Raw genomic sequence first — 57,671 nt, 5'->3', positions numbered from 1 at the left:
CTACATGATAAGCATCTTCTTGGATTACAAGTCTTCCAGCGACTCTAAGTCTTACATCTTTAAAATCATCAAAGTTATTATTGATTGCGTTTGCAATTTGATCTTTATATAAGGAATTAATCCCAATATAATCTATTTTTAATTCTTGTAAGAACACTTCAGACTGTTCCAATCTTTTTTGAATAATTTCTCCAGCAAGTTTTGCTCTTTCATAGGCACCAGATCCACCATAGCTGATCTCCCCTTCTACATGGTATCCATCCTTGTACCCAACGCTTGTTTTAAAGTAATTATTCTTTTCTTTTCCAGTTGCCCCAGTAATTTTAACCTTATTAATCTCTAGTTCTTCTAAAGTAACTTGAGAAAAATCTGCGATGACATCTGGTGTATAATAATTTGCTGGATCATGAATTTCATATAAAATCTGTTCACTAACCGTAGCTTTGTTAACAATTCCACCAGATTCTTCAAGCTTGGTAATTACTATTTCACCATTTTCATAGATTTCTCCTATTGGAAAGCCTACCTTCCATAGATCCGGAACGTCCTTATAGCCTGGATCAGCAAAATAACCACCAGTTACTTGAGATCCACATTCCAGTAAGTGTCCAGCTAATGTCCCTTTACCAAGTAAATCATAATTATCTGTCTCCCACCCAAATTCATAAACTAGTGGACCGAGAACAAGTGATGGGTCTGATACACGGCCCGTAATGACGATATCAGCATTGTTATCTAAAGCTTGAACAATACCGCTAATTCCGATATATGCATTCGCTGAAACAATAGAGTTATGGAGCGAACTTAACATTTCACCGTTTTCAATCATTTTCAAATTTTCATAGTTAGAAATCTTATCAAAAATATCATCTCCAAGAACAGCTGCTATTTTTAAGTTTGTTATTCCAAGTTCTATTGCGATTTTTTTAACCACTTTTGCAGCTGCTAATGGATTTGCAGCCCCCATATTAGTTATTAATTTAATATCTCTTTTTTGACGTATTGGTAATATCTTTCTCATTCTATATTCAAGTAATTCATTGTAGCCTTTTTCCGGGTTCATTATTTTCTGTTCTTGAGCTAATGCAATTGTCCTCTCTGCAAGACATTCAAAGATGATATAGTCTACATTGCCTTTATCCATTATATCCAGGGCTGGTTCTATACGATCTCCACCATATCCTGCACCAGAACCTATTCGTACTTTTTTCACAATATGATCCTCCTCAAGGTTCAGGTATGTTATAAATTAACCATTACATTTCGATTTAGGCTTATTTCAATTTTCTTATTTGTTGTTAAACAGTTTAATACTTATACTTTTATGCAGGCTACTTCGTGATTGGTTTCAATACTTTTAAGTGCTGGTTCCACATCCAAACATTCAGCCGAAGCTAAAGGACACCGATTTGAAAATGGACAACCTTTTGGCCTGCTTAACAAACTTGGTACTTCTCCCTCGATAATAATTCTGTCACGCTCTTCTTCTACTAAAGGATCAGGGATTGGAACAGCATTTAATAAAGCTTTTGTATAGGGATGTTGTGGATTTTCATATAGTGTTCTCCAATCTCCTATCTCAACTATTTTCCCTAGATACATTACTGCAATTCGATCACTTATATGTCTAACTGCTGCCAAATCATGTGCAATAAATAGGAAAGTTAAACCTAGTTTGGCTTGTAACTCCTTCATTAAGTTTATAATTTGAGCCTGTATGGAAACATCCAAAGCGGAAATCGCTTCATCACAAACAATAATTGACGGATCGCTGGCAAGTGCACGTGCTATGCCTATTCTTTGCCTTTGACCGCCACTAAATTCGTGGGGGACTCTATCCTTTACTGTTGGATCTAACCCAACCAAACTTAATAGTTCACTGATTCGTTTTTGATATTCCTTCTGTGTTTTTACTAACTTGTGGTTTTTTAAAGGTTCTCCAACGATACTCTCCACGGTTTTACGCGGGTCTAAAGAACTATATGGATCTTGAAAAATCATGGACATATTTTTGCGCAAAAAGCGTAAATCCTTTTTGGACATGTTCGCAATATCCTGTCCTTTAAACGATATTTCTCCATCTATAGTTTCATATAGTCGTAATATGCTCCTTGCAACAGTAGTTTTCCCACACCCACTTTCTCCAACTAAACCTAATGTCTCTCCCTTTTTAATTTTAAAACTGACATCATCAACCGCTTTCACATCGCCGATTTTTCTTTTCATCAGCCCCTTTTTAACTGGAAAATAGATTTTTAAATTCTTAACCTCCAAAATGGTATCCTTTTCCTCGGTTAACTCAGTTTTATATAAAGATTCTTCCTCCTGCTCCTGAATACTGGATTTTTTCTTTAATTTTTCTTCAAACAAATTTTTATTTATATTCTCATAACATGCATATAAATGTTTTTGCCCTTCATCTACAGGTTTAAGTTGCGGGGAAGGACTACTTAAACAATGGTCTGTATAATGATTACATCTTGGCTGAAAAGCACATTGGTCTTGTTTATTACTAAGGTCCGGCATCATTCCATCGATTGGAACAAGCTTTGAGTCTTTTGAAGAATCCAGTCTGGGTACAGCTTTTAATAAGCCTAATGTATATGGGTGTTTGGGGTTATTAAATATTTCTTTAGTAGGACCAGATTCTACAATTTCACCAGCATACATGACATAAACTCTGTCTGCATAGCGTGCCACAATACCAAGATTATGAGTAACCATAACAAGTGAAGTATGGGTACGTTTTACCACGTCTTTCATCAACTCTAAAATTTGTGCTTGAGTTGTTACATCCAAAGCAGTAGTTGCTTCGTCTGCAATTAATAGTTTTGGATCACAAGACAATGTCATAGCTATCATGATTCTTTGTCGCATTCCCCCACTAAACTGATGAGGATAGTAGTCAACTCTATGCTCGGCATCTGGAATCCCTACTGTTTTCAAGAGTTCAATAGCTCTATTTTTGGCTTCTCTCTTTTTCAAATTCAAATGCTGCATAATCGCTTCACTAATTTGATTTCCAACAGTCATTACTGGATTTAGTGATGTCATGGGTTCCTGAAAAATAACACCAATTTTTCCACCACGAATTTCTCTCATTTTTTCACTTCGGGGTCCAAAATCTAGTAGATTCTCTCCTTCATATATTATTTCACCCCCTGCAATTTTACCTGGAGGAGATGGAATTAATTGTAGTCCTGAATATTGTGTAACTGACTTACCACTACCACTTTCACCAACAAAGGCGACAACTTCTCCTTCATCAACGTAATAGGAAACCCCATCTACAGCTTTGACGGTAGTCCCATCTATTCCAAACTGTGTTTTTAAATTTTTTACTTCTAATAAATGCTCCAAGTTTGGATAGCCTCCTTTAACCATGAAAATAATAAACTTATTATTCTATTTAGATTCTCCCTCTTAACCGAGGATCTAGTGCATCTCTTAACGCATCACCGACTATATTAAATGACAAAACAACAATAATGATTGCTATACCCGGAGCAATTGAGAGTACAGGTTGTGACATTAAATATTTGTAACCTTCATTTACCATAGCTCCCCAAGCTGCTCCAGGGGGGTTGATTCCCATCCCCAAGAAACTGAGTGCAGCCTCTGCAAGAATTGCAATCCCTAAATTCATCGTGACCAGAACAATTATTGGTGACAAACTATTAGGTAGTACATGTACAAACATATTTTTAAAATTGCTAGTACCGCTTATCGTTCCAGCTAAAACATAATCACTTTCTTTTACTGACAAAACTTGACCTCTAGTTAGCCTGGCATAAGAAGGTACAAGTGCAATCCCCAGAGAAATCATCACACTGTCTAGTCCCCCACCTAAAGCTGAACCAATAAATAAAGCGAGTATAATCATTGGTATAGCCATCATTGCATCCATAAACCGCATAATTATTGAATCTATAAATCCACCAAAATAACCAGCTATCAATCCTAAAATCATACCTATTCCACCTGCTATAATAACTGAGACAATTCCAACTGCTATGGACACTCTTGATCCATATATTATTCTGCTCAACACATCACGTCCAAGCATATCTGTCCCTAAAAGATGTTCCATTGATGGCTTTTGAAGAGATTTGGTCAAATCTTGATAGTAAGGATCATACGGTGCAACTAAGGGAGCGAATATCGCAACAAAAACTAAACTCAATAAAACAAACAAACTAAAAACTACTACTTTTCTTGCCAAAAATACTTTCAAAAAACGCTTTACACTACTTCTTTTTGGTGGAACCGCTGCTGCAGGTGAAGTATATACTTTTTTATCAATTACCTTAGCAGTACCTGTCTCCATGCTAATCACTCCTCAAATCATTTGTACCGAATTCTAGGATCGATGAAACCGTAAGCAATATCAACCGCTAAGTTACAAAGTGCTACAACAGTAGCAATAATAAGGACACAACTTTGAACAATTAGAAAATCCTTTTGAAGCATAGACTGAACAAGCAATGTTCCCATTCCAGGTATATTAAATACTTGTTCAACCAATACTGAGCCTCCGACAAGGTTCCCTAGTTGTATCCCGAGTAAAGTTATAACAGGAATTAAAGCATTCCTTAAAGCATGTTTTATAATTATTACCTTCTCTTTTAATCCTTTTGACCTACCTGTTCTAATATAATCTTGCTGAATTACCTCAAGCATTGCAGATCTTGTTTGTCTTGTAATCATCGCTAAGGGAACGGTTGAAAGTAATAAAACTGGCATTATAAGTTGTTTAATACCCTTTGATAAATCTACTGTTAACCAAGTAAATCCTTGAACGGGTAACCACCCCAATTGAAGACTAAATAAATATATACCAAGAATACCAAGCCAGAATATAGGAGTTGCCATACCAAGATTTGCAGTAATTGTAATTAAGGAGTCAATAAACCCACCCCGTTTAACAGCAGCAATTACACCTGCCGTCATTCCTGTCACAACGGAAATGATATATGCCAATCCTCCTACAAAAACCGTAATGGGTAGTCGTGTAGCTATTAACTCACCAATATCTTGGCGAAAGATAATAGATTCTCCAAAGTCACCTTGGAGAACATTACTTACCCAACTAAAATACTGAACTAGTACAGGCTTATCTAGACCAAATTGCGCTGTATAAAGTGCAATTTGCTCTTTTGTTGCACTTGGTCCCAGTAATACTAGAATAGGATTTCCAGGAACCATATGCATTACCGTAAATACCATTATGGTTACAAGAAATAAAACAACTATGGTTTGTAAAAGCCTTTGAATAATAAATGAAGTCATTTGCACAATCTCCTTTTTAGAACCTTTTATAACTATAAAGGGGGAAACCCCCTTTATAGTTATTGCCTATTCTTCTATCCAAGCATTCTCTGGTGTCCAACTACTTAAGTTTGTCTTATGGAAACCATCGTCATGAACATTAGGATTCTTAGCAAAGACTGCTGATGGGATAAACATTGGAAGTCCAATTGCATACTCATCAAAGACTGATTTTTGAATTTCATATGATATTCTTTGTTTTTCATCTCGATCTTTTGCTAATTTAGCTTCATTTAATAGGTTTAATACTTTTTCAGGATGAATCATTCCTCCTGCATAGAACACTGCATCTCTATTTAAATGCCTACCCATGTATAATGGTAAATCCCCCTGTGCTGTATGCCACCAGTAAATTAATCCATCCCAAGTAGATCCATAGAATTCTTGAATTTTAGCTGAATCTGTTGTAACAACTTCTACATCAATTCCTACCTGTGCCAAATAATTTTGAATTGCTGCAGAAGTATTTGCGTGTTTAGGTTCACTGTAAAATTTAGTAGAAAATCCATTGGGATATCCTGCCTCTTTTAACAGTTCCTTTGCCTTTTCCGGGTTGTATGGATATCCCTTTACATCAGGATTATACGCAAATGATCCAGGTACCCCCCACTGATTTGTGGCTACCGCGTAACCTTGGTTAATCGTTTTGTTTAATGCTTCAACATCTATAGCATACCCTAGTGCCTTTCTTACTTTTACATTAGAGAATGGAGAGTCCGGATCTGAACTATTACCAATTAGCCCTTGGCCTACTGATCCAATACCGTTATCATGTAAAACTAAATTAAAGTTTCCTGAAGCATCCAATTCTTTTATTAAGTTTGAATCATCAATATCCATTCCATCGATTTCTCCTGCCCTAAGCGATGAAACCGCTGTCATTTCATCCATCATTTGACTCATAACAATTTTATCAAGATATGGTTTTCCTTCTTCCCAATAATCCTCATTTCTTACATATGATATAGACACGCTTCGCTCCCAATTATCAAAAACAAATGGCCCTGTTCCAACTGGATTACCGATTGCCCACTCTTTCCCATTTTCTTCATAAGCTGTAGGTGAAATCATTTGAACAAAAAATGATATTGAGTCCAAGGCGCTACTATTCCATTCCTTTAGATTTAATTTCAGTGTATGATCATCTAATACTTCCATGGAATCAATACTTGCTGTTTCAGGACGTTGTACCTCTATATATTTTTCAATATTCCATTTTGCAGTTTCTGCATTGAAGTCGGTACCGTCGTGAAACTGTACTCCTTCTCTTAATTCATATGTTATTGTCATTGCTTCTGCATCTGTTTCCCAACTAGTAGCGAGTAAAGGACTTAACTTACCTTCTTTATCATATCTGGCTAAAGATTGTAAAACTGGATCAACAAAAAGTCTTGGAACAGACGATGTTTGTTCTGCTGGAAAACCTAAATTAGTCATTCCAGAGGCAATATTGATGTTTAATGTACCACCATATTTATCGGATGAGGTGCTTTCTGATGAATTTGATGAATTGGATGAATTATTAGACGAATCATCTGAAATATTTTCTGTAGAGTTATCTGAATCTGTTGTATTTTCTGTGGAGGAATTAGAACTACAGCCTGCTAAGATAATAAAAAATCCTAAAAAACTTAAAAGAAAAGTTGAAAATAATACTTTTTTGTACTTAAACATTACTGCACTCCCTTTATTTATTAATAATTTCTAAATTCCACTGACCCTGTTTATTCTCTTATCTTAAAAGAATAGCAACCCAAAGATTTCATAAGGTGGACTTCTACCAAACATAATCAAGACAGGACATATTTTAATTAATGTATTAAAAATGTAGATTTGACTCCCCCCTCCCTATTAATAATTATCCGATAAGAAATCGGTTTCAAAAATACTTACAGGCTCAATTCATTCCGTATAATTGAATGACATTCCTATTAAAAAACAAAAATCATTCCACTATGATGAATACCATTCCATATTTGGAACAAAAAATATATGGTCGTAATGACCATTAGAAAATTGAAATTAACTATAGATTAATATAATCCCAAACTTATTTCAAGAGAAAACCAAAAATAATTAGAAAATTCTCTATATTTAATTAATTACATCACGATTACTATGATACAATGTTAGAAATATATATCTATGTTTAATGATATAATATGAGTTACGAGGATTTTTATTACACTTTATCAAGGACTGATTGTTGTATGAATGTTATTGAAAAAACACTGACCGTGTTGAAGGCGTTTACAGAAATTCAGCCCTTATGGGGCGTTAACGAATTATCAAGGAATTTAAATCTCCCTGCTAGTACATTACATCGTATATTAAAGATCTTAAGAGAAGATGGCATACTTGAAGTAACTGATACCGGAAAATATAAATTAGGTCCGGAGATGTTTCGTCTTTCATCGATTGTATATTCACAAATAGATATTAAAAACTTGGCAAAACCTCATTTGGAGCTGTTGTCCACAGATGTAGATGAATCAGTATATTTAGCTCAATATTTTCCACAACATAAAAGATTATCTTTTATTTACGGAAGTCAAAGTAAGCATGCACTTCAATACGTTCTAGAACTTGGAATATTGCAGCCAATTCATATTGCAGCAAGTGGGAAAGCAATTTTAGCTTTTTTAGATAACAGTGAGATTGAATCAGTTTTCGATCATGAAGGACTCACCGAAGATCAACGCATTGAAACGCTTAAAGAATTGACGGAGATAAAGGAGCAAGGTTATGCAATGACTAGAAGTGAACGATTAAAAAGTGCTCTTGGTTTTGGTGCACCTATTTTTGACGCCACTCAAAAAGTTGTGGGTAGTATTATTTGCGCCATCCCAATTCATCATTATGAAGAAAAAAACAAAGATTTAATCGTTGAAAAGATTATAGAGTCAGCAAAAAATATTTCCCATACTTTAGGTTATAACCCAGTAAAATAATGTTTTTTCGATTAATTATAGAGTTTATTTTTTAAAAAGGGGTCTGGCACTTCATTCGGTCAATTATCTATTTATGGTTCGAGTAGGAGGAAGCCTCTCTAACATATATAGGTTAGATTGTGCTTCACTCCCTTCTAAGAACCATGCGAGCGGTTTAATGATTCATGTCGTTAAATTCCCTTCGCCATGATGATTTCCTCCCTCTATTAATTTATCGAACTTACTAGAGATGAGGTGTGAGTTGTATCACCGTTTATGTCACAGTGACAGCCCGAAATTTGTTTTTTTACTAATTCGAATTTAAAGTGACAACTAATTTAGTATTAAAAACAAAGTTAATTTACATTCTTCTACTAGTTTGTAATCCTTAAGTTCATATGCGAATAGTAGATGAAAGATAGTAGTTTCAATCGCTTTAAACTGGGCTATCCTTTTTGTTTCTTGATGGACATTCCCGTATAGTTTAAAAAATGTAGTTCTGGCTTCTTTAGGAAGGAAGCTATAAACAACGGATAAATCTATAGCGGGATGACCAATATGACTGTCTCCCCAATCTATAACACTTGTGATTTTCCCAGATTTATTTACAAGTAAATTTCGGAAATGCAAATCGCCATGGACCAGTGTTTTAGGGATACTATCGGTTGGATTATCTATATTTAAAAAAATTTCTTCTAACTGACTTGCTATCTTCCCCTGTATGAAACCGAATTGCTTTGCTTTTTCAATTTGGGATTCAAGCATTTGCTTTCTTTTCTCAATATTCATTCGATCCATTTGATCATAAGGAACAAGCTTCTCTGCGTCTTGAATAGGAAAACAATGTAGTGTTCTTAAAAATTGAGCCAACACTTCAACTGATAGGAAACGTTGGTTTGGTGTAAGGCTAGTAGGATTATTACCTTTTAAGATTTTATATCCACCAAATGACCATGGATAATCTCCATTTGTCTTACCAAAATAACGTGGTAATGGGATAGTTACTGGCACCAATTCGGAAACAATAGGAAGTAGCCTATTCTCTATTTCAATTAACTTAGATGCTTTTTTTCTTACAGGAAATCGAAAGACATATTGATTATTTACTAGAAAAGTAGCATTATCAAATCCCTTACCCATTACATTGATGTTAATAGGTTTAAGCTCTGGGAACTGTTTTTCAATGATCTGAGCCGCACTTTCTTCGGTAATTACGATCTCAGGAGACCATGGATGCTGCATCATTTCTCACCTCTTCTTAAGCACGGGAGGGAATAAAAGCTATTACTCTCTGGGCTAGTTTGATGTAAGGTTTAGTTTAACCCGCAATCCTAAATCGTAGCAAATGATTGATACAGAAGGTGGAGCAAGGCTCTTACGTTACAGATACGACCCGAAATTTGTCGATGAGGGGTTGGATAAAGCAGCAAAATTAATTTGCAGTGTCTGAAGAATTCTTATTTCGCATAATGTTCACCGACGACGTGGTCACGTCTTCTTCTAACATTTCTTCATTATTTTTGCCACTTGCCTTATTTCATGTTTAAAGCTACTTGCACGAATAAATTTCATTAAAAATTATAAAAACAAACATCGTCATTAATTAAATGGAGTAGTCAACCGACTAAAAATTAAAAGCCCAAATCACATGATCTAGGCTTTTATAATTATTCTACTGAGTCGCTATGGGAAGGCTACATTATTAAGTTTTACTTGAAATATCAATCCATACTGCGAATATGAGGATGAGGCCTTTAACAATAAACTGCCAGAATGTTTGAATGTTCATCATACTCATACCATTATCGATACTTGCCATAATCAATGCACCAATAATGGCACCTACAATGCTTCCTTTTCCACCCATTAAGCTAGTCCCGCCAATTACACAAGCCGCAATTGCATCTAATTCATACATTTCACCAGCACTTACGGTTGCGGCATTTAATCTGCTTGTTAGAAGAACACCGGCACCGCCTGCTAATGCACCCATTAATACAAAGACAGACAACGTATTTTTCTTAATATTGATACCAGATAACGCAGCTGCTTCTTGATTTCCACCAATAGCATATACATATCGACCAAATGATGTTTTCATGGAAATAAAGATAAATAATCCACCAAGAACCAATACAATAACCATTGGTAATGGGAAGCCGTAATAAAGGTTTAACATAAAGGAAACTACAAAAATAGCAACAGAATAAGCTGTGACTTTACCATAATCAATAAATGCGGATGCGGTCTGTAAACCAATTTGATTTCTTTTGCTGCGTTTTTTCCAGGTCGAGAAAAACAATAGAAAAATCCCTATAATTGCGATAATATAACCTACGCTGTACGGTAAGAAACTGTTGGCAATAATCTTAAAGCTGTCTTGTAAAGGTGCGACTGTTTTCCCCTGACTTACACCAATTAAGATGCCTCGGAAAATAAGCATTCCACCTAAAGTAACAATGAATGCAGGAACTGCCCGATAGGCCACCCACCAACCTTGCCAAAATCCTAACAAAGCACCGACTAAAATGGCAGCTAATACAACCCAGAAAGTATCCCATCCAAACCACACTTGTAAGATAGCTGCGATTCCGCCAGTTAAACCAGCTAATGACCCGACAGAAAGATCAATATGACCAGCAACAATTACTAATGTCATACCAATAGCCAAAACAGAAATTACGGACATTTGCGTAAATAGATTGGATAGGTTACGTGGAGATAAAAATTCTCCTTTTGTAAGAATACCAAATATAAGGGCTATTAAGACTAATGCAATAATCAATGTATAGGATTGAACATTAAAGTTAAAATTTAACTTCGGTCTATTTGAATTTTGTGTTTGAGTTTCAAATGATGTTTGACTCATTTTTATCCCTCCCTGCGGTTGCATACTTCATAATTTTTTCTTGTGTTGCCTCTTCTCTCGTTAGTTCACCCGTTATAGTCCCCTCTGACATAACAATCACTCGATCGGACACTCCTAGTACCTCAGGTAACTCAGAAGAAATCATCACAATCCCGACTCCTTGCTGAGACAATTCATTGATTATTTTATAAATCTCGTATTTGGCACCGACGTCAATTCCTCTTGTCGGCTCATCCAAGATTAATACTTTCGGATTGGTGAACAACCATTTGCTTAACACAACTTTTTGTTGGTTGCCGCCACTTAATTGGCTGACTTTTGCCTCTAAGCTGTGAGCTTTTAAATTCATCCTACTTGTCAATTCTCCCGCATTTTTCATTTCTATTTCCGTATCGATCAAGCCTTTGGGCATTACTTTTTGTAGTGCAGCGAGTGTGGAGTTTTTTGTAATTTCCATTCCCAACACTAGTCCATAACGCTTACGATCTTCAGAAACATAAGCCAATCCTGCCTGAATTGCTTCAGAGGGCTTTTTAATATCAACCGTTTTCCCATCGATAATGACTTCCCCAGATTTCTTGCCAGGATATCCCCCAAACAGACTAATAAATAATTCCGTTCTTCCTGCCCCCATCAATCCGGAGACACCTAGTATTTCCCCTTTACTCAGGGAGAAAGAGACCTCCTTCGCAACTGTTTCATTTATTCCGCCATGATGAAACGAATAATTCTTAACCTCTAAAATCGGGTCACCAATATCATGCTTCTCGTACGGGAACAACTCCGTTAACGTTCTTCCTACCATTTTCGTCACAATTTTATCCTCTGTTAATTCTTCAATTGAATCTGTGCTGACGGTTTGCCCATCTCTTAGAATCGTAACTGAATCTGCTAATGTTATAACCTCACCGAGTTTATGCGAAATATAAATACAGGTTACCCCTTTTGCACGTAAGTCTTTAAGCAATGAAATGAGAATTTCCACATCGCTTTCTGTTAAGGCGGCAGTAGGCTCATCTAGTATTAATATTTCTGCTTTTTTCGTTAATGCTTTTATAATCTCAATTAACTGTTGTTTCCCTACGGTTAATTCTCCTAGCTTCGTTTGTGGATCAATAGACAAGCCGATTTGATCCAGCCAGTACTGAGCTTGGGCGTATAATTCATTCCAATCAATGATTTTTTTACGCATTAAGTCACTACTTAAAAAAATATTTTCGGCAACTGTCATTTCCGGAACTAATGCTAATTCCTGATAAATGATTGCTACACCAGCATCTTGAGACTCTTTAATATCTTTAAAATGAACCTCTTTTCCATTTATCACAATTCGTCCACTATAGGTTCCAGAAGGATATACCCCGCTTAACACTTTCATAAGGGTAGATTTACCCGCGCCATTTTCTCCGCATAAAGCATGGATTTCTCCTTTACGGACTGAAAATGTCACGTCATCTAATGCCTTTACACCTGGGAACTCTTTCGTTATACCTTCCATTTGAAGTGCATAGGTCTTCATGGTTTTTAATCCCCCTACAGTTGAAATTCAAAAATGGGGGGACAAGCCCCCCGTATTATTTATTTAACAAGTCATAGTTGATGCTATTATTCTGGTTTTTCAGGACGTTCATCTTCTGGAATATTTTTGTAAACATCTTCATAAGAATGGAATCCATCTGTAATGACAGTATCCACTAAGTTACTTTTATCAACTTTGATTGGATCAAGCTTGATGAATGGAACATCTTCCAACCCATTGTTAACGGTACTAGAAGCATCCACTTCTTCTCCGTTTGCTAACTGTACAGCTACTTCCGCATTCTTTCTAGCAATATCTTTAATAGGTTTATAGACTGTCATCGATTGGGTGCCTTCTGCAATTCGTTGAACAGCAGCTATGTCTGCATCTTGACCAGAAACTGCAACTTCACCAGCAAGATTTTGTGCAGCTAATGCTTGAATGGCGCCACCAGCAGTAGAATCATTGGATGCCACGATTGCATCAATGTTGTTATCGTTTGCTGTCAATGCGTTTTCAATAATACTCAAAGCGTTTTCTGCAGACCAACCATCAGCCCATTGGTCACCAACAACTTCAATATCACCACTGTCGATAAGTGGTTGTAACACATTCATTTGTCCATCCCTAAACATATGTGCATTGTTGTCGGTTGGAGCTCCACCTAAAAGGAAGTACTTACCTGCTGGCACTTTTTCTACTAAATATTCTGCTTGCATTTCACCAACGCGTTCATTATCAAAAGAAACGTATGCATCAATGTCTGCATTGTTGATTAAACGGTCATAAGCAACAACAGGAACATCTTCTCGATTTGCCTGTTCAACGACTGGAGTTAATGCGTCAGAGTTGTTTGCAATAATAACAAGCACATCAATACCTTGAGAAAGCATATTTTCAATTTGCGATAATTGCTTTTCATCTTCCCCATCTGCAGATTGAACTAACACCTCAGCACCTAATTCTTCCGCCTTATCTACAAAGAAGTCGCGGTCATGCTGCCAGCGCTCTAATGTTAAGTCTGATACAGACAGACCGATTTTAATTCCATCATCACTGTTATCGCTATCATTTGAGCCATTGTTTGCTGCCTGGCCACATGCAGCCATAAATATAAGTGATACAACAAATAAAATTGATAAAATTCCTTTTACACGATTCATTGATATAAATCTCCCTTCGTTTTTAATGTTAAAAAATAAATATAGCGCTTACACAGATTATGGTAAAACTTAATAAGCTAATAAGAAATGGAAAATATTTTATAATCCTTTAATATTTTTATAATTTTCAAAAAAACGTAAACGCAACCAAAGGAAGACAACTACTTTGTTTCCAATACTAGTTACTTGTAAAAAAATTAGGATGATCCTCGGTGAAGTGTTTTCAATAAATAGTTAGAAGTACTGAAGCAGAGACTTTAGCTGTACACATAGCACATTTTAGAATTTCTTTTCAAAAAAAATATTCCATCGAATCTACACGTTTGCTGTAGACGGTGGAATAGTTAGTCGTACAAAATGATTAATTTAAGTATTCACGGTATTGCGTCGGTTTCATACCAATAACCTTTTTAAATACAGAGCTGAAGTAATAAGCATCCCTATATCCAATCTTAGCTGCAATTTCATTAATTCGCAAGTCCGTATTTTTTAACAACTCTTTAGCTTTTTGAATGCGAATATTCGTTAAATAATCGCTAAAGTTTTGCGATACAAACTCACGGAATAATACACTTAAATAGCTAGGGCTGATATTTAATTTATGAGACAAGCTTGTTAGGGTAATATTATCACCATAGTTTTCATCCATATAAGTTTTTATTTCTGCAACCAGCTTTTCTGTACGATTGCTGCGTTTCGATGCAATAAATTCATGAACTTCTGTGTAAAAAGCGTATAATCGACCTTCTAAGTCTTTATAAGTTAGATTTGCATCTTTTTGCAAATACACCGAAAGACCATCTTCACCAAAAATATCTTTCACGTTGTATCCCAGCTCATTTACCGTCTTGCATGACATCAGAATGAAATTGTTGATAACAGTCGATACGGCATCAAAATCGATGCCTGAAGCCTTAAGCTCTGCCAAGAGATCTGCAATGTCTTGCTTTACCTCATCAAAGGCCCCTACTTTTATGTTATTATAAATCTTGTGATCGACAATTCTTTGTAATTGTTTGCTATATTGTGTTTGGTCAAAACTGATGTCACGAAAAGAATATAACACACACGGCCCGTGAATTCGACTTAGCGTAGCTGCCGAGCTCGCTTCTCTGTACGACACGCACAAATCAAACAGATGAGTATAGATGTTTCCAATACCAACCGTCAGCGAGTATCCCTTTTCCTTTAATGCTGTACCAATTATTTCCTCTAAAACAGGCGTAATTATCTTCGGATTTTCAAATGAAATCAACACAATCTGATCAATTTTATAATTAAGTATATATCCTTTTTCAATTCGATCGTTACTGTCGTCTTCTCCCCATTCGGATTGAATCATCTTACAAATCCATTCATAGATGGATAGATTATAAATATACTTTTCTTCTTCCTCCTTGCCCCTTATTACCTCCTGCATTTCATCGATGTTTATCACGGCAACGAAAAAGGAACGTCCCTTTAGATGATCCATTTCGACGTATTCTAGATCATTAGCTAGATTTCCCACAAACGAGTTGGTTAACAGGTTTTCTATTAGCCTCTCTCTTAAGGACTGTTTATTTTGTCTCAATTGCCTTCTCATTTTTTCAACATCTTCTTGCTCGCCTAGATCACGAATCAACTCTTCCTTTACTTCATTTACAAGCTTTAAAAGATTTTTAGACTGAAAAGGTTTTAAAATGTAGTGACTAACATTTAAGGTAATCGACTTCCGTGCATAGTCAAAATCTGCATGGCCCGAAATAATAATTACTTTTATATTAGGATAACATTCTTTGACATATTTTGTTAATTCTATACCATCCATGAAAGGCATTTTAATGTCTGTGATCAGAATATCGATTTTGTTCGATTCCATGATGTTTAATGCCTCTGAACCATTTTCCGCTTCAAACACTTGTTGAAATCCGTTGCTATACCAATCAATATTGTTTAATACTTTATGACGAATCATGTCCTCATCTTCAACAACAAGTATATTAAACATAAAATCCTCCCCTAATTTTCTATGATAGGCAAGGTTAGCGTTACACGCGTTCCTTTGTTAAGTTCGCTTGCAAACTTAACCCCATACTCGTCTCCGTACGTCAATTTAATCCGTTCGTTCACATTTCGGATACCAAAATAATCGTTCTCATCCTTTAGCTTTTCTTTTCCTGCCAGTACATCATTTATGTGTTTCACCTTCTCAGCTGTCATCCCTGCACCGTTATCAATGACCTCTAATATCATAAGTCCGTTTTGCTCATACCCCTTAACCGTTATGATCCCCTTGTGATCTATAAACCGAACCCCATGATAGATTGCATTTTCGACAATTGGCTGCAAAATTAATTTGACAGTCTCATAGTTTAGGATGTCATCATCTACTTCCATACTGGAATCAAATTTATTAAAAAAGCGAAATTTTTGAATTTCAAAGTAATTTTGAACATGTTCTAATTCAGTACGTAAGCGTATAACATCTTTTCCATGACTTAAAGACGTTCGAAAAAACATTCCTAGAGCTTCAATCAAATCTAACGCCTCTTCTGTTTTATTCTGTTCCAATAAGCCAATAATCGAATCTAATGTATTATAAATAAAATGAGGCTTGATTAACTCTTGTAGTGCCTTCTTTTCCATTTTGCGAATTTTCACCTGGTCATCCATTGTTTTCTGAACCAAGCTTTTTATTCTGTTCTGCATATAGTTAAAGTTCTCTGCCAGTTGTCCTATTTCATCTTTCGTTTTTACTTGTGCACGGATATTCAAATTATCATCGGCAAACTGTGTCATTACTTTACGCAAGTCTCGCAGTGGATTTGTTAATATATTTGTTAAATAGACACTGATGAGCACCACAACAAGTAAACACCCTGCACCTATTAACAATGTGAGCTTACTGATTTTACTAAAATCCGCTTTTATTTCGTTGGCATAGGTAACACCGACAATATTCCAACCTGTAACTTCCGATTGCTTAAAATTAACGAGATAGTTATCCCCATTAATCTCCTCTGCAATGGACCCCTTAGCTTTATTAAGAATTTTGTCATCCTTGATTAACACTTTCAGGGACTCAGGATTATTTGTATCAACTGGAAAATAATTAGTTTCTCCCGCTCCGTCTGTAAAATACACGTAACCTCTTTCTCCTAGTTTAATGTCATTACCAATGCGATTCAAAAAGCTAACATCAATATCTACACATATAATGGCTGGAGCGCTTAATCGTGAGGAAGTAATTTTTTTGCCAATCGTAAACACATTGCGGTTAAATTCATCTCGATAAGGAAATTTCACCACAAAATGCCTATCTTCTTTGGCTTCTAAGATGTTTGAATAAAAAGAATTATCGATATTGGTCCAGTAAATACCTTGAGAGCTAATGGTCTGACCAGTTTGTGAAATAATTCTAATATCGACTAAATCGGATTTCATTTTCTTGATAGACTGAATCGTTTCCCACAAACGAACCGTATATTTGCGAATGCCTTCAATATCTCCTGCTTCATCTAATCGTAAGTATTGAATGGTGTAATAATCATCAAAATTATTTAAGATATTATCTACATCCAAAATATATGTTTCTATATTTTTATCCACACGTTCTATCACTTCACTTGTATAAGAATTAACACTGCTTTGCAAATCATTGATATAATATTGATAGGAAAGGTAGCCTAGGATAAACAATGGAATGATACTTATCACTAAGAAGCAAACAATCATTTTTGTTCGTATGCTGTACCAGTCAATCCACTTAAACCTTTTTCTCATCTATTTTATCTCCCATGGATTTTTATTTTTTAACAACTCGTCAAAATTATCAGGGTTACCATATTCCATTTGAGTATAGAACTTCTGTTTGTCTAAATCTTCTCCGTTAATCAATTGATACATGTACTTCAAACTAAGACGACCCATTTCCTGAAAGTTTTGACCTACTAAGGCATCAACAAGACCTTCATTTGCTGCAGATACAATCGGATAAAATGTATCTACACTTACAGCAATACCGCCATTTGCCTTCCATTTCTTGTAGGCCAGCATTCCGTCCGGAGGTGCAAAAAACGGCCAGCCTCCCGTGCTAAAAAATAAATCAAAATCAGGATTCTCTTTCACATAGTTTTCCAACAATTCTGAAGCAATGTTAATGTCATCATAGGACTCTATGACATCAACAATATGTATATCTAAGGATGCTGTAGCATCTTTAAAGCCTTGGATTCTTTGTTCCAGATTTTCACTTTCTTTCGTTCCTGTCATAACCATTAATTCGAGGGGATGTTTGTCCATATTTTTCTCTTTCACTGTTTTTAGGAGGGCTTCTCCACTCGCTTGCCCTAATTTATAATTATCTGTACCGACGTAAAAAGCCCGATTGCTAGATGGTGCATCGGAATCAAAAGTTGCCACTTTAATACCTTTGCTCACAGCTTTGTTAATCAATGATGTCATTCTTTCTGTGTCTATTACGCTGATAATAATTCCATCCACATTTCTTTGAATTAAAGCTTCAAAAATCTGTTCCTGTCCTTTACTGTTTGCTACCATTGGTGCCACCCATTCTATCTTGACGTCTAAGTTTAAACTCTCTCTTTCCGCTTCTTCCTTTGTTTCAAGGAAAACCGGATTATCAAGTGATTTTGGGACATATGCAATAACCGTACCATCACTTTGTAACGACTGGTCGGCATCAATCATAGTTTCTGTCGCACTTTCCTTTGAAATCCTAATACTATTAGTACTTCTATTTTCACATGCAACTAGGATCAAAATTAAACACACGAACAGAAAACCTATTTTTCGGTTCATATTTATCCTCCTAAAAATAGTAAATTATACAGGAATGAAAACCTAGTAATCTATTTAATTAATAACGTACACACTTTATGTAAGCGGTAATATTATTAACAAATAAAATGGAGTATGGGGACATTTTTCCTTGCCCATTTAGATAATAGTTTTATACCAAAGCAAGAACTGCAGGTATCGTTCTATTTTTCGAATCCAGCATTGAACAAAACAGTAATTGAATTCTACTATTTACTCGAGCTTTTCTGCTAACTTTCGACTCTATTCTATTATACATGGCAACAAAAAAAGTTGTATAGTATAAGGAATGTGCGTAAATAATCGGAAACTGTCTGAAGGCTCCAGCCAACAGATTTTTTCTAAGCTTATGTTACAGGGAAGACCCGAAATTATTTGAGAAGCAAAAATATAGATTGACAAAAGGGCACGGTAGAATCAGATACTCCTCGTAGACAAATGTCCACACAGAATGCCTGCCCTCTTTTATACGTTTAGCTTCCAATAATGTGAGTGAAGAGGATATGATGAAAAGAGGAAATTTTAAGTGGCGGTATTAAATTCGTCATCTATCATTTTTAATGTTGGAAAAGGTAAAGGGGCAAGTATCACAAATGAACAATTCTTTTTGCAGTACCTGCCCTGTTAGTTTCCTATTGTTATTTAATTAGCCGGTTGGTCAGAGATGGAATCATACGGTTAAACGTTTATTTTCTGTAAACTATTTCGTTCGTAAATCCAACCACTTAATTTCTTCTTCTGTTAAAGTGATGTCAGCTGCCTCTCTACAAGATTTCATTTCGTTACTGTTTTGTGGACCGATGATTGCACCTGTTGGGAACGATTGATTCAATACATATGCAAGACTAATTTGAATCGTTTCCACGCCTTTTTCCTTAGCAAGCTGTTCTGCTCTATGATAGCGTTCCCAGTTTTCATCATTGTAAAATACTCGTACTAAATCTTCATTAGATCGATCTTCAGGAGTAAAACGCCCGGTAAAGAATCCACGAGCTTGGGATGACCACGAGAACAGGGGCATATTATTTCTCTCATGCCATGAAAGTATCGAATCATCTACGGAAACACAGCCAGGCCAATACGGCTCTTGCGCTTTTGCTAAGCTAAGGTTCGGACTGTTGAAGGAAAAACCTACTAAACCATTCTTTTCCGCATAATCATTGGCTTCTTGTAATCTTTCTATGGACCAATTTGAGCCTCCGAATGCACCAATACGCCCAGCTTCAACATGAGAATTTAGAATTTCTAGTATTTCACCTACTGGGACATTCGGATCATCTCTGTGAAGTGCATACAATTCTACGTAATCAGTACGAAGTCGATCAAGGCTAATGGAAAGCTCTCTATCAATTGCCTCCTTATTTATTTGAGGTCCCTCGTGGTTTGGATGACCACCTTTTGTTAAAATAATAACATCGTCACGACGCTTATTTTCTTCCATCCAAATTCCGATGGCTTCTTCACTTTTCCCCCCAGCATAAATATATGCAGTATCAATTGTATTTCCGCCAATTTCCATGTAGTTGTTTAATACCTCTGTTACTTTTTCCATAATATCGGGTTTGAAATAGTCAGAACCCATTACAAGACTTGAAATAGATTTTTCAATATTGTTGACCTTTATACTTTTCATGAAAATTCACTCCATTCCTTTAAAATTATTCTTTCCTGCTTTTCAGCAGCATCGAGTGCACCTTTTACTGCTCTCATATTATTGATAATGTCGTCATATGAAAACTTAGTTGGTTTTCCATCAAGTACACTTTCTGCAAAACTATCTGCTTGTAAAGCGTACGGATTAATATTTTCACCCTTAACAACTTCTGTTTGACCACCTTTCATAATTTCATAGGTTTCATCACCCAGAAAAGCGTTATGAAGTACAATTCTTCCATCGGAGCCTAGAATTTCGAGTTTATTTCGGAATTCCGCCCACATCGCGCAGTCAAAGGTTAATGCGACTCCATTTGAGAATTCCATTAAACCAGAAGCCATCATGTCGACATCGCCATGATCCGGAGAAAAAAATGCATGAGTTGTGACTGCTGTTGGTTCTTCACCCAAAATGAACCTGGCAGCACTAATCGGATAACAGCCTACATCATAGATCGATCCACCACCCCACTCCTTTGTATAGCGAATATTACTGTAATCTTTTGCATTATTGAAAGTGAAAACACCATGAAGCCCACGCACTTCACCAATATCACCATTTTTAATTCTTTCTTTAATATCCTCATACCTTTGTTGATGACGGTACATAAAAGCTTCCGCTAATACCACACCTGCTTTTTGACACGCTTCTACGATTTCTCTCGCTTCAGCTTCATCAAGTGCGATAGGCTTTTCACATAATACATGCTTTCCTGCCGCAGCGGCTTTGATTGCCCACACCTTATGTAAATGATTTGGGAGTGGAATGTAAACGCTATCAACTTCATTGTCATTTATTAAATCTTCATAGCTTCCATATGCCTTTGGAATACCTAACTCCTCTGCGAACTTTTGAGCGTTCTCTAATGATCGACTAGCAACGGCCACAACTTCATTTCGCTTAGATTCTTGAATTCCTGGGATAACAGAACGCTTTCCGATATTTGCAGTGCTCATAATCCCCCAGCGTACCTTCTTTTCAGTCATACATAATTCCTCCTTCAATTAAACATGTGACCTATAAAAAGATCAAAGACCAACTTTGTTAATTTATTTAAAAAAGTTGTATATTTATATTTTATCAAAATTTTCAGCTTATGTCACAATGACGGCCCGAAATTTATCGATGAAGAATTGGTTTATTGTATACCGGCATAATTTGCGTTCTTTCCACTATTAAGGTAACTGGGATTTATGGGGAGAACAGGTCCATTAGCTTTGCATAATGCAAAAAAGTGGGGGCGATCCCTTGCCCCACTTGTTATAGCGCTGAGGAAAAAGAGAATCACCCCCCATGTACCGCTACATTTTTCTCCCTAATCTTCTTACAAATTTGGTAAACCAGTAAGTAACATATACAAATACTACATCCATAAGGAACAGGTAAAATTGATTCATTCCTTTGTGAAACTCTAACATTCCTAATTGGGCTTCAATCGTTGCAAATCCAAACGCAAATACACCACTTAATAACAACGTATACAAATAGAAATTTTTATTCTTATTCGTACAATATTGGTACAAAAGCAAGAAACCTACAGGAAGTGCTGATGCAGTCATATTTAATGCATGCGGTAATATCGGGGTTAGAAAATATGTGTGAACGAAAAAACCATGTCTTGCGAGGACAATATCAGTGTATGTCCAAAGCACATGGACTGTATATCCAAAGAAAAAAAGCTCAAAAATTCGTCTTCGATCCACTACAAAGTAAAGCAAGATAAGAGGGATTAAAAATAAGGAGACAACGATCCAAAACTGCCATGTTCCGATATTTGAATACTCTTTCCAGTACGATGTTATTAACGAATTCAACTCTTCACTCTTTAAAAGTATGCTATTCCAATACTCTCTGTATTCCATGAAATGACCTCCTAGACGACTCTAAGGAATTTTTCACAAATATCATTCTAAAACTTGCACATTCAATAAGAACAAAATTCATTTTCAAAAGATACAATTATTACACATAATCGTAGCCCTCTACTCTTGCATTTATCACCTTTTTTATAAAATCATCACCTTTATTAATATCTAGAATGCTTTGACCAAATTTTAAAAACTTTTCCACTTCTTCCTCTGACAGATCACCAATATCAAAAGGAAATTGTTCCAAATCTCTGGCTGCATCCATTAAATTTTCCAGCATTTGTTTTCCTTTAGCTGTAAGGGAAACTCTCTTATATCTAGGCTTCTCTTTATTTGTTGTTACATTTATAAAGCCATTTGCTTTTAATGGTTTTAATAACCGCGTAACAGTAGAAATATGCCAACAACCTAATTCGCTTAATTGTGTCGGGGTAAGCTGATTTTTGTTTGTGGAAAGTAAAAATAAAATATGCTGTTGAGCAGGTGATATATCATAAAGCTTTTCTAATTCCGCCCACTTCCTTTCCATACAAAAATACAACGCCCTAATAATTACAACAGTTTTTTGCTTAAGTAATACATTCACGATTCATCATCCTTTACTTGTTATTACAATTGTAAATACAAGTAATATTATTTTATTAATATGAAAAAATATACAAAAAGTCAAAAGGTGAATCCCTTGTACTGCTAATGGTAAAAGTCAAATTTTGTACAGCATGTATTTGATTCTCTAGTTTCTATTTCTTTTTAATTAAGAAAATGCGTAAACCCTGTTTGGATTTACGCACTTTTTAGTTTGCTATTACTAAAATAATACCTAATTTTTATAATCGCTATCATAAACACTACAGGCACTAACGTAGAGATCATCAGGATTTATGACAAAAGTCCCTTCTGTTTATCTATAACCATCGTACTATACATGTTTAAAAGTCAGTTTAGTATAATTCAAAATTCAGACATTATATTGACAGCGCTTTCAAATTTGTATATTTTTTAATCACAACGTTGTTATTTTGAAGTACTTCCTCTTTTAACCACACAAATCAACTTCATGATTCACATTACAGAACAAACTTACCCAGAAAACTAGGCCTAGTAATCTTTGCATTCAGGAGGTGTTAGACAAGAGCTTACCTGCTTCAAAAATTTTAAATAAGGAGAGATTATTAAATGAAGCGACGATGGAGCAAAAACATAGCAATCTTTGCTATCTTTTTCATGTTTTTTTCGAACATGAACTTGATGGTGTTTGCAGAAACGTTTGAAGATCCACTTGGGGACGATTGGAGCTTTGAAGCGTTTGGCTCTAATACAAGTGACGGTAAAAACACCGCACCAACTGACAATGGTGATGGTTCTCTTACCATACTTGCTGAGGGTGGAAAAATCGCAAGCAGTGAAATCGGCGTATCGTTGCAATCCTTAACATTGAATGCGGATGATAACTTTGAAATACAAACAACCGCATCTGCTGATTCTTACAGTCCTGACAGCCAGCGCGCTTTTGGTATAATGCTGCTTGATGAAACCGGAGAAGACAGTGATGGCAAGAATCGTCACAATTACGTTGCAGTTGGTGCACTCGATGGAGACATGCGTGGATTTTATAGTAAAGACGGCTATGACGGCGGTGGCTTGTCTAAGTTAGATGTTTTCTCAGACAATGTCCCACCTGCAACTGGAGAGTCATACGATTTATCTATTAAAAAATCCGGGGATACATTTGTTGTAACTTCAAATGGGGAAAGCGAAACATTCAAATTAGAGGATGCTTTGTCAGGCAACATTCATGTCGGCTTGTTCGTTGCTCGAAATGGGGAAATAACTTTCTCTGACACGGAAGTGAATGTCTCCGATGTCGCAACCTCATCACTTGATGTTGATGCATCGGACATGAAAACAGAGTATCTTGTTGGTGAAGAGCTTGATTTAAGTGGATTAAAAGTTACAGCAGTAAATGAAGATAACACCGAAACTGTTGTCCCAGTTGAGGACTTGATTGTCACTGGATTTGACAGTAGTTCTTCTGGTACAAACACAATTACCATTCATTATAACGGTGCAGAAACTACGATTGATTTAGACATTATCGAACTAGCTTTAACAAGCATGGAAGTGAAATATTATCCGGCTAAAACAGATTATTATTTACAGGATAGCTTTGATCCACAAGGTCTTGTCGTAACAGGATCTTATAATGACGGTTATTATGTAGAAGATTTAACGAGTGACGATTATATTTTTGAAATTAATGGAGAAGAAATCGATTCTGACTACACTTTTGAGAGCTCCGGAGAAAAAACGGTAACTGTTACATCTTTAGAATCTTCCAGTGTTACCACATCATTTACTATTCATGTTAGTGATGCGGAATTAGATGCAGTTGAAGTTACTCAACTTCCTGAAAAAACACAATACTACCTTGGCGATGAATTAGAATTAAACGGAATTGTTGTTGTTGCAGAGTACAGTGATGGAAATTCTGTTCGATTAACACGAGATGAGTTCGACGTTTCCGAGTTAGATACATCAATAGAAGGAGACAAGGAAGTAACAGTGACGCACAAAGGCGTTAAGGCGACTTTCACTGTTAACGTAAAGGAAAAGGAACTGGATGAGATTCGTGTTACAGAATATCCGCAAACCACTTACACTGTTGGGGATGTGTTTCATTCTGACGGTCTAGAAGTATCCAAGGTGTATGACAATGGTGACCAAGAAATTTTAGATACATCAGATTATGATGTAGACACATCAGCATTTGATCATTCGACCGCAGGACAATACACAATCGTTATTAACCCAGCAGATGATTCCATTGAGCCAACTTCATTTGACGTAACCGTTCGTGAAGAAACAACCGTAGAATGGAATAAAATTCAGTTTGGTCAATCAACTGGGTCTGATACAAACTATATTCAAACGCTGGACAATGGCGGAATTCGAATCGTAGCAGAAGGTAATAGTTCCGGAAAAATAACCGGTGACCACGATGGTATCACCTTCTATTACACGGTAATTGATGCGGTAGAAGATAACTTCACTCTATCCGCCGACATCAAAGTAAATGAATATGCCAAAGACCCACACGATGGTCAAGAATCTTTTGGTATTATGGCTCGTGATGCGATTGGTGAAAACGACAATGATGGTGTTTTTGCTTCCAACATCGCTGCAGTAGGTGGATATAGTGGTGGTACACAAGCAGAAAACGGCACACAATTGTTTATCCGTACTGGAGTAGAATCTTCTGATGGTGCTGGTAGTCAAGGTGTCCAAAAGCAGATGTTATTAGCTGAAAAGCCTACAACAGACAATACTTATCCAGCCCAAGATTACCGATTAACGTTAGCAAAAACAAACAGCGGATTTACTGGCCAATTAAATGATGGAGAAGAAGCCATTTTCTTTGAGCCTGAAATTTTAAACGTTCAAGACGACAAAATTTACGTAGGATTCTACACTGCACGTTTAGCTGACATCGAAGTGTATAATATGGACTTCAATGTAACTGCAGCTGCGACTGATGCACCAAGAGTATTTCCACCGGCTGAACCAGTGGAACCTAAATTAGAAATCGTTTCCCGTGACAAAGCTTCCGAAGCAGACTATGACTTACTATTAAAGTCTAACGTTGACGGAACAGTAGCAGTAAAAGCTGGTCAAGAGGTTATTGAAAGTAACTTAGCAGTTACACAAGGGGAATTAGTCGAAGTACATGCTACACTTGAAGAAAATGCAGATACAAACTTCAGTGTAACGTTCTTACCAAGCGATACACAGTATTTAACTTCTTACGACAAGATCGTCAAGAACTTTACTGTATCAATGAAGACATTTAGAGATGGTGCAGATATCTATGTAACTCCAGATGGCACAAGTGCTGGTGACGGAACTAGCAACAATCCACTTGATTTAGACACTGCAGTGGAATATGTCCAACCAGATCAAAGAATTGTTCTTGCTGATGGTGACTATGTCAGAGATTCTAAGCTAGAAATCTCTAAATACAACGACGGTACTGCAGATGCAAGAAAATATATGGTTGCTGCCGATGGTGCTCGACCTGTGATTGACTTTGACAAGCGTTCTGAAGGTGTCGTATTAAGCGGTAACTACTGGCACGTCAAAGGCATAGACTTTGCTCGTTCTGCAGCCAATACAAAAGGATTTGTTGTTGGTGGTAACCATAACATTGTGGAAGACAGCAGATTCTATGAAAATGGTGACACTGGTTTACAAATCAGTCGCACCGACAATAGTCCTAATCTTGAGGACTGGCCATCACACAACCTCATTTTAAATAGTGAGTCGTTTGATAATGCCGATCCTTCTAACAATAACGCCGATGGATTTGCGGCCAAACTAACGTCAGGCGAAGGCAACATTTTCCGCGGTTGTATTGCTCACCACAACATTGACGATGGTTGGGATCTTTATACAAAGGTTGGTACCGGTGCCATTGGTGCTGTAGTGATTGAGGATAGTATTGCCTATGAAAATGGTACACTGACAGATGGTACAGTTGGAGACGGTGACAAGAACGGCTTCAAGCTTGGTGGTGAAGGTGTCCACGTCCCACACATCATTCGCGACAGTATTGCGTTTAATAATGGAGCGACTGGTTTCACTAGTAACAGTAACCCAGGGGTCATTGCAGAAAATATTATTTCCTTTAACAATGCTAGAAACTTAGACTTCTCTACCTATGATGGCATAGAAGAAGACTTTCAGTTAAGTGGTGTTGTATCTTACCAGAATGCCATAACGACAGCAGACACTTATCCGGATTATGCGGTGTCTGATGACAACTATTTCTTTAATGGAGAAGTATCCATTAATGCTTCTGGAGATATGTTAACTGATGAAAACTTTGTAAGTCTTGAGCCGGAACTACCGTATGACCGTCATGAAGATGTTGATGGTTTAAAGGCTAATATCATTTGGGGAGATTTCTTATCTTATATACCAACTGTGATGGCTGAAGTTGAATTCCGTCCAGTCGTATTAAATAAAAATGAAAAGAAAAGCGAGAAAGCAAAGGAAAATAGCAATGCGGTTTTAACTGCATATCTTGAGTTTGATGATGAAAGCCTGTTAGAAGATATTGACTTCGAAAGTCTTTTACTAAATGGAGAAATTACTCCATCTGATAAGAAAAAGCAAAAGAAAAGTCCAATTGTTGATTTTGACGATGATGGTGTGAATGAATACAAAGTTGTATTCCCACGTCAACAACTACTAAATATCCTTGAAGAAGGAGAACAAGCGTTAGTAGTTACTGGTAAATTAACAACTGGTCAAAAGTTTAAAGCTACTACTTCTATAACAGTAAAATAAGAAAAGAAGCTGTCCCATAAGGGTCTGACTCCCTCATTATACTACAACAATCGTGTTTATTATTAGATGTTGTAGTTGAGGGGTCTGACCCTGAACTTTATACCCCACAAAACTATAGCAGCAAAAGTTCCCAAATTTTGAGAATATAGCATCATTAAAAGTCTATCCTAAACGTATCACAAGTAAGAAGGGGAGCCGCATACGTTCCCTTCATTCATCATTCGTTGGGCAACCATGTCTTACCATCTTTGTTACGTTGGATAAGCTCCTGACTTGGTGTCAGTTGACTTTTTGCTTCGATAAGACTTTCATTTTGTCCTGGATATTGTTCAAACTCTGTACTAATCACATCATTTAAAACTGCCGGACTATCTGTTTCTGCCCCAACGTTTTCCATTTCGTATTCAAACCACGTTTTTTTCTTCATCGTTATCCCCCATTCATAAGCTCTTACAAAACTTATTTTTCCCACGTTCCCTTGGAATATGTGGGAAATGTTAAAACCATTTGGCTTAACGCTTAACTACGTTTGTGAGGGTCTTTTTTTTATGTTCATCAAATACTTTCGCTTGGAAATCTCTACAAAAATAACCAGCTATTTATCAATTTTTCCCCTTTACTAAGCTGATAAAATAAAAAGTGGAATACCTATTCGTCCCAAAATTCAATTATAGGACATGCCATTCTATTCATTTACTAAATCCAATATCTGTCTTTCACGAATAGATAGATTTTTTGACGAATAAAATAGCAATAAATTTCCATTTAATCGGAGGTGTACAATGGGATTTCGATTTCGTAAAAGTATAAAAGTTGCCCCCAGGGTTCGAATGAATGTCGGAACGAAAGGTATCAGTACCTCAATTGGTAGTAAAGGAGCTCGTGTGAATGTGAGCAAAAGAGGTTTATCAACTGGTTCCTCGATTCCTGGTACTGGGATTTCGTATAACCAACGGATTGGTTCAAGAAAAAAACGTGCCCAGCGTACGAGCAATGAACGGATAAAAGAGCAGCAACAATTCGAGGTTGAAAAAGAGAACCAATACACTAAAGCAGAAGCTGAAGTAGAAAGATTCGAATCCAGAATTGACATGTTAACGCGTGTACATGAGGAAGCAAGTGATGGAATCGATTGGAATGAAATCCTTTCTTCACCAAGACCATTTCCTGAAAATGAAGATGGTCCCCATGTTCAGAATATAAAAGCCACCATCCAAAACTACAAGCCTACGTGGAGAGACAAGTTATTCAACCGCGTTGAGGCTAGACTCAAAATATGGGAAGAAAGCTTGCCTGAAGAACAGGAAAAGGACTTGATGCTTGTAAAACAATGGGAGCAAGCTAAAGCGAATGCCACCTCTATTTTGAATAGAGATATATCTGCCTGGACAGCTATCTTGGAGGAAATAAATCCGTTTGAGGACATCATCGAACTTGGCAACGATATAACCTATGTGTTTGATCACGATGGCAAGCATGTAACCGTCCGTTTAGAAATTGAGAATAAACAGGTGATACCTGAAACAACGCTATCGCTTACAAAAACCGGAAAGCTTTCACAGCGGAAAATGGCTAAAGGAAAGTATTTTCAGTTATATCAGGACTACGTTTGCAGCTGTGTGCTCCGGGTTATTAGAGAATTATTTGCTATTTTTCCAATCGAAATGGTTCAAGTTAACGTTTACGATTATTCCACTGCAGATGAATCCGAGGACTATGGTTGCATCTTGTCAGTCATGACCAATCGATCACAAATTGAATCTACTACCTTCACCAATATCGACTGCTCCGATATAATCGAACAATTTAAACCGCACATGAAATTTTTAAAGACAAAAGGGTTTAAATTTGTAGAGGAGGTTCAGTGATGGCAGGATGTTTAACAATTGTAGCGATACCAATCATCATCGGATTAATCATTAATTTTCCTATAGCCACTCTTGGACTAGTTATTGGTATTGGGATTGCTTATTGGGGCATACATGAAGGCTCCATTAATAAGAAACTAGGTGCAAGGTCAAAGAAACCGATAATAATTTCATTGATTGGATTTATGATTGTAATCGGAGGATTTTCTGCTCAAGCGTCTGGCGGGGAAACCGCTAAAGATAGTGAGCCTCGTACAGACGAAGTAGACAATACGTCCACAGAAACTTCTGACGAGTCTAATGCAGCAAGTGAGCAAGAGTATGAAGACTCTCCTAAGGATGCTGCGAAAGAGACCGATACAGAGAGTGAACTTGAGGAAAAAGACTCTCCTAAGGACGACGATACAAAGGAGACCGATGCAGAGAGTAACGAAGACGAAAAAGATAACATAGAAACCAGTGATCAAGAAAAGAAACAGGAATCAAAAGAGCCTGCGAAAGAAAGCCCTGAGTCAACCGAACAACAAAAGGAAGAGGAATCAAGCGAAGCAAATCATTCCTCTTTACCTGTAGCTACGGTTACTAGAATTGTTGACGGGGACACGATAGAGGTGAACCTGAACGGAAAGGAAGAAGCCATCCGTTTACTATTAGTCGATACACCAGAAACGAAGCATCCAAGTTTACCAGTGCAAGAATTTGGACCTGAAGCAAGCCAGTTTGCGAAAGACAAGCTCTCTGGAAAACAGGTACAAATCGAATATGATGGTCCAAAACGTGATCATTATGATCGTTTACTTGCCTATCTATGGGTCGACGGAAAAATGTTTAATGAAATGTTATTAGAAGAAGGGCTTGCAAGGGTTGCTTATGTGTATGATCCACCTTACACCCACTTTGATGCATATATAAAAGCCCAAAATCGTGCAAAAAGTGCGAACAAAGGGATATGGAGCATTCCAGGATATGTAACAGAGGATGGATTTGCCAAAGAGGAAGCCACTTCTGATTCAGAGCCGGAAACTAGTACAGAGCAACCAAGCGGGTCTGAATTGAAATATGATCCGAACGGTCCTGATCGTAACTGTAGCGACTTTGATACACAACAGGAAGCTCAAGACTTTTATGAGGCTGCTGGTGGACCAGAGAGGGACCCACATGGATTAGACGGAAGTGATAATGACGGCTTGGTTTGTGAGAGTTTGTAAAAGTGTTATTTGGTCAGCCAGTTATTTTGGTTGACCATTTTTTCATTAAAACGCGCCTGGCACCACCCGTATTTTGTATTATTTTGTCGATTGTAATTTGGCTAAAGATTGGCAGATTTTTGTATTGTTAGGGAGAAATGGTTACAATAATAAGGATTAATAACATATTTTGATTGCTGAACAGCTTGGAGGATTTTTGAGATGAGTTTAGATAACAATGATATATTAATTCGCATCAGATACGCACTAGATATTAAAGACCATAAAATGGTTGAGATTTTTGAGCTTGGGGGCGTAGAAGTTACGGTAGATGACGTACAAAAATTGCTTACGAAAGCTAAAGATGAATACGACGAAGAAGATATAGACGATGATGGGCATATCAAATGCACGAACGCCATGTTGGAGTCTTTTTTAAATGGCTTGATCACCTTTAAAAGAGGGAAACAGGACCGCAAACCCGGACAACCTGATAATCCAGAAAGATTGATAAAAAATCAGTCGAATGTCAATAATGTGCTGCTTAAAAAATTGAAGATAGCATTAACCTTAACTAGTGAGGATATGATAGATATTTTAGCAAAAGCAGGGGTTCGCGTTTCAAAAGGAGAGATAAGTGCTTTATTAAGAAAAGAAGGGCATAAAAATTATAAGGAATGCGGCGATAAATTTGCTAGAAATTTTCTTAAAGGATTGGCTTTGAGCTATCGCTAGGGATGATTCCCCCAAGGTGGATGGGAATAATTAGCCCGGCATGATATGTGATTTATTGTTTTTGTTGTACCATCATGAAGATGAAAAAAGACACACTAAAAAATTTAAGTGTGTCTCCATTTATTTCACAATCTATTAACTTACAAAAATTTTTGTAATCGCCGTCATAAACAAACCACCCGAGGTTGCTCATTCGACAAAATATTACAAAAATCAGATGGTGCTAGGCACTAAAACTAAAACAGATCCATCCTCTCCCTCACTAACCAATCCTCTCTCAACATTTAACTCAATTGCTTCTTGTACAAACTCCTCTGCTTGACTACTTGTCCGGTTGTAGCCAAGGCGTTTTAATAGTTCGCGGATTAAATCAGCTTTAGGCAACCGTAAAGCAGTTTCCATCATTTCCATCACACCATTGGCATACTCTACTTTACTAATATCTTGTAATGCACGTCTTTCGGTACCATGTTTACGGAAGTCCTGATACGACTTGTACTGCTCCTCATTTTTCCATATGAAGACACCTTTCTCTTCCTTTGTTACATGGACTTTCACAGACGATAAGGCATCGTGAATAACTGCTTCAATCTTGGCACCGCTTCTAGTAAACCCCCATGCATTGATAATTGACTTGGTAAGCTGAGAAAAGCTAACTGGAGCCGCTTCATTTACGATTCTCTCGATTTGTGTCTGGATAATCGGTAACCCTTGATACGTGTAGAATAATTCGTTAGATACGTCTACTTCCACCAATTCCACAGGCTCGTAATAATGATGCATATCTTTTACTTCGTCGTCTGGAATGATTAAACTACTAATTTTTTGTTGAATAGAAACCTCTTGCTTTTCTTCTGCTGTTTGAACAAGATTAGCAGCCTTACTTGGCGCATCCCCATTCGCTTCTATTTTGTTCAACTGTTCTAGCAGATTATCCATCTGTTTCTCCTCATCATGCCACCATTCAATCGACCAAACTTTAATAATCTTCCAGCCTAAACGTCCTAGAATGAGATCAGTCAGTTTGTTACGGTCACGAGTTGTTTTACGACTTGCGTAATTCGGTCCGTCCAGCTGGATTGCTGCCATATATTGCCCATCGTGTTTCGGGTCCACTACCGCCAAATCAACTTTAAATTCACTCTTACCAACATTCGTTTCGATTTTATATCCATGATCTTCTAAAGCAGCTTTTATTTTAGATCCGATAATATTATGCTTCGATTGGCTGCTTCCCCTATTTTGAAGCAACACGGCTTCGTTCCCTCTCTTGGCAAACTCCATAAAGGATCGTAAGCTATGGACTCCTTCTGCTTTTGTTCGAGAGAGATTAATTTTATCCGGCTCCATCGACGCAAAAATAATCATTTCTTTTTTTGCTCGGGATACTGCTACATTCAGGCGGCGCCATCCACCATCACGGTTTAATGGGCCAAAATTCAATGTCATATGGCCGGTTTCATCGGGACCATAACCTACTGTAAACAGGATGACATCACGCTCATCACCTTGGACATTTTCTAAGTTTTTTACAAATACAGGCTCCTGTACCTCGTCAGTAAAATATTTTTCTAACGTTGGATCGTCCTTCAAGCGTTCATCAATCATATCCTCAATCAACGTTTGCTGAACCTGACTAAAGGTAACTACCCCGATACTTTCCTGCTGCCTCATTGGATCATTCAGTCTCGTAAAGATCTCTTCAACAACCGCTTCCGCCTCTATCTTGTTTTGCTTCGTTTTCCCGCGATCATAAATGCCTGCCACATTTTTGAAGGAAACACGAGATACGAGATCATCAATCGATGGGAAAGTGATTAATTTGTTTTCATAAAAATGATTGTTAGAAAACGAAATCAAACTTTCGTGTTCACTTCGGTAATGCCACCTCAGATGCTTCTGCGGCATCCGTATCGATAAGCAATCATCCAACACACTCTCTAAATCCTGAATATCGAAATCCTCTTCGGTTTGCTGTGCACTAAAGAAGCTTGTCGGCGGCAATTGCTTCGGATCCCCTACAACAATGACATTTTCCCCACGGGCCATTGCACCAATCGCTTCACTCGTAGGCAACTGAGATGCTTCATCAAAAATAACTAGGTCGAACTTTGGAAAGCTTGGATCTAAATATTGCGCAACCGACAATGGACTCATTAACATACACGGCTTCAATTTTGGTAACAGATTAGAAATCCGCTCAAAAAGCTGACGAATCGCAATGCCTCTTCCTTTACTCTTGATCGCTTTCATCAGGATACCTGGTTCAGAAGTTTGGATGACATTGTTCATTAAATCTGGTACACGTTCCATTAACTTCACGTAGACCTCTAATTTGGTTAACTCACTGATTTCATCATCCAAGTCACTGAATTTTTGTAATTTGTTTTCAAATTCGGCCTTCGTAAAATGAGCAAGCGAGCCGCTACTTGTAATCTCTTCATCGATTCGAATTCGGTAAAAACCATACAGATAAGTTGGTAGAAGTGACTCGTGATTCACATCCCCATCCAGATAAGAATGCGTGACATGTGTTAGACCAAAGTCCTCTGCTTCCTGTATCGTACGTGCCAAGTGACAGCTATCTTTCAATAGTGGTAACGCGTTGATCAGATGAGCAGCTTTTTCTTCGATAAATTGACTCCAATTTTTTTGATTAGGCTCGTGGAACTCAGACACGGTAAGTTCTGACTCAAGCGTTTTCCATTTCTTCATCATGTCATCATAAACATCAAGGTAAGCATCCATTTCCCCAATTATCTCAGGGTCCGACAACGCCTGCTTATTATCTTCTAATTTCTGCGCAAACTCAGCTAAGTACGCCGGAGAATCGTTAATCATTCTTACTTTAGTTCGGATATTATCTGCCCATTCTATCGCTTTCTCTATCTCCTCCCAGTTAGCTTTGGAATCCTCCCACAAATCTGGGAAGAACTGTTGCATCTGTTCACTATGCTCATCCAGCTTTTGCTGATTCTCTTGTACCCGTCGGATCGTCGTAAGGATTTTTTCCAAGTCTTTCGCATCTATTTTTTGCTTGGTTGTTACATACTTTTTCAGCTCTTTAGTCACTTTGCTTTTTCCAAGGACTTTCTTCAAAATCCAGCTATTCTCTGCAAGCCTTAATTCCTGTAACCAAGCCTCTGAATCTAGTTTCACAATCGATTGATCAAATCGTTTCATCAGCTCTTCCGTGTCTAAATCTCGTTCCTGACCACTATTAATGACTTCAGCTACTTTTTCTTTTACTTTATCAAAGGACTCTATACCAAGTAGGGTAAAATTAAGGCTAGGTAAAGCTTTCAAAGACGGAATCACTTCATCGATAAACTTGTACCATGGATGTTTTTTATCCTCATTCACTAACCCTACTTTTGCTAAAGGATCTTCCATTTCTCGTAGATTCGGCGCATTTTCCTCGATAGCCGTTAACTGCTCCTTGATGGTGTCGTATAACTTTAAGGAGTAGTCGGTTTGTTTGATGAACGCCCATGGATTATCCTGTACACGACCGCATTGTTCACCCACAATAGCAATATTCTCAATTAATTGCTTGGATTTCGTAAAGGCTGCTTCATCCATCTCGTTTACTTTATTTCTATTAAAATCAAATTCCTGCATTGGCTTGTCCAAACTGGAATAAGTTTCAATCATTTCAAAGATACTCTGTCCGATTGATGTAGGTTGATGAAGCTCAAGCACATATCGATTTAGTTCCTTCTTTAATTGTTTGAGCTCCTCTGCTTTAGCACTCCAATTGGTTCCCTTTGTTTTATACTGATGTTCAAACGAAGTCTCCAGCTGCGCCAGAATGTCTTTCTTCTGTCCTTTATTGGAATACATTTCAAGGCAGAAATTTCCTAATCCAATATCTTCAAGCCTTGATTGTACGACCCGTAACGCAGCCATTTTTTCCGCAACGAAAAGAACCGTTTTGCCCATTGCAAGTGCGTGTGAAATCATATTCGTAATCGTTTGTGATTTACCTGATCCAGGTGGTCCGTGAAGCACAAAACTATTCCCTTCCCCAGTTGCAAGTACCGCTTCCGTCTGGGTACTATCAGAGCTTAACGGCATATACACCGTTTTTTCTTCATCTTTTTCTGTCGTCAATGGAACAGTCATTGATTCATTTGCTTCATCAATGTAATTTCCATCGATTAAACTCTTAACCACTTTGTTCTTCTTTAATTCTTCTGTATGATGAACGAGATCGTTCCACATCACAAATTTGGAGAAAGAAAATACTCCAATACTCGCATGCTCTTGAACATCCCAGTTTTTCATGTGCATCACAAGCCTTCGCATTGTGGTTAGTACTTTCTTCACATCAACACCATGATCATCCTTTGGAATATCGTAGAGTCGAGAGGCATCAATCTCAAACTTCTGACTTAAATATTCAATCAGTGAAATATTGACTTGGATTTCCTCGTCACGTGCCTGAATATAATACCCTTTCTTCGCTGACACACGAATTAAATCCACAGGCATTAACAAAATCGGTGCAAACCGTTCGGTAGAGTATGATTTCGGATCATACCACTTTAAGAACCCGAGCGCGACAAATAAGGAATTTGCACCACTTTCCTCTAATGTATTTTTTGCTTTTCGATAAAGTTTCACAAGCTCCTTTTCTAGTTTTGCTTCGGATAGCGTAGAACGCAGCCTGTTATTTTTCATATCTTCTTGTAAAATTTGCGAATGCAGCAACGCTTGTTGGTCCTTAAAATCTCGTACTTGGTCTCGCAGCTCAGTTGGCAATGGCTTAATAAATACCTTTTTCCCCATCGCTAGAATATCCTCTGTCTTTGCTAGATCAGACGTTACAACAGGGATACCTTGTGTATGGAGTCGATAGTTGATTAAGTTGTTACGTAAACTCATATCGATTAATCTGTTTTGCCAATAGGTAACCTTATCAGCCTGCTTCTGAATCTCTGCCGATAATTCATTCGATTCCGGGATAACTTCCACTTTGTCGTAAGCAAACGTAGGATTGACATTGACAGGTTCTTCAGCATTGGATACCACTTCAACCTTATCCTTTGCTGCTTTTTTCAACGAAATCGGCCTGATCTGACCAATACGACTTCTTCGCACATCGATAAAAAAGTGAAAATTACCTGAACGATCTAAACTGTTTCCAGCCTGTTGAACCGCACTATTAAACGTCGAATCCTTTCTCGTTAAAAAGGTAGACTCTACGGCCATGATTTCATGAATGCCACTCGCCATATTTTTCGTTAAAATACTTTTATCATCTTGAAAACTCTCAGCGGAAGATTGTTCTTTCAGCCAGAATGCAGGGAAGGCATGCCCTTCGAGAAAGACAATCATTGGATAAATTCCAATCGCTTCGGCACATGCTGCATAAAGTAGGGTTAAATCTAGGCAAGTTGCTAGCTTATGCTCTTTGATCATGTCAGGAAAACGAATTTTTTGACCTTCCTGTTCAAAACTAGCAGGAGGATTGGCATAAATAATTTGGTGTGATTGTATAGCAGAATAAATCGCAGAAACTTGAGCAATAACACGGTTCGGATCACCACTTTGATACCCATCCAATGCATTATTCCCCGTATTTTTCTCCATAATCTCAGCCGCTTGCTTCACAATTTCTTGCACAAACGGTCTGTTAGGCGTAATGAAACTAGTAATAATCTCTGGTACAACGGACGCACCAGGCCATGAATCATATGACAAAACATCAATGGGCAGATGATTTTCATACATAATCCGTTGCTTTGAAGAGATTTTTAGATGAAGATGGCCAGCGATACTTTCATCAAGATTGCTTAGATAATCGGAAGATAATATGATGTTTGGCTTTAATTCTACTATTTCTCCTGCCCCTAGTTCTTCTAGATTTTCTGAATAGGGTTCTGAGAAGTTAGGATTTGAAGTGATATGTATGTTGACATTTTTTAAAGCCTCGGTTGATCTATTTTTAATAGAAAGGAACTTCATCACTGGTACGTGATTTTGTTGCAGCGCAAAGTTTACTTTTTTATCATACTCGTATTCACATCGAATCACTGACTCCATTCGGCTACCCCCTATCTTTCTTATATCCTATTATTCGCTATATTGCTTTCTATTATAACAACAGCAGGGTGATTTTGCTAAAATATGTCAACAAAGAGTGTTTCTAGGGACATAAGGACAGGTCCCACTGTCCCAGAAACAGAGCATAGCTAGCTAATTCTTCTAATTTCATAACGATCAAACCTATTAATCAATTTTTTTTGATTAATAGAGTTAAAAAAAATATCCTTTTCCGATTACGTAAGCTCGTGCTGGCATCCCAAATAAAAATAATAAAATAATAAGCATGGAAGCAGCGTTAGTCATAGAAGGTATAACAAGTGCAATGGATAGAATTAGTTCAATCCAACCTACAATCATGATAAGTATAGCAATGTTTTGATAGGCTGGGTGGACCTGGTGGTTTAAGTCTGAGCTTACTAAATTAATATGAGCAATAGCCATGACTAGAAGCGAAAATGATACACCAAATTTTGTTGCAATGACCCAGTTATCTAAGTAAGCCCATCCAAACAATCCAAGTAAACGAACGGTTACAGTTATGACAAAAAAACCGACAAGATAAAACATTCTACATTTCCCCTTTCATTTTTTGGAATTCGATAATCCTATACAATAATTTTTCAACAATAAATCAAATTAAATTGATTTATTAATCAAATTTTTTCGATTTATTTAATGATATAATAATCTAATTATGGAAAGCTGTCAATACATTAATCGAATTTTTTTGATTAATTCTAATGAATTGGTCTTTTTCACTATTAACCGTAGAAAGTGGCAGGCATTACAAATAACAAGTCTCTTATTGAAGACATCGTAAAATGGGTGGTGTAATTGACAGGTGACTATCACACCCGATTACAAAATGCTCGAATATCTAGCTTAGTGCTTACATGTGGCGTTACAATCGCAAACGACTTCCTCCGCTTAAAAATAGCTTTCCTATTTAACCAATTAAATTAATTAATAAGCTAGTTTACTACAATAGAACCACATAAATAGAGACAAGGTTCCCCTTGTCCCTATGTATCCCTTTTCTTTTATAGATGAAACCCCATTTATTCTAACTACTAACCACTAAAAATCTTGAATCTTTAATGAAAGTCTAATCCTATTATCCGTTGTAAATTCTCTATTTTTCTGCTCTTTTCCGTTAACTGATATTCCAAGCTCACTACTAACCCCATGAATAACAAAGACAGCGTTATCCCATTCCGGTTTATACTGGTCTTGTTGGATATTAGTCGTGATATCTAATCTATCATTTATCAAGTTCGCTTCCATGGTACACTTAAAATAAGAACCATCTTCATAAGCAAATGATTTTCCATCATCTTCGTAATAGTCAAAAGTAGCTGTTTGGTTCTCTGATGGATAAATATGAACAGTAAGCTCATTTTCTTTTGTTTCCGTTGAGCTTTTCACAGTACCTAGAGTAATGATTGATCCTTCTTTGATGAAGATCGGAAGCGTATTAAGGTCTGCTTCTACAAGATGATGTTTTCCACCTGCTAACTTTTCTTCAGTCCAATAATTTACCCAATTCCCTTCAGGTAAGTAAACGACACGGTGGTTCGTACTTGGAGTTAAGATTGGAGCAACAATGACATCCGAACCGATCATAAATTGATCAGACAAATTGAATGTATTCTTATCATTTGGATATTCAAGCACTAACGGACGCATTACCGGCACACCTGTAACACTTGCATCTTGGAACAACGTGTATAAATAAGGCAGCCATACATAACGCTCTTGAATGTATGTCTTAATAACTCCCTCATACTCTTCTCCAAAGGACCAAGGCTCTTGCCGAATAGACTCTAATACACTATGGTTTCTAAAGTAAGGAGTAAATGTACCGAATTGTGTCCATCTTGCAAGTAATTCACCATTGGAATCATGGGCAAATCCTCCAACATCCGGTCCACAGAACGGTACACCTGAAACACCTAAGTTCATACACATTGGTAGCGCCATTTGCAAGTGATCCCAGAAACTACGATTGTCCCCGGTCCAAACAGAAGCATAACGTTGGACACCAGCGTAACCAGCACGAGTCAATAAAAATGGTCGTTTACCGTTTAATTGGTGTTTCATCCCTTCATATGTTGCCTCTCCCATTAAGAAGCCGTATAAATTATGCAATTCACGGTGTGTTTTCGGATCGCCTTCATTATCATGCATTACTTTAACATCCATTGTTTTTGTTTCATTAAAAACAGCTGGCTCATTCATGTCATTCCAAATACCTTCGATTCCTAAATCTGTGTAGAACTTATGGTTTTTCCCCCACCATTGACGAACGTCACTATTTGTAAAGTCCGGAAACGCACTATTTCCTGGCCATACATCACCATAATAGATGTTTCCTTCCATGTATTTACAAAAGTGATCTCCCTTTATTCCTTCTTGATAGACAAAGTACTCAGGGTCTTCTTTTACACCTGGATCCACAATTGGAACAACATGGATGCCGACATCCTTTAAATCCTGCATTAATTTTTCTGGATTAGGAAAGCGTTCTTCATCAAATGTAAAAACTCGATAACCATCCATATAATGTATATCTAAATAAATGGCATCCAATGGAATCTCTTTTTCTTTAAAAGTTTTAACTAATTCCCTTACCTCTTGCTCTGTTTTGTAGCTATAACGGGATTGATGATAACCCAATGCCCATTTAGGAGGAAGTGGCATTTTCCCTGTAATATCTGTATATTGCTCTAGAACTGCTTTCGGCGTCGGGCCAGCAAAAACATAATAGTCCAATTGTCCAGCTTCAGCTGAAAAGGAATAAGACGTTGACGATGATTTCATATCGAATAAAGTTTTAGACGTATTATCCAGAAATATGCCATGAGCAATACCATTTCGAATGGTCATAAAATAAGGAATCGATTGATAAAGTGCATCAATTTCGGGGTTATGTGGAGCAAAGACGTCTGAATTCCACATCGTCATCTTTTCGCCACGCTTATCTAAGAAACTTGTTTTCTCACCAAATCCATAGTAGTGATCAGCTTGCTCCATTTTTTTATAGCAAATGACTTCTTTTTTCTCATTAAATCCCATACCATGCTCTGATTCTTCCACGATAACATTTCCATCCTGATCAAAGACCGAAATGCTTACAGGATCCCTTTTTATAACAAGTGAAATCTTTCTGCTCGAAACTAAGATTCCATCATTATTTTCAGTTATTGATACTTCAATGTTTTCTGGCTCCTTCACTACTGCAAAACTAGTTTTTTTCGAAGGTACCTTTTTAGGGTTCATCATAATACGTACAATGTCATCACGATAAAAAACAATCGAAACATATCCATTTTCACATTGTAACTCTAATTCATTTTTCTCTATTAATGTATACGAAACAAGTGAACCAATCCTTTTGTAATCGATATTCTCTCGTTCATTTTCATTCTCTGGTAAAATCGCAAAGCTAGTATCTTGCATAAATTGTCCCCTCCATGCAGAATATTTTGTCCAATCGGTCTATCTTTTTTCTATTAGAGGTTGTTCAAAAAGTCCGGTAAAATCACTTTGAAATTCTTTGTGATTTTTGTCCTCCTTTTTGAACTCGTACTATTAACCTTTTGTTGCCCCTGAAGTTAATCCGCTAATCAAGTACCGTTGTAACATTAAGAATACTAGTGCTATTGGAACCGCAATTAAAATAGAACCAGCAGCAAATCTCGTAAAGTTATTTGCAAACTGTGCATTCACAAAATTATAAAGCCCTAATGCTAACGTATAATTTTCAGGACTCCGCAATATAATTCTCGGTAAAATAAAATCCATAAATGGTGCCATAAAATTAAATAATGCCACAACAGCAAGTATTGGTTTTGCAAGTGGAAGCATAATCGTAAATAAAACCCTGAAATGTCCTGCGCCATCCATTCTTGCCGATTCATCTAACTCCCTTGGGATGGTATCAAAATAACCCTTAACGAGAAAGGCATTCATTGGAATAGATCCACCAACGTAAATCAATATCAAGCCAAGTAGTGAATCTAATAATCCTACAAGATTCAGTAAAATATAGATGGCAACCATCGCCATTAATACAGGAAACATTTGAAGCAATAAAAAGGCATAGATACCGTATTTTCTACCAAAAAAGCTATATCTTGAAAATGCATAAGCAACTAAAGATACAAATACAGTAGAGCCAAGAGATGTTGCAAAAGCAACAATTAACGTGTTTTTATACCAAATTAAATAATCACTTTCAGGGTCTGTAAACAACCAAACGTAATGTTTAAATGACCAATTTTCTGGAATCATACTTGCACCAAACAAACTTGAGCCTGGATTAAGCGATAATCCAAACGTCCAGAGAAGAGGATAAATAATAACTATAAACATAATTAGGATACTACCGTAAATTCCGGTTAATTCTAGAGCATTTCTTGTTTTCCTATTCATTACATTTTTCCCTCCTCTTTAAATGATGTCGTTTTTCTAAATTGTAAAAAGGCAAATATAGCTACAATCAGCCCTAATATAAGAGAAATGGCTGCTGCAATACTGAATTGACTTGATTCAAATGTTAAATCATACACCCATGAAATTAAGATGTCTGTTCCTCCAGCATTTTGCCCCTTAACTGCAGGACCACCCTGATTAAATAGGTAAATGATGTTAAAGTTATTAAAGTTACCCGCATACTGCATAATCAATAAAGGAGCAGTAGCAAACATTAAGTGTGGGAACGTTATAAATTTAAACATTTGAAATCGACTGGCCCCATCCATATCTGCTGCTTCATACCATTCCTTAGAAATACTCTGAAGAACACCAGTAAATAGGGCAAAAACAAACGGGAATCCTAGCCAAGTTTGTATTCCGATTAAAGCTACTCTTGTCCAAAAAGGATCACTTAACCAAGGGACACCTGAACCAAAGAGCGGAATTAAAATATCTCTATTAATCGCACCAAAATTATCATTGAATAAAGCTGTAAATATTAAAATGGTTACAAATCCAGGTACTGCCCAAGGTAATATTAAGACAGTTCTAATTAATTTTTTCATTTTCACTCTTGGATCATTGACGATGATTGCTAGATACATAGCAAGAGCGATTTGAAGAGTAGTTGCTACAAATGTCCATACTAATGTCCAAGAAAGAACAGAAAGGAAAGTATTTCTCCAAATTGGTATCGTTAATAAAGCTTTAAAATTATCAAATCCAACCCAATCTAGTAGATTCTTAGGTGGTGAATTCATTAATGTATAATTAGTAAACGCGAGAAATGCCATAAATAATAATGGAAAAATAACAACAAACACTAATAAAAATAATCCAGGACCTGTAAGGATATAAGGAAAAGCCGTATCCCAAGCATTTACAAATGATTCTTTTAGTGAAGTAATTTGCAAGCCTTCCTGTATTTTCTTTGCATCATTACGTGCGTCTATCATATTTGCCACATAAAACGTTAATGCAAAGGAAGTTAAAATAAGGGCAATAATCCCTTGGCTTAATAACACCCGAGAGTCATCAACTGTCGGAATTTCTCCTAGTGTGAAGAGCCCCCAATAACCGATATTTAAAATGTCATAAAAAACAATAAAAAAGGCTGCTGATAATAGCAGGAAAATAGAACCCTTAATATATCTGCGGTTATACAGTTGACCAAGCCCAGGCACAATGGATAGTATGGTGGCTAATTTAGTACTATGTGCACGAATCCCACTTGATTCCATTACGCACCGCTCCTTTTACTTATTCAGATTATCTTAGATGTTATCCTAATTTGATCAAGAAAGGATAACATCTAAGCATTTCATTTTACTTGTAGTTCATTTCAATATCTTGCTTAATTGCTTCCACTGCATCTTCTAAAGACTCCTCAACATCTTCCCCCTCGGTAATGAAAGTCAATGCATCGGCCATTGGGTCCCAAACTGCAGAAAGTGCAGGTACAGGTGGAAACGGCTGAGCTCTTTCTAATTGCGAACCGAAACCTGTTAACAATGGATCGTTTTGGAATTCATCACTACTTAAAATGGATGATTTTGCCGGCATTTCACCAGTCTTTTCAAAGTATTGTTGCAGGGAATCTTCATTAGTTAAATAGATAGCTAGTTCTGTAGCTTCTTCTGGATATTCAGTGTATGCAGACAGCATCCAACCTTTTGTCCCTAAGAAAGTGATAGGATATTCGCCATTTTCAAGTTGTGGCAAAGGAGCAGTACCCAATTTATCTCCTAAAGCTTCTTTAAATTCGTTAAGCGCCCAAGGTCCATTAATAACTGCACCTACTTTACCGTCATTAAATAATCCACCTACAATATCCATCGTAATTCCATTTGGTAAGTATCCTTTTTCAAACCAACTTTGAATCAATGTTGCACCTTTTTTTGCTTCTTCACTTGCTAATCCAACATCGTCTATATTAAACACACTGTTTTCTTCCGCAAAGATATCTGTTCCATAACCTGCCATAAATGGAAATGAGAAATAGAAATCTGTTGCAGGATATAGGAAGCCATATTCATCATTAGAAACGTCTGTTAGCTCTTCAGCAACAGCTTCTAAATCAGCAATTGTTTCAGGTGCCTCTGAAACAAGGTCTTTATTATAATAAAGTGCTAGTGTTTCTACTACAGCTGGCAAACCGTATACTTCTCCCTCATAACTTAAAGCCTCTACAGAACCTTCTGAATACGTATCAAGAATTTCCTGGTCAACTTCCATCGGTTGAACTAGTCCCTTCACTGATAAACTTCCAATCCCTGGTTGGAAAAATAAATCCGGACCATTTCCTGATGGACCATCAAGTGACATTGCTTCTTCTTGTTCATCCATAGCAAATGGAACTACCTCAACTTCAATTCCAGTCTCTTCTGTAAACCCTGTTACTATTTCTTCAATATCTCCCGATTGTTCATCAGGTGCCCAAATCATTAGCTCTTCTGGTTGATCAGTTTCATCTGTATTTGTGTTGCTCCCCTGTGCGGAATCCATATCTCTATCCGGTCCACAAGCAACTAAAAGCACAGTTAGTAATAACGAAAATAAAATCATTACATTTTTCTTCATCGTAATCTCTCTCCTTATGTTAGGTAGTTGTTATTTCATTCAATACAAAAATCCTTCCATGTACGTTCGTTCATCACCTCCTTCAAAAGGTTAAGCGGTTAACTAAATTCACAAAAAGAAAAGATTGTATTGGTGATTAAACGCTTACAACCTAAGCCACAAACTATTAATTTATTTATAGTGATAACAAACTTTCAAAAAATAAAAATCAAACCTATGACAACCTTTGTAGTTAACCGGTTAACTAAATACCCAAATCCATAGTACTATTTTAAATAATAGTACTAACAAAATGCAGTTTATAATTACAACGCTTTAGTTGATTGTCTGATGATAAGTTCAACCGGAAGTTCAACAGTTTGGTGCTCTACATCTTCAGATTCAATTGCATTAATAAGCAAATTAGCAGCATATTTTCCTTTTTCAAAGATATCTTGTCTTACTGTTGTTAAACTTGGTGTAGTATATTCACTAATACTTAAATCATCAAAGCCAACGATAGAATAATCATTAGGAACTTGAATGTGTTTCATTTGCAACGCTTTCATAATACCTATTGCCAAAACATCTGATACTGTTACAATTCCAGTCGGTTTTTGTTCACTTTTAAGAATTTCTTCTGCAACTTTTTTACCATGCTCAAATGTAATATCGTATGTTTGATAGGTTAATTTTTCATTGAATTTAATTCCTGTTTCTTGAAGCGCTCGCTTGTACCCTTGATAACGTTTTGCGTCAACCGGGCTTGATTTGAGATCAGTTGCAATGAATGCAATATCCTTGTGGCCCAACTCAATTAGATGGCTTGCTGCTAAATATCCACCTAACTCATCATTCACTTGAATATTACTAAATAAATTGGTGTACTTCTCGTACGTGTCAATTAGTACAATTGGGATATTTAGTGTTTTCATTTCATTGTATAACTTTTCTGGAAACAACCCTAAAAAAATCAATCCGTCTAAATTCCTTTTCTTAACCCATTGTCTACATTCCTCTGGGTTTCCAACACCTGTAATCATAGTATCGAATTTACGGTTTCGGGATACAAGTTCTACACCGCTTACAAATTCAGTATAATAAAAATTGTTTTTAAACACTGATGCAGGTGTATCTTCAATTAATGGTAACATGATGCCAATTAAATTAGATTTTCTTTTTGATAAACTAATCGCCGTAAAATCAGGATAATAATTTAACTGATCAACAGCTTCAAGTACCCTTTTTTTAGTTTCATTAGATACTTTTTTCACACCATTTAATACATATGAAACAGTTGCAGGGGATACTCCTGCGTACTTTGCTACTTCTTTTATAGTCGGTTTTTTATTCATATTCCCCTCCGGTTAACCGGTTAACTAAATTAAATAATATTATGTTTTTTTCTTATTGTCAATATATTTTATAAAACTATTTATTCAATAGGAAAGCGAAGACGCTGCCCCACTACAATCCCGAATTGGGTGGTTAATCGCAGCGGGACGAGGGACCTGTCCCTCTGTCCCAAAAAAAAGGAAAACGGGGGCATAAGTTGAATATAATAGAAGGACATAAAATTGTGAGTTAGGAAAGGGGTACACTTTGAGAAAAATTATTTTAACGACTGAGAGTGGAGCAGATTTACCAACAGATTTAGCGGAAAAGCATGATGTTCAAGTAGTCCCGATGCACATCGTCATGGATGGAAAAGATTATTTAGATGGGTCATTACCGGTAAAGGATTTATATGACTACTATGATCGTACAAAACAAATACCCTCTACAACAGCCACAAATATCCATGAATATCAACACTTTTTCAAGAAGATCAAAACAGATTTTCCTGATTGTACCATTGTTCATATCGGTTATACGTCAAAAGCTTCTTCGTCTTTTCAAAATGCAGTGAATGCAGCAGAAGACTTTGATGATGTTATGCTAATTGATGCTTTAAATGTAACAGGTGGATTAGCTGCTATTGTAATGTATGCCGTTACCTTATTAGAAAAGAAACCTACCATTGAACCTGCCCACTTAGTAGAAAAGATCAAATCCAAAGTTCCCAAATCAAGACTGGCTTTTGTTCCCGGTAAATTAGAATTCTTAAGAGCCGGTGGACGCGTAAGCAATGCGGCTTATCTAGGTGCGTCTTTGTTAAAAATAAAGCCACGCATTGATTTGATGGAAGGAAAGCTTGTTTCAACGAAAAAGTATCGTGGAAAAATGAGTTCCGTTACTGAAAAACTTATGCGTGATTATTTAGAGCAATATAACATTGATCGAGAAAAACTTTATTTGATATACTCGCTCGGACTTGATGAAAAGATCAAACATCGGATGGGTGAAATTGCAAAAGAAGCTGGTTTCAAACATGTAAGCTGGATACAAGCTGGGGCAGTGATTTCCACTCACGCAGGACCAGGCGGCTTCGGGATTGCTGGATTAGAAGTATAAGGAAACCAAAGGGAAGGTTCTAGTGGTTCCTATTTAGCTAATGTGATCCACTAGAACGGATTCTCTGGTGCTTACGTATTTTATTAACCTGCCTATTGATTTTAAGCGTTCTATAAAAAGAGCACTTCTCCTTCTTGAAGAAATGCCCCTGGTTTTATCACTGTAAGCAACAGAAAATGAAATCGTACTTTTAGCCTGTGCCAAAGTTAAGCACACATAAAAGCAAGAGGCACATGTTCACCCCTTGCTTCTTATCCTACACCTGATTTGAATATACTGTCCCTTTATATTGTATATCTACTTTATAAGATGTTTCCATCGTCGTTTTTTTTAGATATTCTTTCGCTTGTGTCAATGCATCAAGCATTCCATCGGTTTCAATTTTAATTTCTTTTGAACCTACAGGACATTTTAATAGGAAGATGTATTGTTTCATGATGTTTTTTCACCCTTTTTGCAATGAAATCGTTTGTACAATTATAATAACAATTACAGAAAGCGTTTTCAACACTTTCGACTGATTGTCACTAGATTGTAAAGATTTACATCATTTTTCTACTTCATCTTCTCATCTCGTATCAATTTATATAGTACATCTTGTGTTGAACATTAAATGGCGCACGATTTATGTGTTTTTCGGCACTTCATGAAAAGATGTTGCAAAGTTGAGAACAGCAGTTAAAATGATGGTTATGAATGCCAATACCATAAAATAAACAAATAGCATACCTGAAATAACTAAGAGCATTCCAAATAATACAAGTTGTAGGTACCCTAATAATATTTTTAAAAGTACAAAAGACTTGTCATGCCTTTCGTTACACGTCACCAAATTGGTAACCCCCATCCAAAGTAGAAATGCACAGGAAAGAAAATACATGAGGAAAGGTAACAACACATTTCGGTGAATACTCAAATGTCCACTACGATCAATCAAGGTATAACCTTCCATGATAAATGCTAGTAAAGACATATTTGCTATATCCCCAGCTAATTTTTTAGCAACAATAGCTAATGCTAAACTAACAATAATGGTCATTAGTTGTGTGGTGTTATCCTGAAAAATTTCTTTACCATATTTCACCAAAATCAACACCTCCTACTTCTACTCTATGAAGTCTAGTAGGAAAATAGGACAACTCTTTTAAAATTTATGTTGAATGATAGTTTCAGTTTTTTCTGAATCCCAACATTTCCCCAGTATCCTTTGTTAATCAAACAAAGGAGCGTCATCCCTTCCAGGACCAACGCTAGCCGTTAGTAAATTTGAATTTTTGTTATCCGCACAAAAACAGTCGCCAGCTACTCACAAACCGGTCTTACTTTGCACCTTCAAAAAAATGACTTATCGCTATCATAGCCTCTCTATCATCATCACCTTTGGTAATAATCGAAACTTCCAATCCTTTATCAAGGTAAAGAGAAAGCAATCCCAAAATACTTTTCACATCAATCTTATAATGTTTGAATTCTAGCGTGATATCACTTTCAAATTTACTTGCCAAATTCGTAAGCTCTACAATATCATGTGTATTCATAAATCGATTCACTTTAATTTCTTTAACGTACATATGATCATCTCCTTACCCTATATTTTATTGGTAAATATAGATGAACATTCCAAAATCTGATCATCGTAACAAGTACTCCAGATTAATCACTAATCCAATCACCACAACCATCGAATTCACACCACAAGTAACCAAAAAATGTATAAAGTAATAATAAAAAGACAACCTATCGTTAGTTATCAATTACCATTCAATTTCACTCAGCAGGCGCTAATACACAATAAAATTATCTTTAAAAAATCACCTAATTGGAGGAATACACTTTGGCTAAAAATCAAATTCGATTAGTAGATACTGACATTCACGAACGTGTGCAATACAAGGATATCCTCGAATACCTTGATGAGCCTTTTAAACATTATATTGAAAATTGTCATTGGATACAGGAAAAGCACATGCCTTATACCCAGCCGGCAGTAGCAGGTGTGGATCGAGCTGACGCTATCCTTCCTGATGGCCGTCCTGCGGGGTCTGACTTAGGATTTATGCAAGAACAACTACTTGACGAAATCGGTCATGAATACGGCATTTTAACGAGTGCATTAGATCCATCTCCTTCGTCCATGCATGGTTGGTATGAGATGGCGATTGCTTTAGCATCTGCCTATAATAATTGGCAAATTAAAGAATGGTTAGAAAAAGATGACCGTTTATATGGTTCTGTTCATATTGCTGCACAAGATCCGAAAGCGGCTGTGAAGGAAATTGAAAGAGTTGGGTCCCATCCAAAAATGGTACAGGTTTTACTGCCGATTGATGACATTATGTGGGGTGATCCGTTCTATCATCCGATATTTGAAGCAGCTGAAAAACATCATTTAATGATTGGGATGCACCATAATGAGCCGCCTATCTATTATGGCAAATGGCCAAGATATTTTATTGAGTGGCACACATTAATTCCTACTGCTCATATAAAGCAAATTACTAACATGGTTTTTAATGGTGTGTTTGATAAGTTCCCTAACCTCGGGCTAATGATGATTGAAGGTGGCTTTACTTGGGTGCCACATATCATGTGGAAAATGGATCAGCAATACCGAGACTTGCGCCATGAAGTACCTTGGTTAAAAAGGAAGCCAAGTGACATTTTTAAAAAACAAATACGAGTAACCACTCAACCAGCAGAGGAACTAACAAAACAAGAGTTTATGTCTCTTATTGAACAAATGGGGACCGATGAAATCCTTTGCTTCTCTACGGACTATCCACACTGGGACTACGATTCACCAACACGTGCATTACCGAATATGGATCCAGAACTCAAACAGAAAATTTTCGCCGACAACGCAAAAGCATTTTATCCAAAGCTACCGTAGGAGGGTTAAAGATGAAAGAACAAGTCGTATGTAAAACAACAGACATTGATCCTGGCGAAATGAAGGCGACAAATTTTGGAAAGCAAAATGTATTAGTTTGCCGAACACTGGATGGGGAGTTTTATGCCTTTTTAAACCAATGTACCCATCAGGGGGCTCCACTTGATAAAGGAATAATGTGTGGAGCAACGATTGATACAAGTAAACCAGGTGAATATCATTATCGCCGAAACGGGGAAATTATTCGTTGCCCATGGCATGGTAGAGAATTCGATATAAAAAATGAAGGTAGAATGTTAGCTAATCCTGAGAAAAAGCTGCCTAACTATAAAGTAAGGGTAGAAGACGAGGATGTCATTGTATACAAGTAATTAAACAAGAGGGTGAAAATAATGAATCAACATGACAACGTTGTTGACACGATCATTATCGGAGCCGGTCCTACTGGCCTATTTGCTGCCTTTTACGGAGGTATGCGTGAAATGTCTGTCAAAGTCATCGACAGCCTACCGCAAGTAGGTGGCCAATTAATGGCACTGTATCCGGAAAAATACATTTATGATGTAGCCGGTTTTCCAAAGGTATTAGCGAAAGATTTAGTCAATCAACTAGAAGAACAAGCGAATCAATTCGGTCCTGAAATATGCCTTGAGGAAAACGTTCAATCGGTTAAAAAATCAGATGAGCATCTATTTAAAGTAACGACAACAAAAGAAGTCCATTACGGAAAAACAGTGATTATTACGGGGGGAGCGGGAGCCTTTCAACCTCGCCGTTTAAAACATGCGGCAGCTAGCGAATACGAAGGAAATAACCTTCTCTATTCAATTACCGACCTTCAATCGTTTAAAGGAAAAAAAGTCTGCGTTGCAGGCGGAGGAGATTCTGCTGTCGATTGGGCATTAATGCTAGAAGAGATTGCGGATGAAGTTACCCTTGTCCATCGTCGTGATCAGTTTAGAGCACATGAACACAGTGTCAATCAATTGAAAGAATCCCGCGTTCAGATTAAAACACCGATGGTTATCGACGATTTAATTGGTCAAGACGGCTTTATTGAAAAGGTCGTGATTAAAGAAAACAAAGGCGATGCAACCGAAACCCTAGAAGTGGACGCTTTAATTGTCAACCATGGATTTCTTTCCGACCTTGGTGCAATTAGAGAGTGGGGATTAGAATTGGAGAAAAATTCAATTGTGGTAAACGAAAAAACGGAAACGAATATCTTAGGGATTTATGCTGCCGGTGATATAACGACACACGCTGGCAAAGTAAAGCTAATTGCATCCGGTTTTGGTGAAGCACCAACTGCGATTAGTCAGGCCAAGCATTACATTGATCCGAAAGCAAGGGTTCAGCCACCACATAGTACAAGAGTGCTAGGCGGCGCTTAAAATTGATTGCACAGATAAAGGCAATAATGAAGCAAGTGGAAACTATCTGAAAGTCGCAATTTTTTCTAACTTTTATTAAAAATAGCCCACTTCCTCATCATCCCTCATATCGAGAAGGAACTAACATATAAACGAACGTGAATGACAAAGAGATTATCCTAATATTGTAGCTGTAGCCCCGTCAGCCCTGGGTTCGATAGCTATTCAACCAGCTACCTACATTGGTTACAGTTATTAAAAGGAGGAAAGTACTGTATGAAACTAAAAAAAATGTTCATCGATGGCCAATGGCGTGAAGCCACTAATGGTCAGTCACGCACCATTATCAATCCAACCAATCAAGAGCCTATAGCAGAAGTTGCTGAAGGTGATGAATCAGATGCTAAAGCAGCCATTGCTGCAGCGAGAAAGGCATTTGATCAGGGGGATTGGGCAACAACACCCGCACCTGAACGAGCAGCAATCGTTCGTAAAATCGCTGAATTAATTGAAAGAGATAAAGAAGAATTAGCGAATCTCGAATCACTAGATACTGGTAAAACATTAGAAGAAAGTCGCTGGGATATGGATGGTATTGCTGAAGTTTTTCGTTATTATTCTGAAATTGCTGATAAAGATGGTGGAGAAATCATTGATTCTCCATTCCCAAATTCTATAAGTAAAGTGGTTCATGAGCCGGTTGGCGTATGTGGACAAATTACACCATGGAACTACCCATTACTACAGGCATCATGGAAACTAGCACCTGCCTTGGCCGCTGGAAACACGCTAATAATGAAACCGAGTGAGATTACACCACTGACAACCATTAAAACATTTGAATTAATGGAAAAAGCAGGGGTTCCTGCTGGTGTAGCTAATCTTGTGTTGGGACCAGGTCATACCATTGGTGCGGAACTTTCTAATAATACAGATGTTGATTTAATATCTTTTACTGGTGGAATTGAAACTGGAAAGAAAATTATGCAAGCAGCTAGTGTTAACGTTAAAAAAATTTCACTTGAGCTTGGCGGAAAAAATCCTAACGTTGTATTTGCAGATGCAGACTTTAATATCGCTATTGATCAAGCAATGAATGCCGTATTCTTCCATGCCGGACAAGTTTGTTCAGCTGGTACAAGACTTATTATAGAAGAAAGTATTCATGATCAGTTTATAGAAACGTTAATAGAACGTGTCAAAAAGATTAAAATCGGCAGTGGTTTCGATGAAGAAACCCAAATGGGCCCACTTATCTCTGCTGAGCATCGGGAAAAAGTAGAAAAATATGTAGAAACAGGGAAAAAAGAAGGCGCAACACTTGTAGTCGGCGGTAAGCGCCCAGAAGACCCGAAGCTACAAAATGGTTTTTTCTATTTACCTACTATTTTCACCAATTGCACAACCAATATGAGCATAGTTCAAGAGGAAGCATTCGGTCCAATCATTACCGTAGAGACGTTTAAAACAGAGGAAGAAGCGATCAAACTTGCAAATGATTCTATTTATGGACTAGCTGGTGGTGTTTGGACAAATGACACAGTAAAAGCAGAACGCTGTGCAGCAAAAATGCGCATGGGTACCGTTTGGATAAATGAGTTTAACCTTTACTTCCCTCACGCACCATGGGGCGGTTATAAACAATCCGGTATTGGACGTGAACTTGGAAAACCTGGATTAGAAGAGTACATTGAAACGAAGCACATTTACCACAACTTAAAACCGGAGCCGTTTGATTGGTTCTAATACTTGTTTCATAATAAGGGGTCAGGCACCGCAAATGGACAAATGTCTATTTATGGTACCTGACCCTTTTGTAAATAACTTCTCTTTAACTACGTAAGACTTTTTTCATACCAATGCTCAGGAATAATATTCTTCTCCAACTCTAGAAGTTCATCGATGATTTGGTCTGCATCAGCAATTGAGTTGACTAGAGGGTCTGTCAACATCGCCCTTCTAAGCTTCTTGCGGTCGCCTTCAACAACCGCTTCAGCCGTCAATTCATGCGTATCCAGTACGACTTCCTGCATACCGCGAATCCCGCGAGGCATCTCGCCAACAGGTAACGGCTTCACCCCATCCATCGTAACCTCACACAACAGTTCTAAGAAGGCATCGTCGTTCATATTTGTTACCGCACCTTGGTTGAAGGTGTTAATGTAGAACGGTTTGCGTAATCCCCCTACCATATTTTCAATAATATCTGTCGCATGGTCTGGACCGAATGATGTCATATACTCCTCGATCGGTGTTTCACCGCTTAAGAAACTGTCTATCTGCTGCCACATCTCCTCATGGCGTTTGTACCGGTCTTCCGTTTCCCAAATGGATAACGGCGGAATGTCATCTTCCAGTTTGCCGAGTCCTTGCCAATAAGGGACGTACTCCTTCGTATGGGCCGTACAGGTTGGAACATACCCAAAGATGTCATACAATTGATAGCTGATCGCATCATTGAAAAGTGCCTTGGCTCCTGTATCGCCGCCTACCGTTTCTGTCTCCGCTGAACGCCTAAGTGATTCAGCAATCTCAGGAAGGACATCCTTTCCTTCATACTCCGCTTTTAGCAGCCAAGTAAAATGGTTTACCCCGGCAATACGTAGATCGAATTTACGGTCCACCTCCTCTGTGTATTCGTTTTCATTTTCAATAATCCCTGCCCGTTTTGCATAAATAATTTTCTTATGGGGCATATGGTGCGAATCACACAGAGCAAAAGTCTTTAAATTCGGCGCATATCGCTTTAACGCCATTCCATTGACAGTGGACGGGTTAATATAATTAATCACCCATGCCTCTGGACAAATTTCCTCAATATCCCTTGCACATTCCATAATTGTAGGAAGCTCACGCATCGCCCGGAAAATTCCACCAGGACCGATTGTATCTCCTGAGCACATTCTTATTCCATACTTTTCGGAAATCTCGCAATCAATCCCTCTATACTTTACCGTATCATCGGCGAAGCTAAGTACGACAAAATCAGCATCCTCAAGTACTTCCTTTCGATCAACCGACCCCTCAATCTTTAAATCTACATTATTGGCTTCGACTACCATTCTGGCAAGCTTCACCAGCTTATTTAAACGCTCTTCGTTAGTATCTACCAAGGAAAGCGTACCTTTGTTTAAATACTCGGAATGAACCATCTGCCAAATACACTGTCGACCAAAGAACAAACTTCCGGCTCCTAACACAACTACTTTTGGTTGATAATTAGTTATAATAATCTCCTCCTACCCTTATTCTTATATCAATTATATGGTAAGACTCAGATATTAAAATGTAGGGAAGTTAGCTTTTCATGTCATTTAGTAAGATTTCTCCTTCTTTCAATATCCTTTTGTTACAATAGTAAATAGTTAATATGTCTAAAAGTACGGAGTTGGTTACCGTGGATAATTTGAATATTTTTAATGAGCTATCTGAGCTTGTCATGCTTCGAATAAATGCTTGCAGTGAAATTACTCATCCAAGTGATTGGGTAGAAAGCAAAAACCATAAGGATTATGACTTATGGTATGTTCAAGAAGGGCAAATAGAAATCCGTATTCACGAAAAAGTGCATCTCGCACAAGAAGGAGATTTAATTCTTTTCAGTCCAAAGGTGGCCTATACGGCAACAAGCCTAGGTGCTGGTTGTAGATTTATTTTTACACATTTTGATTTTGGACTTGGGGATCACCATGAAATTCTAGATAATTTTCAGCTTCCAGGAGTTATTACAGGCACGCTTGTCCAAGAGGAAATCCGCTTGTTCTTAAATACGTATGATCAATATAAACGTAACGCCCCGATGTCAGGCTTCCGATTGAAGGGTTGTCTTACAATTCTACTCGCCAAGATTATGGAACGTTATGGACTTGGGCAATATCAAGGGGATTTTTTACAGCATACTCCCAATCGCAAGAAAACGATGAATCTACAGACACTGCAGCCCGTCTTCGATTTTATCCAAAATAATCTGCATCAACCGCTCCGCGTTCGGGAACTTGCAACGACAGCAGGTATGTCGGAAAAATATTTCATTTTTTACTTTAAACAAGCCTTGGGCGTTACACCAGGTCGTTACATCTATCAGCTGAAAATGAATCGTGCCCGTGATTTGTTGCAGAGCAAAAGTTATTCCGTTCAACAAATCGCAGGGATGCTCGGATACCCTGATCCATACAGCTTCTCAAAAGCATTTAAGAAATATTACAAAGTACCACCATCACAGTTTATTTGGTAATTTCACCACTAAGGGGTCTCACTAAGGGGTCTGACCCCTCTTGTGGACATTTGTCCACTGTGGGAGGACAGGTGGGACGAGGAGCCTGTCCCTCTGTCCCATTACTGATTAATCTGATAACGGTATTCCATTAACTGTTTTAAGGCGGATATCTGTTTCAATATTTCCTCTCCAATATTGGTTTCCATCACCATTTTTCTTTCCAACTCTTCATCCACTACTCGTTTAATCGATAATACATCTGTACCATTCATAAGAACATCTTCTTTTGATGTAAATTTCTTATGGGCGACAAGCTGCATCCCGAAGGAGTTATATAAAAGCGTGTAACCTGCAATTCCAGTTGTAGATTGGTAAGCCTCTGAAAATCCACCATCAATCACCATCATCTTCCCATTTGCTTTGATAGGATTTTCTCCACTTTTTTCTTTAACAGGTGTGTGCCCATTAATAATATGCCCCTGATCAGGATCGAGATCGAATTCCTTTAACATTTCTCTACAAGCTTCCTCGTCCTCACGCAAATAGTAATAAGGGTTCTTCTCTTCTACATGCGCTTTCTTATCTTTAATAAAGTACCTTTCAAATGTCGTCATCTCTTTTTTACCGAAAAGCGAGGAGTTTTCGCCAGTCCACAAATACCAAACCATGTCAGTTGCAAGGTCATCGGTCTGTTCAGGATGTGCAAAGCTGTATCGTAAATAGTGCTCAAAAATATCGAGTAACTCTCTTCCAGCATAGATCTTATCTTTGATTACCATTTGCTTCATCGTTCCGTCTTCATTCAACGGAATGCATCCATGAATGAGTAAGTTCCCATTGTACTTTAAATAGAGACTGCCTTTCTTCATGAAAAAATTCATATGTCTTGCTAATTTTTCCGAATGTTGAAAAGCAAACAGCAGTTTATTCATGACTTGTTCTTCTTCCTCAAGCAGCTGGTCGGGCTGATCTGGGTTCACCGTAACAAAACAAGTATTTTCCAATGGGTACTCTTTTCCATAAAGCATAGCTATTTTTTGTTCATAATCGATGTTCTCAAGCACAAGCCTACGTGACATGTTGAACTCCGGTCGTCTATTAATAATTGGCATTTCTAGTTTGAATTGAATCATGGTAATCGCTTGATGAATTTTCGTTATTTGCAACTGTTCATTATCAAAAATATTTTTTCCGGACGCATTACTTTTTGGTCGAAAAGCCGGGTTATCTTCATAGTATTTTTCTGCCAGATTAAGAAGGGGTCTAAGATTGATGCCATAAACATCTTCAATGATGTCAAGGTTATCGTATCGAGCACAGATCCGAATAAGATTAGCCAGACAAACCTTTGACCCAGAATAGGCACCAATCCAGAGTACATCATGGTTCCCCCATTGAATATCAACGGAATGGTAATTGATCAGTGTATCCATGATCTTATCTGGCTCAGGACCACGATCATAGACATCCCCTACAACATGAAGATGATCGACAACTAGCCGCTGAATCGTATAGGCTAGGCCAGTAATAAGCTTTTCCACCTGCCCCAGTGAAATAATTCGCTGAACAATTTTGTCATAATACTTTTTCTTATTGGACAACTCATCCGTTTTATACAACAGCTCTTCAATAACATAAACAAACTGACTTGGCAAAGCTTTCCGCACTTTTGTTCGGGTGTACTTTGATGAGGCAAAAAGAACTAATTTTACCATTCGTTCAATCGTTTCTGTGTACCATTTATTTAGCGATTGATCATTGTCCATTTCGTTTTTCATAAGCTTCAATTTCTCTTCTGGATAATAGACGAGTGTAGCAAATTCATTTATTTCTTTATCAGACAGTTCTTCTTTAAACAGAGCTTTAATTTTGGCCTTCACATTTCCCGATCCATTTCTTAACACATGTTGGAATGCATGATATTCTCCATGGAGATCGCTGACAAAATGCTCTGTGCCTTTTGGTAAATTTAAAATAGCCTCAAGATTAATAATTTCGGTAACAACTTTACTCTCACTATCATATATTTCTGCAAGTAGATCTAAGTAGTTCGTATCCATTTCTCGAATCCCCCATAATTCATTTTATTCTGCAAATTTGAAAAATAAAGCGTTTTATTTAAACATGCAATAATCTTCTATAGATGACCAATTTTTCGAACTTTCAATCAGTATAACATAGGATGATGTACAATGTTTTCTATACTCAATGAAGCAAAAAAACGCTCCCTACCGTAGTAGAGAACGTTACTGGGACACGGGGACAGGTCGAGACTACTGAAAAACGTTTCCTAAAATATGTAAAATGATAAAAATACAAAAAGAAAAAGAAAATCCCCCAACATTTGGTATAATAGAGTTGACA

General features: G+C 37.3%; 40 protein-coding genes (1 of these 40 running past the window's edge). 11 read left to right on the top strand and 29 right to left on the bottom strand.

From position 1 onward, the window contains the following. The 5 genes from JOC48_RS17500 to JOC48_RS17480 form a co-directional block, all read right to left on the bottom strand. Positions 1-1,213, bottom strand: partial view of an acyclic terpene utilization AtuA family protein gene (locus JOC48_RS17500; protein ID WP_204501711.1) — the 5' portion only. 143 nt of this gene lie to the left of the window's left edge; 1,213 of the gene's 1,356 nt are visible here — the first part of the coding sequence; its start codon is at positions 1,211-1,213; its stop codon lies off the left edge, out of view. A gap of 101 nt (positions 1,214-1,314) precedes the next feature. After that, positions 1,315-3,360, bottom strand: coding sequence for an ABC transporter ATP-binding protein (locus JOC48_RS21600; protein WP_275580772.1), 2,046 nt, complete (start codon positions 3,358-3,360; stop codon positions 1,315-1,317). 49 nt (positions 3,361-3,409) lie between these two features. Further along, positions 3,410-4,327: an ABC transporter permease gene (locus JOC48_RS17490; RefSeq protein WP_204501709.1), complete on the bottom strand. Its 918-nt coding sequence runs from the start codon at positions 4,325-4,327 to the stop codon at positions 3,410-3,412. A gap of 17 nt (positions 4,328-4,344) precedes the next feature. Beyond that, a complete protein-coding gene (locus JOC48_RS17485; RefSeq protein WP_204501708.1) occupies positions 4,345-5,289 on the bottom strand; it encodes an ABC transporter permease in 945 nt (314 codons plus the stop codon). A gap of 66 nt (positions 5,290-5,355) precedes the next feature. Beyond that, the gene (locus tag JOC48_RS17480; protein WP_204501707.1) at positions 5,356-7,002 is read right to left on the bottom strand and encodes an ABC transporter substrate-binding protein; all 1,647 of its coding nucleotides are present in this window, start codon (positions 7,000-7,002) and stop codon (positions 5,356-5,358) included. A gap of 536 nt (positions 7,003-7,538) precedes the next feature. Between JOC48_RS17480 and JOC48_RS17475 the strand changes: the two genes are divergently transcribed. Beyond that, positions 7,539-8,279, top strand: coding sequence for an IclR family transcriptional regulator (locus JOC48_RS17475; protein ID WP_204501706.1), 741 nt, complete (start codon positions 7,539-7,541; stop codon positions 8,277-8,279). A gap of 312 nt (positions 8,280-8,591) precedes the next feature. Here the strand turns inward: JOC48_RS17475 and JOC48_RS17470 are convergent, their stop codons facing one another. From JOC48_RS17470 to JOC48_RS17420, 11 genes are all read right to left on the bottom strand, one after another. After that, positions 8,592-9,503 carry a phosphotransferase gene (locus JOC48_RS17470; protein WP_204501705.1) on the bottom strand — a complete coding sequence of 304 codons (912 nt, stop codon included), beginning with the start codon at positions 9,501-9,503 and terminating at the stop codon, positions 8,592-8,594. A gap of 457 nt (positions 9,504-9,960) precedes the next feature. Next, entirely contained in the window at positions 9,961-11,127 is a 1,167-nt protein-coding gene (locus JOC48_RS17465) for a sugar ABC transporter permease (protein ID WP_204501704.1), read from the bottom strand. Next, positions 11,108-12,646, bottom strand: coding sequence for a xylose ABC transporter ATP-binding protein (locus JOC48_RS17460; protein WP_204501703.1), 1,539 nt, complete (start codon positions 12,644-12,646; stop codon positions 11,108-11,110). Before JOC48_RS17460 ends, JOC48_RS17465 begins: the two co-directional genes overlap by 20 nt. Before the next feature lie 86 nt (positions 12,647-12,732). After that, complete coding sequence (gene xylF / locus JOC48_RS17455; RefSeq protein ID WP_204501702.1) at positions 12,733-13,809, bottom strand: D-xylose ABC transporter substrate-binding protein; 1,077 nt, start codon at positions 13,807-13,809, stop codon at positions 12,733-12,735. Positions 13,810-14,170: 361 nt separating this feature from the next. After that, positions 14,171-15,799, bottom strand: a complete 1,629-nt coding sequence (locus tag JOC48_RS17450; RefSeq protein WP_204501701.1) for a response regulator — start codon at positions 15,797-15,799, stop codon at positions 14,171-14,173. An 11-nt stretch (positions 15,800-15,810) separates the two neighbouring features. Beyond that, positions 15,811-17,574: a sensor histidine kinase gene (locus tag JOC48_RS17445; RefSeq protein WP_204501700.1), complete on the bottom strand. Its 1,764-nt coding sequence runs from the start codon at positions 17,572-17,574 to the stop codon at positions 15,811-15,813. Continuing rightward, positions 17,575-18,612, bottom strand: a complete 1,038-nt coding sequence (locus JOC48_RS17440; RefSeq protein WP_204501699.1) for a substrate-binding domain-containing protein — start codon at positions 18,610-18,612, stop codon at positions 17,575-17,577. It abuts the gene before it with no gap. A gap of 718 nt (positions 18,613-19,330) precedes the next feature. Next, positions 19,331-20,263, bottom strand: coding sequence for an aldo/keto reductase (locus JOC48_RS17435; RefSeq protein ID WP_204501698.1), 933 nt, complete (start codon positions 20,261-20,263; stop codon positions 19,331-19,333). After that, positions 20,260-21,270, bottom strand: coding sequence for a Gfo/Idh/MocA family protein (locus tag JOC48_RS17430; protein ID WP_204501697.1), 1,011 nt, complete (start codon positions 21,268-21,270; stop codon positions 20,260-20,262). The genes JOC48_RS17435 and JOC48_RS17430 overlap by 4 nt, the downstream gene beginning before the upstream one ends. Positions 21,271-21,585: 315 nt before the next feature. Then, positions 21,586-22,146: a hypothetical protein gene (locus tag JOC48_RS17425; RefSeq protein ID WP_204501696.1), complete on the bottom strand. Its 561-nt coding sequence runs from the start codon at positions 22,144-22,146 to the stop codon at positions 21,586-21,588. A gap of 100 nt (positions 22,147-22,246) precedes the next feature. After that, a complete protein-coding gene (locus tag JOC48_RS17420; RefSeq protein WP_239584456.1) occupies positions 22,247-22,681 on the bottom strand; it encodes a MarR family winged helix-turn-helix transcriptional regulator in 435 nt (144 codons plus the stop codon). 647 nt (positions 22,682-23,328) lie between these two features. Here JOC48_RS17420 and JOC48_RS17415 point away from each other — a divergent pair. Beyond that, positions 23,329-27,498 carry a bacterial Ig-like domain-containing protein gene (locus JOC48_RS17415; RefSeq protein ID WP_204501694.1) on the top strand — a complete coding sequence of 1,390 codons (4,170 nt, stop codon included), beginning with the start codon at positions 23,329-23,331 and terminating at the stop codon, positions 27,496-27,498. Between the two features lie 217 nt (positions 27,499-27,715). Here JOC48_RS17415 and JOC48_RS17410 read toward each other — a convergent pair whose 3' ends face one another. Further along, entirely contained in the window at positions 27,716-27,925 is a 210-nt protein-coding gene (locus tag JOC48_RS17410; protein WP_204501693.1) for a hypothetical protein, read from the bottom strand. Between the two features lie 355 nt (positions 27,926-28,280). On the opposite strand from JOC48_RS17410, the gene JOC48_RS17405 reads away from it, so the two are divergent. From JOC48_RS17405 to JOC48_RS17395, 3 genes are all read left to right on the top strand, one after another. After that, the gene (locus tag JOC48_RS17405) at positions 28,281-29,366 is read left to right on the top strand and encodes a DUF4236 domain-containing protein (RefSeq protein WP_204501692.1); all 1,086 of its coding nucleotides are present in this window, start codon (positions 28,281-28,283) and stop codon (positions 29,364-29,366) included. After that, positions 29,366-30,574 (top strand): thermonuclease family protein, encoded by a 1,209-nt coding sequence (locus JOC48_RS17400; protein WP_239584455.1) that lies wholly within the window; start codon positions 29,366-29,368, stop codon positions 30,572-30,574. Before JOC48_RS17405 ends, JOC48_RS17400 begins: the two co-directional genes overlap by 1 nt. A gap of 201 nt (positions 30,575-30,775) precedes the next feature. Next, complete coding sequence (locus tag JOC48_RS17395) at positions 30,776-31,288, top strand: YehS family protein (protein ID WP_204501691.1); 513 nt, start codon at positions 30,776-30,778, stop codon at positions 31,286-31,288. A 213-nt stretch (positions 31,289-31,501) separates the two neighbouring features. On the opposite strand, the gene JOC48_RS17390 is transcribed toward JOC48_RS17395, so the two are convergent. From JOC48_RS17390 to JOC48_RS17360, 7 genes are all read right to left on the bottom strand, one after another. Next, positions 31,502-37,336, bottom strand: a complete 5,835-nt coding sequence (locus JOC48_RS17390; protein WP_204501690.1) for a DUF3320 domain-containing protein — start codon at positions 37,334-37,336, stop codon at positions 31,502-31,504. A gap of 213 nt (positions 37,337-37,549) precedes the next feature. Continuing rightward, the gene (locus JOC48_RS17385) at positions 37,550-37,906 is read right to left on the bottom strand and encodes a hypothetical protein (protein WP_204501689.1); all 357 of its coding nucleotides are present in this window, start codon (positions 37,904-37,906) and stop codon (positions 37,550-37,552) included. Between the two features lie 510 nt (positions 37,907-38,416). Next, positions 38,417-40,798 (bottom strand): glycoside hydrolase family 31 protein, encoded by a 2,382-nt coding sequence (locus JOC48_RS17380; protein WP_204501688.1) that lies wholly within the window; start codon positions 40,796-40,798, stop codon positions 38,417-38,419. Positions 40,799-40,930: 132 nt separating this feature from the next. Further along, complete coding sequence (locus JOC48_RS17375) at positions 40,931-41,773, bottom strand: sugar ABC transporter permease (protein ID WP_204501687.1); 843 nt, start codon at positions 41,771-41,773, stop codon at positions 40,931-40,933. After that, entirely contained in the window at positions 41,773-43,056 is a 1,284-nt protein-coding gene (locus tag JOC48_RS17370; protein ID WP_204501686.1) for a sugar ABC transporter permease, read from the bottom strand. Before JOC48_RS17370 ends, JOC48_RS17375 begins: the two co-directional genes overlap by 1 nt. 85 nt (positions 43,057-43,141) lie before the next feature. Further along, positions 43,142-44,395, bottom strand: coding sequence for an extracellular solute-binding protein (locus JOC48_RS17365; protein ID WP_204501685.1), 1,254 nt, complete (start codon positions 44,393-44,395; stop codon positions 43,142-43,144). A 305-nt stretch (positions 44,396-44,700) separates the two neighbouring features. Beyond that, the gene (locus JOC48_RS17360) at positions 44,701-45,729 is read right to left on the bottom strand and encodes a LacI family DNA-binding transcriptional regulator (RefSeq protein WP_204501684.1); all 1,029 of its coding nucleotides are present in this window, start codon (positions 45,727-45,729) and stop codon (positions 44,701-44,703) included. 247 nt (positions 45,730-45,976) lie between these two features. On the opposite strand from JOC48_RS17360, the gene JOC48_RS17355 reads away from it, so the two are divergent. Continuing rightward, complete coding sequence (locus JOC48_RS17355) at positions 45,977-46,828, top strand: DegV family protein (protein WP_204501683.1); 852 nt, start codon at positions 45,977-45,979, stop codon at positions 46,826-46,828. Positions 46,829-47,084: 256 nt separating this feature from the next. Here JOC48_RS17355 and JOC48_RS17350 read toward each other — a convergent pair whose 3' ends face one another. The 3 genes from JOC48_RS17350 to JOC48_RS17340 all read right to left on the bottom strand — a co-directional run bounded on the left by JOC48_RS17350 (position 47,085) and on the right by JOC48_RS17340 (position 48,399). Next, the gene (locus JOC48_RS17350) at positions 47,085-47,264 is read right to left on the bottom strand and encodes a hypothetical protein (RefSeq protein WP_204501682.1); all 180 of its coding nucleotides are present in this window, start codon (positions 47,262-47,264) and stop codon (positions 47,085-47,087) included. Positions 47,265-47,453: 189 nt separating this feature from the next. Continuing rightward, entirely contained in the window at positions 47,454-47,912 is a 459-nt protein-coding gene (locus JOC48_RS17345; protein ID WP_204501681.1) for a hypothetical protein, read from the bottom strand. 235 nt (positions 47,913-48,147) lie between these two features. Continuing rightward, a complete protein-coding gene (locus JOC48_RS17340; protein WP_204501680.1) occupies positions 48,148-48,399 on the bottom strand; it encodes an HPr family phosphocarrier protein in 252 nt (83 codons plus the stop codon). 263 nt (positions 48,400-48,662) lie between these two features. Between JOC48_RS17340 and JOC48_RS17335 the strand changes: the two genes are divergently transcribed. From JOC48_RS17335 to betB, 4 genes are all read left to right on the top strand, one after another. Further along, on the top strand, positions 48,663-49,718 hold the full coding sequence (locus JOC48_RS17335) for an amidohydrolase family protein (RefSeq protein WP_204501679.1): 1,056 nt from the start codon (positions 48,663-48,665) through the stop codon (positions 49,716-49,718). A gap of 11 nt (positions 49,719-49,729) precedes the next feature. Then, entirely contained in the window at positions 49,730-50,089 is a 360-nt protein-coding gene (locus JOC48_RS17330) for a Rieske (2Fe-2S) protein (RefSeq protein WP_204501678.1), read from the top strand. A 21-nt stretch (positions 50,090-50,110) separates the two neighbouring features. Further along, the gene (locus tag JOC48_RS17325) at positions 50,111-51,112 is read left to right on the top strand and encodes an NAD(P)/FAD-dependent oxidoreductase (protein ID WP_204501677.1); all 1,002 of its coding nucleotides are present in this window, start codon (positions 50,111-50,113) and stop codon (positions 51,110-51,112) included. 255 nt (positions 51,113-51,367) lie between these two features. Then, positions 51,368-52,837 carry a betaine-aldehyde dehydrogenase gene (gene betB, locus JOC48_RS17320; RefSeq protein WP_204501676.1) on the top strand — a complete coding sequence of 490 codons (1,470 nt, stop codon included), beginning with the start codon at positions 51,368-51,370 and terminating at the stop codon, positions 52,835-52,837. Between the two features lie 89 nt (positions 52,838-52,926). Here betB and JOC48_RS17315 read toward each other — a convergent pair whose 3' ends face one another. Then, positions 52,927-54,324 carry a family 4 glycosyl hydrolase gene (locus JOC48_RS17315; protein ID WP_204501717.1) on the bottom strand — a complete coding sequence of 466 codons (1,398 nt, stop codon included), beginning with the start codon at positions 54,322-54,324 and terminating at the stop codon, positions 52,927-52,929. Between the two features lie 164 nt (positions 54,325-54,488). Here JOC48_RS17315 and JOC48_RS17310 point away from each other — a divergent pair, with 164 nt between their 5' ends. Beyond that, positions 54,489-55,325 (top strand): helix-turn-helix domain-containing protein, encoded by an 837-nt coding sequence (locus tag JOC48_RS17310; protein ID WP_338024343.1) that lies wholly within the window; start codon positions 54,489-54,491, stop codon positions 55,323-55,325. Positions 55,326-55,426: 101 nt separating this feature from the next. Here the strand turns inward: JOC48_RS17310 and JOC48_RS17305 are convergent, their stop codons facing one another. Continuing rightward, positions 55,427-57,367, bottom strand: a complete 1,941-nt coding sequence (locus JOC48_RS17305) for a fructose-1,6-bisphosphatase (protein ID WP_204501674.1) — start codon at positions 57,365-57,367, stop codon at positions 55,427-55,429. Between the last annotated feature and the right edge of the window lie 304 nt (positions 57,368-57,671).

This window comes from Aquibacillus albus, assembly GCF_016908325.1.
Taxonomy (GTDB): Bacteria; Bacillota; Bacilli; order Bacillales; family Amphibacillaceae; genus Aquibacillus_A; species Aquibacillus_A albus.
The sequence above is the reverse complement of the archived record's forward strand: the minus strand, read 5'-3'. Positions and strand labels throughout refer to the sequence as shown.

What these genes read in the sequence shown, in the direction of transcription:
- JOC48_RS17490 (WP_204501709.1), bottom strand. Translation starts at nt 4,327, where the DNA reads ATGGAGACAGGTACTGCTAAGGTAATTGATAAAAAAGTATATACTTCA.
- JOC48_RS17485 (WP_204501708.1), bottom strand. Translation starts at nt 5,289, where the DNA reads ATGACTTCATTTATTATTCAAAGGCTTTTACAAACCATAGTTGTTTTA.
- JOC48_RS17480 (WP_204501707.1), bottom strand. Translation starts at nt 7,002, where the DNA reads ATGTTTAAGTACAAAAAAGTATTATTTTCAACTTTTCTTTTAAGTTTT.
- JOC48_RS17475 (WP_204501706.1), top strand. Translation starts at nt 7,539, where the DNA reads ATGAATGTTATTGAAAAAACACTGACCGTGTTGAAGGCGTTTACAGAA.
- JOC48_RS17470 (WP_204501705.1), bottom strand. Translation starts at nt 9,503, where the DNA reads ATGATGCAGCATCCATGGTCTCCTGAGATCGTAATTACCGAAGAAAGT.
- JOC48_RS17465 (WP_204501704.1), bottom strand. Translation starts at nt 11,127, where the DNA reads ATGAGTCAAACATCATTTGAAACTCAAACACAAAATTCAAATAGACCG.
- JOC48_RS17460 (WP_204501703.1), bottom strand. Translation starts at nt 12,646, where the DNA reads ATGAAGACCTATGCACTTCAAATGGAAGGTATAACGAAAGAGTTCCCA.
- xylF (WP_204501702.1), bottom strand. Translation starts at nt 13,809, where the DNA reads ATGAATCGTGTAAAAGGAATTTTATCAATTTTATTTGTTGTATCACTT.
- JOC48_RS17450 (WP_204501701.1), bottom strand. Translation starts at nt 15,799, where the DNA reads ATGTTTAATATACTTGTTGTTGAAGATGAGGACATGATTCGTCATAAA.
- JOC48_RS17445 (WP_204501700.1), bottom strand. Translation starts at nt 17,574, where the DNA reads ATGAGAAAAAGGTTTAAGTGGATTGACTGGTACAGCATACGAACAAAA.
- JOC48_RS17440 (WP_204501699.1), bottom strand. Translation starts at nt 18,612, where the DNA reads ATGAACCGAAAAATAGGTTTTCTGTTCGTGTGTTTAATTTTGATCCTA.
- JOC48_RS17435 (WP_204501698.1), bottom strand. Translation starts at nt 20,263, where the DNA reads ATGAAAAGTATAAAGGTCAACAATATTGAAAAATCTATTTCAAGTCTT.
- JOC48_RS17430 (WP_204501697.1), bottom strand. Translation starts at nt 21,270, where the DNA reads ATGACTGAAAAGAAGGTACGCTGGGGGATTATGAGCACTGCAAATATC.
- JOC48_RS17425 (WP_204501696.1), bottom strand. Translation starts at nt 22,146, where the DNA reads ATGGAATACAGAGAGTATTGGAATAGCATACTTTTAAAGAGTGAAGAG.
- JOC48_RS17420 (WP_239584456.1), bottom strand. Translation starts at nt 22,681, where the DNA reads ATGGAAAGGAAGTGGGCGGAATTAGAAAAGCTTTATGATATATCACCT.
- JOC48_RS17415 (WP_204501694.1), top strand. Translation starts at nt 23,329, where the DNA reads ATGAAGCGACGATGGAGCAAAAACATAGCAATCTTTGCTATCTTTTTC.
- JOC48_RS17410 (WP_204501693.1), bottom strand. Translation starts at nt 27,925, where the DNA reads ATGAAGAAAAAAACGTGGTTTGAATACGAAATGGAAAACGTTGGGGCA.
- JOC48_RS17405 (WP_204501692.1), top strand. Translation starts at nt 28,281, where the DNA reads ATGGGATTTCGATTTCGTAAAAGTATAAAAGTTGCCCCCAGGGTTCGA.
- JOC48_RS17400 (WP_239584455.1), top strand. Translation starts at nt 29,366, where the DNA reads ATGGCAGGATGTTTAACAATTGTAGCGATACCAATCATCATCGGATTA.
- JOC48_RS17395 (WP_204501691.1), top strand. Translation starts at nt 30,776, where the DNA reads ATGAGTTTAGATAACAATGATATATTAATTCGCATCAGATACGCACTA.
- JOC48_RS17390 (WP_204501690.1), bottom strand. Translation starts at nt 37,336, where the DNA reads ATGGAGTCAGTGATTCGATGTGAATACGAGTATGATAAAAAAGTAAAC.
- JOC48_RS17385 (WP_204501689.1), bottom strand. Translation starts at nt 37,906, where the DNA reads ATGTTTTATCTTGTCGGTTTTTTTGTCATAACTGTAACCGTTCGTTTA.
- JOC48_RS17380 (WP_204501688.1), bottom strand. Translation starts at nt 40,798, where the DNA reads ATGCAAGATACTAGCTTTGCGATTTTACCAGAGAATGAAAATGAACGA.
- JOC48_RS17375 (WP_204501687.1), bottom strand. Translation starts at nt 41,773, where the DNA reads ATGAATAGGAAAACAAGAAATGCTCTAGAATTAACCGGAATTTACGGT.
- JOC48_RS17370 (WP_204501686.1), bottom strand. Translation starts at nt 43,056, where the DNA reads ATGGAATCAAGTGGGATTCGTGCACATAGTACTAAATTAGCCACCATA.
- JOC48_RS17365 (WP_204501685.1), bottom strand. Translation starts at nt 44,395, where the DNA reads ATGAAGAAAAATGTAATGATTTTATTTTCGTTATTACTAACTGTGCTT.
- JOC48_RS17360 (WP_204501684.1), bottom strand. Translation starts at nt 45,729, where the DNA reads ATGAATAAAAAACCGACTATAAAAGAAGTAGCAAAGTACGCAGGAGTA.
- JOC48_RS17350 (WP_204501682.1), bottom strand. Translation starts at nt 47,264, where the DNA reads ATGAAACAATACATCTTCCTATTAAAATGTCCTGTAGGTTCAAAAGAA.
- JOC48_RS17340 (WP_204501680.1), bottom strand. Translation starts at nt 48,399, where the DNA reads ATGTACGTTAAAGAAATTAAAGTGAATCGATTTATGAATACACATGAT.
- JOC48_RS17330 (WP_204501678.1), top strand. Translation starts at nt 49,730, where the DNA reads ATGAAAGAACAAGTCGTATGTAAAACAACAGACATTGATCCTGGCGAA.
- JOC48_RS17325 (WP_204501677.1), top strand. Translation starts at nt 50,111, where the DNA reads ATGAATCAACATGACAACGTTGTTGACACGATCATTATCGGAGCCGGT.
- betB (WP_204501676.1), top strand. Translation starts at nt 51,368, where the DNA reads ATGAAACTAAAAAAAATGTTCATCGATGGCCAATGGCGTGAAGCCACT.
- JOC48_RS17305 (WP_204501674.1), bottom strand. Translation starts at nt 57,367, where the DNA reads ATGGATACGAACTACTTAGATCTACTTGCAGAAATATATGATAGTGAG.